The sequence below is a fragment of the Peribacillus sp. NPDC101481 genome (genome assembly GCF_044767165.1).
GTDB lineage: Bacteria > Bacillota > Bacilli > Bacillales > DSM-1321 > Peribacillus.
The window spans coordinates 1-57,671 of the sequence record NZ_JBIWNJ010000005.1; the positions used below are offsets into that span (position 1 = coordinate 1).

General features: G+C 41.6%; 57 protein-coding genes and 1 riboswitch (1 of these 58 running past the window's edge). Of the genes, 23 read left to right on the forward strand and 34 right to left on the reverse strand.

Annotated features, from left to right (window positions below; translation table 11 throughout):
- Positions 1-268 precede the first annotated feature (268 nt).
- A complete protein-coding gene (locus ACIROD_RS23315; RefSeq protein WP_101225974.1) occupies positions 269-1,144 on the reverse strand; it encodes a nucleotidyltransferase-like protein in 876 nt (291 codons plus the stop codon).
- A gap of 175 nt (positions 1,145-1,319) precedes the next feature.
- On the opposite strand from ACIROD_RS23315, the gene ACIROD_RS23320 reads away from it, so the two are divergent.
- A complete protein-coding gene (locus tag ACIROD_RS23320) occupies positions 1,320-1,673 on the forward strand; it encodes a YgzB family protein (RefSeq protein WP_101225973.1) in 354 nt (117 codons plus the stop codon).
- A gap of 100 nt (positions 1,674-1,773) precedes the next feature.
- On the opposite strand, the gene perR is transcribed toward ACIROD_RS23320, so the two are convergent.
- From perR to ACIROD_RS23345, 5 genes are all read right to left on the reverse strand, one after another.
- Positions 1,774-2,217, reverse strand: coding sequence for a peroxide-responsive transcriptional repressor PerR (gene perR, locus ACIROD_RS23325; protein ID WP_076371177.1), 444 nt, complete (start codon positions 2,215-2,217; stop codon positions 1,774-1,776).
- Between the two features lie 156 nt (positions 2,218-2,373).
- Complete coding sequence (locus tag ACIROD_RS23330) at positions 2,374-3,318, reverse strand: D-2-hydroxyacid dehydrogenase (protein ID WP_402944820.1); 945 nt, start codon at positions 3,316-3,318, stop codon at positions 2,374-2,376.
- A gap of 148 nt (positions 3,319-3,466) precedes the next feature.
- On the reverse strand, positions 3,467-4,576 hold the full coding sequence (locus ACIROD_RS23335; RefSeq protein WP_402944823.1) for an aminopeptidase: 1,110 nt from the start codon (positions 4,574-4,576) through the stop codon (positions 3,467-3,469).
- Positions 4,577-4,587: 11 nt separating this feature from the next.
- On the reverse strand, positions 4,588-5,058 hold the full coding sequence (gene bcp, locus ACIROD_RS23340) for a thioredoxin-dependent thiol peroxidase (protein WP_402944826.1): 471 nt from the start codon (positions 5,056-5,058) through the stop codon (positions 4,588-4,590).
- Between the two features lie 62 nt (positions 5,059-5,120).
- The gene (locus tag ACIROD_RS23345; protein ID WP_101225970.1) at positions 5,121-5,540 is read right to left on the reverse strand and encodes a potassium channel family protein; all 420 of its coding nucleotides are present in this window, start codon (positions 5,538-5,540) and stop codon (positions 5,121-5,123) included.
- A gap of 244 nt (positions 5,541-5,784) precedes the next feature.
- A riboswitch (cobalamin riboswitch) is annotated at positions 5,785-5,977 on the forward strand.
- Positions 5,978-6,124: 147 nt separating this feature from the next.
- On the opposite strand from ACIROD_RS23345, the gene metE reads away from it, so the two are divergent.
- Both metE and ACIROD_RS23355 read left to right on the forward strand, forming a co-directional pair.
- The gene (metE, locus tag ACIROD_RS23350; protein WP_402944829.1) at positions 6,125-8,431 is read left to right on the forward strand and encodes a 5-methyltetrahydropteroyltriglutamate--homocysteine S-methyltransferase; all 2,307 of its coding nucleotides are present in this window, start codon (positions 6,125-6,127) and stop codon (positions 8,429-8,431) included.
- Complete coding sequence (locus tag ACIROD_RS23355; protein ID WP_402944831.1) at positions 8,428-8,874, forward strand: acyl-CoA thioesterase; 447 nt, start codon at positions 8,428-8,430, stop codon at positions 8,872-8,874. Before metE ends, ACIROD_RS23355 begins: the two co-directional genes overlap by 4 nt.
- A 72-nt stretch (positions 8,875-8,946) precedes the next feature.
- Here the strand turns inward: ACIROD_RS23355 and ACIROD_RS23360 are convergent, their stop codons facing one another.
- The 3 genes from ACIROD_RS23360 to ACIROD_RS23370 are packed head-to-tail and all read right to left on the reverse strand — an operon-like array spanning position 8,947 to position 11,584.
- Positions 8,947-9,732 carry an ABC transporter permease gene (locus ACIROD_RS23360; RefSeq protein WP_101225968.1) on the reverse strand — a complete coding sequence of 262 codons (786 nt, stop codon included), beginning with the start codon at positions 9,730-9,732 and terminating at the stop codon, positions 8,947-8,949.
- A 4-nt stretch (positions 9,733-9,736) separates the two neighbouring features.
- Positions 9,737-10,528, reverse strand: coding sequence for an ABC transporter permease (locus ACIROD_RS23365; protein WP_402944834.1), 792 nt, complete (start codon positions 10,526-10,528; stop codon positions 9,737-9,739).
- Between the two features lie 48 nt (positions 10,529-10,576).
- A complete protein-coding gene (locus tag ACIROD_RS23370; RefSeq protein ID WP_034305344.1) occupies positions 10,577-11,584 on the reverse strand; it encodes an ABC transporter ATP-binding protein in 1,008 nt (335 codons plus the stop codon).
- Between the two features lie 151 nt (positions 11,585-11,735).
- Here ACIROD_RS23370 and ACIROD_RS23375 point away from each other — a divergent pair, with 151 nt between their 5' ends.
- The 4 genes from ACIROD_RS23375 to ACIROD_RS23390 all read left to right on the forward strand — a co-directional run bounded on the left by ACIROD_RS23375 (position 11,736) and on the right by ACIROD_RS23390 (position 19,716).
- A complete protein-coding gene (locus tag ACIROD_RS23375) occupies positions 11,736-12,056 on the forward strand; it encodes a hypothetical protein (protein ID WP_101225967.1) in 321 nt (106 codons plus the stop codon).
- 144 nt (positions 12,057-12,200) lie between these two features.
- Entirely contained in the window at positions 12,201-13,490 is a 1,290-nt protein-coding gene (locus ACIROD_RS23380) for a glutamate-1-semialdehyde 2,1-aminomutase (protein WP_101225966.1), read from the forward strand.
- 339 nt (positions 13,491-13,829) lie between these two features.
- Positions 13,830-18,302: a glutamate synthase-related protein gene (locus ACIROD_RS23385; protein WP_101225965.1), complete on the forward strand. Its 4,473-nt coding sequence runs from the start codon at positions 13,830-13,832 to the stop codon at positions 18,300-18,302.
- 322 nt (positions 18,303-18,624) lie between these two features.
- Complete coding sequence (locus ACIROD_RS23390; RefSeq protein ID WP_101225964.1) at positions 18,625-19,716, forward strand: FUSC family protein; 1,092 nt, start codon at positions 18,625-18,627, stop codon at positions 19,714-19,716.
- A gap of 57 nt (positions 19,717-19,773) precedes the next feature.
- Here ACIROD_RS23390 and ACIROD_RS23395 read toward each other — a convergent pair whose 3' ends face one another.
- The gene (locus ACIROD_RS23395) at positions 19,774-20,187 is read right to left on the reverse strand and encodes a MarR family winged helix-turn-helix transcriptional regulator (RefSeq protein ID WP_048678312.1); all 414 of its coding nucleotides are present in this window, start codon (positions 20,185-20,187) and stop codon (positions 19,774-19,776) included.
- 370 nt (positions 20,188-20,557) lie between these two features.
- Here ACIROD_RS23395 and ACIROD_RS23400 point away from each other — a divergent pair, with 370 nt between their 5' ends.
- The 5 genes from ACIROD_RS23400 to ACIROD_RS23420 all read left to right on the forward strand — a co-directional run bounded on the left by ACIROD_RS23400 (position 20,558) and on the right by ACIROD_RS23420 (position 24,946).
- Positions 20,558-21,196 carry a biotin/lipoyl-containing protein gene (locus tag ACIROD_RS23400; RefSeq protein WP_101225963.1) on the forward strand — a complete coding sequence of 213 codons (639 nt, stop codon included), beginning with the start codon at positions 20,558-20,560 and terminating at the stop codon, positions 21,194-21,196.
- Between the two features lie 40 nt (positions 21,197-21,236).
- On the forward strand, positions 21,237-22,856 hold the full coding sequence (locus ACIROD_RS23405) for a DHA2 family efflux MFS transporter permease subunit (RefSeq protein ID WP_101225962.1): 1,620 nt from the start codon (positions 21,237-21,239) through the stop codon (positions 22,854-22,856).
- Positions 22,857-22,874: 18 nt separating this feature from the next.
- Positions 22,875-23,405 carry an NAD(P)H-dependent oxidoreductase gene (locus ACIROD_RS23410; RefSeq protein WP_063234827.1) on the forward strand — a complete coding sequence of 177 codons (531 nt, stop codon included), beginning with the start codon at positions 22,875-22,877 and terminating at the stop codon, positions 23,403-23,405.
- A gap of 13 nt (positions 23,406-23,418) precedes the next feature.
- A complete protein-coding gene (locus tag ACIROD_RS23415; protein ID WP_101225960.1) occupies positions 23,419-23,766 on the forward strand; it encodes a hypothetical protein in 348 nt (115 codons plus the stop codon).
- A 259-nt stretch (positions 23,767-24,025) separates the two neighbouring features.
- A complete protein-coding gene (locus ACIROD_RS23420) occupies positions 24,026-24,946 on the forward strand; it encodes an EamA family transporter (RefSeq protein ID WP_402944842.1) in 921 nt (306 codons plus the stop codon).
- 74 nt (positions 24,947-25,020) lie between these two features.
- Here the strand turns inward: ACIROD_RS23420 and ACIROD_RS23425 are convergent, their stop codons facing one another.
- The 5 genes from ACIROD_RS23425 to fabL form a co-directional block, all read right to left on the reverse strand.
- On the reverse strand, positions 25,021-26,769 hold the full coding sequence (locus tag ACIROD_RS23425; protein WP_101225958.1) for an ABC transporter ATP-binding protein: 1,749 nt from the start codon (positions 26,767-26,769) through the stop codon (positions 25,021-25,023).
- A 250-nt stretch (positions 26,770-27,019) separates the two neighbouring features.
- Positions 27,020-27,550, reverse strand: a complete 531-nt coding sequence (gene ntdP / locus ACIROD_RS23430; protein ID WP_048685440.1) for a nucleoside tri-diphosphate phosphatase — start codon at positions 27,548-27,550, stop codon at positions 27,020-27,022.
- 233 nt (positions 27,551-27,783) lie between these two features.
- Positions 27,784-28,038: a YgaB family protein gene (locus ACIROD_RS23435; RefSeq protein ID WP_063577340.1), complete on the reverse strand. Its 255-nt coding sequence runs from the start codon at positions 28,036-28,038 to the stop codon at positions 27,784-27,786.
- Positions 28,039-28,200: 162 nt separating this feature from the next.
- Positions 28,201-28,476, reverse strand: a complete 276-nt coding sequence (locus ACIROD_RS23440) for a gamma-type small acid-soluble spore protein (RefSeq protein WP_402944846.1) — start codon at positions 28,474-28,476, stop codon at positions 28,201-28,203.
- Positions 28,477-28,557: 81 nt separating this feature from the next.
- On the reverse strand, positions 28,558-29,307 hold the full coding sequence (fabL, locus tag ACIROD_RS23445) for an enoyl-[acyl-carrier-protein] reductase FabL (RefSeq protein WP_230178804.1): 750 nt from the start codon (positions 29,305-29,307) through the stop codon (positions 28,558-28,560).
- Positions 29,308-29,376: 69 nt separating this feature from the next.
- Between fabL and ACIROD_RS23450 the strand changes: the two genes are divergently transcribed.
- Positions 29,377-29,601, forward strand: a complete 225-nt coding sequence (locus ACIROD_RS23450) for a hypothetical protein (RefSeq protein WP_101225956.1) — start codon at positions 29,377-29,379, stop codon at positions 29,599-29,601.
- 163 nt (positions 29,602-29,764) lie between these two features.
- Here the strand turns inward: ACIROD_RS23450 and mutY are convergent, their stop codons facing one another.
- Positions 29,765-30,883, reverse strand: coding sequence for an A/G-specific adenine glycosylase (gene mutY / locus ACIROD_RS23455; protein ID WP_402944849.1), 1,119 nt, complete (start codon positions 30,881-30,883; stop codon positions 29,765-29,767).
- A 207-nt stretch (positions 30,884-31,090) separates the two neighbouring features.
- Here mutY and ACIROD_RS23460 point away from each other — a divergent pair, with 207 nt between their 5' ends.
- Positions 31,091-32,068: a metal-dependent hydrolase gene (locus ACIROD_RS23460; RefSeq protein ID WP_101225954.1), complete on the forward strand. Its 978-nt coding sequence runs from the start codon at positions 31,091-31,093 to the stop codon at positions 32,066-32,068.
- A gap of 55 nt (positions 32,069-32,123) precedes the next feature.
- Here the strand turns inward: ACIROD_RS23460 and ACIROD_RS23465 are convergent, their stop codons facing one another.
- On the reverse strand, positions 32,124-32,390 hold the full coding sequence (locus ACIROD_RS23465) for a YfhJ family protein (RefSeq protein WP_101225953.1): 267 nt from the start codon (positions 32,388-32,390) through the stop codon (positions 32,124-32,126).
- A gap of 113 nt (positions 32,391-32,503) precedes the next feature.
- Between ACIROD_RS23465 and ACIROD_RS23470 the strand changes: the two genes are divergently transcribed.
- On the forward strand, positions 32,504-32,659 hold the full coding sequence (locus ACIROD_RS23470; protein WP_034305387.1) for a small, acid-soluble spore protein K: 156 nt from the start codon (positions 32,504-32,506) through the stop codon (positions 32,657-32,659).
- Positions 32,660-32,700: 41 nt separating this feature from the next.
- Here the strand turns inward: ACIROD_RS23470 and ACIROD_RS23475 are convergent, their stop codons facing one another.
- A complete protein-coding gene (locus ACIROD_RS23475; protein WP_402944853.1) occupies positions 32,701-33,012 on the reverse strand; it encodes a YfhH family protein in 312 nt (103 codons plus the stop codon).
- A gap of 75 nt (positions 33,013-33,087) precedes the next feature.
- The gene (gene recX, locus ACIROD_RS23480; RefSeq protein ID WP_402944856.1) at positions 33,088-33,885 is read right to left on the reverse strand and encodes a recombination regulator RecX; all 798 of its coding nucleotides are present in this window, start codon (positions 33,883-33,885) and stop codon (positions 33,088-33,090) included.
- A gap of 125 nt (positions 33,886-34,010) precedes the next feature.
- Between recX and ACIROD_RS23485 the strand changes: the two genes are divergently transcribed.
- The 3 genes from ACIROD_RS23485 (at position 34,011) to ACIROD_RS23495 (ending at position 35,401) form a co-directional block, all read left to right on the forward strand.
- On the forward strand, positions 34,011-34,931 hold the full coding sequence (locus tag ACIROD_RS23485; protein ID WP_402945096.1) for a TIGR01777 family oxidoreductase: 921 nt from the start codon (positions 34,011-34,013) through the stop codon (positions 34,929-34,931).
- 53 nt (positions 34,932-34,984) lie between these two features.
- Entirely contained in the window at positions 34,985-35,107 is a 123-nt protein-coding gene (locus tag ACIROD_RS23490) for a YfhE family protein (RefSeq protein ID WP_081088510.1), read from the forward strand.
- A gap of 108 nt (positions 35,108-35,215) precedes the next feature.
- Positions 35,216-35,401, forward strand: a complete 186-nt coding sequence (locus ACIROD_RS23495; RefSeq protein WP_402944859.1) for a YfhD family protein — start codon at positions 35,216-35,218, stop codon at positions 35,399-35,401.
- Positions 35,402-35,788: 387 nt separating this feature from the next.
- Here ACIROD_RS23495 and ACIROD_RS23500 read toward each other — a convergent pair whose 3' ends face one another.
- The 5 genes from ACIROD_RS23500 to ACIROD_RS23520 form a co-directional block, all read right to left on the reverse strand.
- Positions 35,789-37,369: a fatty acid--CoA ligase gene (locus ACIROD_RS23500; protein WP_402944862.1), complete on the reverse strand. Its 1,581-nt coding sequence runs from the start codon at positions 37,367-37,369 to the stop codon at positions 35,789-35,791.
- 132 nt (positions 37,370-37,501) lie between these two features.
- On the reverse strand, positions 37,502-38,653 hold the full coding sequence (locus ACIROD_RS23505) for a thiolase family protein (protein ID WP_402944865.1): 1,152 nt from the start codon (positions 38,651-38,653) through the stop codon (positions 37,502-37,504).
- Positions 38,654-38,686: 33 nt separating this feature from the next.
- Positions 38,687-39,832 (reverse strand): acyl-CoA dehydrogenase family protein, encoded by a 1,146-nt coding sequence (locus tag ACIROD_RS23510; RefSeq protein ID WP_402944868.1) that lies wholly within the window; start codon positions 39,830-39,832, stop codon positions 38,687-38,689.
- An 80-nt stretch (positions 39,833-39,912) separates the two neighbouring features.
- Positions 39,913-40,680, reverse strand: a complete 768-nt coding sequence (locus ACIROD_RS23515) for a 3-hydroxyacyl-CoA dehydrogenase (RefSeq protein ID WP_101225947.1) — start codon at positions 40,678-40,680, stop codon at positions 39,913-39,915.
- Positions 40,681-40,753: 73 nt separating this feature from the next.
- Positions 40,754-41,149, reverse strand: coding sequence for a MerR family transcriptional regulator (locus tag ACIROD_RS23520; RefSeq protein ID WP_402944873.1), 396 nt, complete (start codon positions 41,147-41,149; stop codon positions 40,754-40,756).
- Between the two features lie 164 nt (positions 41,150-41,313).
- Here ACIROD_RS23520 and ACIROD_RS23525 point away from each other — a divergent pair, with 164 nt between their 5' ends.
- The 3 genes from ACIROD_RS23525 (at position 41,314) to ACIROD_RS23535 (ending at position 43,317) form a co-directional block, all read left to right on the forward strand.
- The gene (locus tag ACIROD_RS23525) at positions 41,314-41,739 is read left to right on the forward strand and encodes a universal stress protein (RefSeq protein ID WP_101225945.1); all 426 of its coding nucleotides are present in this window, start codon (positions 41,314-41,316) and stop codon (positions 41,737-41,739) included.
- 163 nt (positions 41,740-41,902) lie between these two features.
- Positions 41,903-42,787, forward strand: a complete 885-nt coding sequence (gene cidR, locus ACIROD_RS23530; protein WP_402944877.1) for a cidABC operon transcriptional activator CidR — start codon at positions 41,903-41,905, stop codon at positions 42,785-42,787.
- Between the two features lie 158 nt (positions 42,788-42,945).
- The gene (locus ACIROD_RS23535) at positions 42,946-43,317 is read left to right on the forward strand and encodes a hypothetical protein (RefSeq protein WP_101225943.1); all 372 of its coding nucleotides are present in this window, start codon (positions 42,946-42,948) and stop codon (positions 43,315-43,317) included.
- Positions 43,318-43,383: 66 nt separating this feature from the next.
- Here the strand turns inward: ACIROD_RS23535 and ACIROD_RS23540 are convergent, their stop codons facing one another.
- The 5 genes from ACIROD_RS23540 to ACIROD_RS23560 all read right to left on the reverse strand — a co-directional run bounded on the left by ACIROD_RS23540 (position 43,384) and on the right by ACIROD_RS23560 (position 47,677).
- Positions 43,384-44,106, reverse strand: coding sequence for an amino acid ABC transporter ATP-binding protein (locus ACIROD_RS23540; RefSeq protein WP_076371113.1), 723 nt, complete (start codon positions 44,104-44,106; stop codon positions 43,384-43,386).
- Entirely contained in the window at positions 44,103-44,759 is a 657-nt protein-coding gene (locus ACIROD_RS23545; protein ID WP_101225942.1) for an amino acid ABC transporter permease, read from the reverse strand. The genes ACIROD_RS23540 and ACIROD_RS23545 overlap by 4 nt, the downstream gene beginning before the upstream one ends.
- Positions 44,760-44,838: 79 nt before the next feature.
- Positions 44,839-45,660, reverse strand: a complete 822-nt coding sequence (locus ACIROD_RS23550; RefSeq protein WP_101225941.1) for a basic amino acid ABC transporter substrate-binding protein — start codon at positions 45,658-45,660, stop codon at positions 44,839-44,841.
- 339 nt (positions 45,661-45,999) lie between these two features.
- Positions 46,000-47,019, reverse strand: a complete 1,020-nt coding sequence (locus ACIROD_RS23555; protein ID WP_230178816.1) for an AI-2E family transporter — start codon at positions 47,017-47,019, stop codon at positions 46,000-46,002.
- 427 nt (positions 47,020-47,446) lie between these two features.
- On the reverse strand, positions 47,447-47,677 hold the full coding sequence (locus ACIROD_RS23560) for an excisionase family DNA-binding protein (protein ID WP_048687214.1): 231 nt from the start codon (positions 47,675-47,677) through the stop codon (positions 47,447-47,449).
- A 251-nt stretch (positions 47,678-47,928) separates the two neighbouring features.
- Here ACIROD_RS23560 and ACIROD_RS23565 point away from each other — a divergent pair, with 251 nt between their 5' ends.
- Both ACIROD_RS23565 and ACIROD_RS23570 read left to right on the forward strand, forming a co-directional pair.
- Positions 47,929-48,855, forward strand: coding sequence for a glycine-rich domain-containing protein (locus tag ACIROD_RS23565; protein WP_402944883.1), 927 nt, complete (start codon positions 47,929-47,931; stop codon positions 48,853-48,855).
- Between the two features lie 106 nt (positions 48,856-48,961).
- Positions 48,962-49,210, forward strand: coding sequence for a hypothetical protein (locus ACIROD_RS23570; protein ID WP_402944886.1), 249 nt, complete (start codon positions 48,962-48,964; stop codon positions 49,208-49,210).
- Positions 49,211-49,333: 123 nt separating this feature from the next.
- Here the strand turns inward: ACIROD_RS23570 and ACIROD_RS23575 are convergent, their stop codons facing one another.
- The 5 genes from ACIROD_RS23575 to ACIROD_RS23595 all read right to left on the reverse strand — a co-directional run.
- Positions 49,334-54,004 carry a hypothetical protein gene (locus ACIROD_RS23575; protein WP_402944890.1) on the reverse strand — a complete coding sequence of 1,557 codons (4,671 nt, stop codon included), beginning with the start codon at positions 54,002-54,004 and terminating at the stop codon, positions 49,334-49,336.
- Positions 54,005-54,172: 168 nt separating this feature from the next.
- A complete protein-coding gene (locus tag ACIROD_RS23580) occupies positions 54,173-55,369 on the reverse strand; it encodes an MFS transporter (RefSeq protein ID WP_260359087.1) in 1,197 nt (398 codons plus the stop codon).
- A 138-nt stretch (positions 55,370-55,507) separates the two neighbouring features.
- Positions 55,508-56,470, reverse strand: coding sequence for a sensor domain-containing diguanylate cyclase (locus ACIROD_RS23585; RefSeq protein ID WP_402944894.1), 963 nt, complete (start codon positions 56,468-56,470; stop codon positions 55,508-55,510).
- Between the two features lie 242 nt (positions 56,471-56,712).
- Complete coding sequence (locus ACIROD_RS23590) at positions 56,713-57,507, reverse strand: DUF4097 family beta strand repeat-containing protein (protein ID WP_402944896.1); 795 nt, start codon at positions 57,505-57,507, stop codon at positions 56,713-56,715.
- Positions 57,500-57,671 carry the 3' portion of an HAAS signaling domain-containing protein gene (locus tag ACIROD_RS23595; protein WP_101225494.1) on the reverse strand. 383 nt of this gene lie beyond the right edge of the window, so the window shows 172 of its 555 coding nt (coding positions 384-555); its start codon lies beyond the right edge, outside the window; its stop codon occupies positions 57,500-57,502. Before ACIROD_RS23595 ends, ACIROD_RS23590 begins: the two co-directional genes overlap by 8 nt.

The following is a 57,671-nucleotide window of genomic DNA, read 5'->3' on the forward strand; positions in this document are numbered from 1 at the left end:
AATGTTTGACTTGCTCATTTGCTTTTTTGATAGTGTGTGCTCACTTAAAATTTAACGTTGGCGCTTTGTTTTGTTCAGTTTTCAAAGAGCAATTTCGTTGTCGTTTACTTCGTAAGCGACTTTTACATCTTATCATGTCTTCAACATTGTTGTCAACATGTTTTTTTATTTTTTTGTTTTGATGAAGCTGCGAAAGCTGATGTCCCGCAGCGACATGTATTAATATAACACCTATATTACTATTGGTCAACAATAAAAATGCATTTTTTTAAAAGTTTTTTGATACCCGATAAAACCGGTGATATACCTCGTGACCTTTTGTCTCCGCCTTGATGACGTCGATAACCTTCTTCTCTATCAAATATTCCAATAAAACACCCAGGTCGACTGAATAAAACTTAACTTCCGGATGCTCCATAAGCTCCGCAATCGTCCACGGATCTTCTTTCGTCCCCATTATTTCTATCAAATGCTGTGAACCTGCATTCGTCCTCGAATAAATAAGAAATTCGCTCGCAAGGAAAAGAAGCTCCAATCTTTTTTCGAGTGTTTCCTCGCTGCTGATCAATTCTTTATATAACTTATAGATCTCAGGTTCCATATGCTTCACTTGGTTCCAGACCGTAACCTCCGGATAAAAACCTTGTTCTATTATTTCCAAACGGGCCAAGTGATGCAAGGAATGAACGATATGGTTGTATGCCTCCAGATAATGGCCTTTTTCAAAGAAGCTTTTCCCATCCATGTACCTGCGAATTAACTTTGCAAACTCCATCCCCATCTTTAACTTCCTTCCATAGAAGGGGAACTCCCGGATTTCTGTTTTCAAACGGTCCAAATATTCATTCCGGTCAAAAAGAACCTTCCCGTTATATATCCAGTCAACCACTTTGCGGTTCGTACCTAATAGAAGCCATTCTTTTAACTGGTCTTCCTGTACGATATGCAAGGCTGCCTTTTTATCCCGGTAAGTGTAATGCTTTAAAAACACGGCCTCTTCGGCTTCGTCTGCAATCACAAAAAGGATGTAGTCAAATGTATCGGTAATCGGGCTATTATCATCCCTTTTTTCTATTAACAAGATTCCAAGTGTAGATTTTAAACTTGCTCGCTCTTGATAAATCGGGCGAAGGATATCTTCCATCATAAATTCCTCCAAAACCTTTTTTTTTAGACTTTCGACAAAACTCTTCAAATTCCTGCTTATCTCCCTTACCCCAAACCATCTCAATTCAAAAGTAATATGTATCCTTTATTTCTTTTTTGTTCCATCCGCTGTTTATGTTATAGTTAAAGTTATATTTTAGGAGGGACAATCCATGGCTAAATATTCTAGCAAAATCAATAAAATACGTACTTTTGCTTTGAGTTTGATTTTCATTGGCTTCATCGTAATGTACCTTGGGCTTTTCTTCAAAACGCATCCTGTTGTCATGACGATTTTCATGGGGCTGGGCCTTTTATTCATAATCGCAAGTACAGGGGTTTATTTTTGGATTGGAATGCTTTCCACAAAATCGATCCAGGTTGTCTGTCCTAACTGCGGCAAACCTACAAAAATACTAGGGCGTGTAGATATTTGCATGCATTGTGAAGAACCATTGACACTTGACAAAAAGTTGGAAGGCGAAGAATTCAACGAAAAATATAACCGGAAAAGCCTGCATGACTAAAGGAATTCGGCTAGCTGAATTCCCTTTAAAGAAGTCTTTAACAATTGTATCATTTCTTCATAACATGAAAAAAAGTTCCAACCAAGTGGAGGAACTTTTTTTAATGCGATTCTTTTTTCGCACAATCCGTACAGTCGCCGTAGATTTCCATCCGATGGTGACTAACATTGAAACCGGTGACTTGTGCTGCGAAATGCTCGACTTCATCCAATGCAGGATAATCGAAATCCACAATTTTCCCGCAAGTTTGGCAAATTACATGATAATGATTCGTCGTCACAAAATCAAACCTTGCCGAAGAATCACCATACGTAAGTTCTTTCACCAAACCTACCTCACGGAACACACGCAGGTTGTTATAAACCGTTGCCACACTCATATTAGGAAACTTGCCTTCCAGCGCTTTATATATATCATCAGCGGTAGGGTGGGACATGGAGCTTATCAAATACTCAAGTATCGCATGGCGTTGAGGAGTTATTCTTACACCGGTATCTTTTAAGGAATCCAACGCTTCTTTTAACTGAACTTCAGACACCGTCATCCACCTCTTTTTCTCATTAAGTATGCATTCTTAAATTATAATGTTTATAAATAGTGTACCTTTTATGCGTTGAATTTGTCAATAATTCAATGGCTTAACCATTCTTTTTTAGTTTATTCATGAGCACATTGAATCTTTCCCATTTTTGCATTGAGTTTAGTATCCCCTGGATAAGTCGATTACATTGGTGAAGTCTTTTCCAGCTTTCAGGTATTCACGCATATTTTTTTCGAATATGGCAAAGGTTCTTGGTAAATATTCTCCGCTTTTACTTGAAAGATGCGGAGTGACTGTAACATTCTCCATCCTCCAAAACGGATGCCCTTTTCCTAAAGGTTCCGGATCAAATACATCCAAGATGGCATGAGATAATTCCCCGGCATCCAGGGCTTCGATCAACATTTCATCGTTAATCAGGTCGCCGCGGCCAATATTCACGAATACTGCAGTTTCTTTCATTGCTTCAAAGTGTTCTTTTTGCAGAAGGCCCTTCGTTTCATCCGTACTTGGCAGGACGGATACGATATAATCGGCTCCCGGTATGGCTTCCAATAAATTATCCAGGGCATAAAGGTGATCGATGGATTCCACTGGCTTCCCGCTCCGGTTCACTCCTATCGTCTTCATCCGAAAGGCTTTCCCAAGACGAGCCACTTCCCCTCCAATTGCACCCACGCCAATAACGAGCATCGTCTTGCCGTTCAATTCCCCTACTTCAATCTTTCTATCCCACAGTTCTTCCTTTTCATTCTTCATAAGCAGTTTCAATTTCTTTTCATATTGCAAAAGCATCCCTATCGTATACTCTGCCATCGGTATTTTATGAATGCCTCTAGCATTCGTCACCAGAATGCCCCTTTCCTCTATGGCTTTAAATGGCATTAATTCCATCCCTGCACTCATGACCATGATCCATTTCAAGTTCGTAGCTTTCCCAATGATTTCTTCAGTTAAGTCTTCACCATATGTAATTAAGATTTCCGCTTCACGAAGCGGCCCATCCGTCCATCCTTTTTGATAAATGAAGCTCAAGTCAGGAAAAGCTTCCGTCATCTTCTTTTGGATGCCTTCATTCGGAATGACAGTTGAAAGTATTAACATGTTCACCTCTCCCTTTTAATTAACATAAAAAAACACGGGCTCTATGTGTCCCGCGCAACTTTCTCTGAGGAGGTATTCCCTTAATAAAGCATATTCAGGTGTCCCCTTTTTGAGTTGGACAAAAGCCTTAGCCTTATTAAAAAAGGCTTTATTTTAAGGAATTTGGGTTTAATGCATCTAATTCCGGCAAAATGAAAAAGCCATCCCTTCTTATCAGGACGTCGTCAAAGAAGATGTCACCACCCCCATATTCGGGACGCTGGATCAAGACCATATCCCAATGAATCGATGATCGGTTTCCATTATCCGCTTCTTCATAGGCAAGTCCAAGAGCCAAGTGCAGACTTCCGCTTATTTTCTCATCGAACAAGATATCATCCATAGGTTCCAATATGTATGGATTGATCCCAATTGCGAACTCCCCGATAAACCGGGACCCTTCATCAATATTCAGAATTTGGTTCATTTCAGAGTCACGATTGGAAGTAGCTTTAATGATTTTTCCCTTTTCCAAGTTTAATTCTATGTCACTAAAGGTGAATCCTTCATAGGTTGTTGGTGTGTTGAAGGATATCCTACCATTGAGACTATCTTTTATGGGTGCCGTAAACACTTCCCCATCAGGTAAATTCTTTTTTCCGGCACATATGACGGCCGGCATACCTTTGATGGAAAAGGTCAAATCTGTTCCTGGCGAAACGATCCTGACTTTGTCAGTTCGTTCCATCAATTGTTTTAACGGTTTCAAGGCCGTCTCCATTTTCCCGTAATCCATGTTGCATACATTCAAAAGAAAATCTTCGTACCTGTCGAAGGTCATGCCGGCTTTTTGCGCTGATGCGTTGGTGGGATAATTAAGCAAGACCCAACGTCGGTTGTTTACATAGAAAAGAGTGGGGGAATTCATAGCCTCCCCTTGAAGACGGTGCCTCTCGATGGGAACATCGGTCATTTCCACATCGTTTTCTTCCCCGGTGATGATGATTACCGCATCGATATCATTATATTTCTTCATGGCCCATTGCGAAGAGGTGTCAAGTTGTTCCTTTACATTCCCTTGTAACAGGTGGCGGCTTATTTCATCGTCTTCGAGTTCTACATATGGATAAGCACCCACTCTGTATATTTCATCAATCAGCTCTTTCAATAATGGTTTCGTATTGATATTCCCCCGTATGAGGATTCTCTCTTTTGGCTGTAATTGTATCGAATGATGAATCAGCCTGGCTGCAAGCTTCGTTATTCGCTCATCCTTCATCTGCCTGTCCCTTATTTTTCGAGGTCGCGAAGAGTTTGAAGAGCTTCTTCGACATGGCCTTTGACCTTTACTTTACGCCATTCTTTGACTACCATACCAGCCTTATCAATCAGGAAAGTTGAACGTTCAATGCCCATATACTCCTTGCCGAAGTTCTTTTTCAATTGCCACACATCAAATGATTCAGCCGCTTCATGATTTTCATCAGCCAGCAGCAGAAAAGGCAATCCATGTTTTTCGATGAATTTTTCATGACGTGCAGCTGGGTCTGGGCTGATTCCTATGATGACCGCGTTCAATTCCTCAAATTGCTCATTATGGTCCCGGAAATCACAGGCCTCCGTCGTGCAACCTGGCGTCATGTCTTTTGGATAAAAATATAAAACAATATATTTTCCCTTAAAATCCGATAGGGACACCATTTCACCATTGTTTGCAGGGAGCTTGAAATCAGGTGCTTTTTCTCCAATTTTAACAGTCATATTGAACCCTCCATTTCTTTCATTATGGTAAGAGTACCCAATAATCGAAAGAAACACAACTTTCATTTATCCTTCCTATCTTTGTGCTCCAAATCGATCACCGTCCGGATCACGAACGCTGCCGGCAGTGTATAACCGATGAAAGCCTGAATCGTAGCTATCATCCTGCCCATGCCAATCGGGGCTATATCTCCATACCCTACAGAAAACATCGTCATCGCACTAAAATAAAAAGAAGTCTTCAACTGTTCATAGAAAGTGCCATCCAATCGATTGCCCATATCAAGAATCACCGAATGATTCTGAAGTTCGTATAATAAATAAATCAGTGCAAATCCAACTAATATCGTCGCATATAAATTGCCAAGCCACAGCATATCCTCCAGAGAAAACTTCTTTCCTCCCGACTCAACAAGAAATAACGTACGAATGCTCATCACCATGCAAAAAATGATTCCTGCAATCAAGATGTAGAAAGTCATCCCCCACGCCCCATTTCAAAACGCCACTTCCTCTATACATACTCCCTGTCCAAACAATATATTCTTTTTTAGGAACAGACCTCATCCTTATCACCCACACACCTTATAACCGGATACTTTTCCTGAATCTTTTTTCCATGTTGACCCTTTTGGTCGGATATGTTAAGATTGTCTAAATTTTTATAATAGTTTTTATTTTATAAATTTTTAACCTGCAAACAGTTATCAAGGCAGGTTTTGTCAAATTTCATATGTGGAAATAGGTTCCTAATTTTAATTTAGGATTAAAAGGGAAGTCCGGTGTAATTCCGGCACGGTCCCGCCACTGTAATGGGAGTGTTAGCGCCATCCAATATGCCACTGATCAACGGATCGGGAAGGCCCGCCGCTAATGTTAATCCCTAAGTCAGGAGACCTGCCTATTTCGACAACACTGTTTTAACCTACGGGAGATAGGGAGGTGTTAGGGACCTTATAATTGTAAGGGGGCATTTTGCATGCCTCTTTATTTTAAGCATTTCTAACCATCTCTTTTGACGGTTAGGAATGCTTTTTTTATTGCTCAATTAAATGAATATAGGAGGATGGGAATATTGAAAAGCAGTAGTTTGGGTTACCCTCGAATCGGGGAAGATCGTGAATGGAAACGTACATTGGAAGCTTACTGGTCCGGTAAAATCGATGAAGCAGAATTTACGGCACAACTAAAAGCCATCCGTTTAGGCAACTTACAAAAACAGAAGAAACGAGGCATCGATATCATTCCTGTCAACGACTTCACTTTCTATGATCAAATGCTCGATATGTCCGTAATGTTCGGTCTTGTTCCTGAACGTTATTCAGCCTATGAAAGCGGAAGCGTTCCCCTTTCCGTTTATTATTCAATGGCTCGCGGAAACAATGATGAAGTCGCTTCCGAAATGACGAAATGGTTCAATACGAACTATCACTATATTGTCCCTGAATTAAAGGTGCCACAGCTGACGTTAACGGAAAATAAACCACTTGCAGCATATCGGGAAGCCAAGGAAAAGCTAGGAATTGAAACAAAGCCCGTGTTGATCGGTCCTTATACTTTCATCTCCCTTTCCAAAGGCTTCAAAAAACAAGATATCCCTGGCATCATCCTGAGCCTGCTTCCCCTATACACGCAAATCCTCCGGGAGTTGGAGCAAGAAGGCGTGAAGTGGGTTCAAATGGACGAACCTTCACTTGTTTCATCGATTTCCAAAGAAGATATGCAAACTGTTACTTACCTCTATGAAAAACTGAATGAAGCAGCACCAAACCTGAACATCATGCTACAAACATACTTTGATGCCGTGGAACATTACCAGGAAGTCATCGAATTACAAGTCCAAGGAATCGGTCTTGATTTTGTACATGACAAAGGGAGGAATCTAAGCAACCTGGAATCATTCGGCTTTCCGAAGGACAAAGTGCTTGCTGCAGGTGTGATTGACGGAAAAAACATTTGGCTTTCTGATTTATCGAAAAAAATCCAATTGATCGAGACTCTTAAGACAATGGTAGCCGAAGACCGAATCTGGCTTCAGCCCTCTTGTTCCTTGCTTCATGTGCCAGTGACCGTTCGTAATGAAACCGCCCTATCAAACGAAGTGAAAGAGGCCCTTGCTTTCGCTGATGAGAAACTCGAGGAAATCACACTCTTGGTCAAAGGGAATAATCAAGGCTTTGAAGCAATCGCCGAAAAAGTCGATGCTAATAAATTCACGCTTCAAACGTTAGCCAGTTCAAATGCCCGGAATCACGGAACTGTACAATCCAATGTCGAAAAGGTTAAAACCAGGACCGCCGGCCGTAAGCTTCCATTTAAAGAGCGTTACCAAAAACAACAGGCATTTTTCAAATTGCCTTTTCTTCCTTCGACTACGATCGGCAGCTTTCCGCAGACATTTGATGTTAAACAAGCACGCGGGAAATTCAAAAGAGGAGAATGGACCGCTTCGCAATATGAAACATTTGTTAACGAAGAAATCGGCAGGTGGATCGAAATCCAAGAAGAAATCGGTTTGGATGTCCTTGTTCATGGGGAATTCGAACGAACGGATATGGTTGAATACTTCGGCCATAAGTTAGGTGGATTCGTCTTTTTAGAAAAGGGGTGGGTACAATCCTATGGATCCCGCTGTGTGAAACCGCCAGTCATCTACGGCGACATCCATTTCATCGAACCGATGACAGTCAGGGAAAGTGTATACGCACAATCACTGACGAAGAAGACGGTAAAGGGAATGCTTACAGGTCCTGTTACGATTTTGAACTGGTCATTTGTCCGTGATGATATTTCCAGGAAGAATGTATGCTATCAGCTGGCACTCGCTTTGGAAAAAGAAGTCATTGCATTGGAATCCGCTGGAATCAAAATGATTCAGGTCGATGAGCCTGCACTTAGAGAAGGTCTGCCATTGAAAAAAAGCGATCGCGACGAATATTTGAACTGGGCTGTGAATTCGTTCTTGATATCGACATCAAGCGTGGAGGATACAACCCAAATTCATACGCATATGTGCTATTGCGACTTCAACAGTTTCATGGATGTCATCTCCTCCCTGGACGCCGATGTAATTTCCATCGAAACATCCCGCAGTCATGGGGAGCTTGCTTCCGCATTCGAGGAAAAAACATATGAAAAAGGTATTGGTCTGGGTGTATATGACATTCACAGCCCGCGTGTGCCGGCAGTGGAAGAAATGGTCGATATGATCGAACGTGGGATCAAGGTATTGGATAAAGACCAGTTTTGGATCAATCCTGACTGCGGACTGAAAACAAGGGGTATCCCGGAAACCGTCGCATCCCTGAAAAACATGGTCGAAGCAGCAAAAATCGTCCGTGAAAACCTGTTAGCTAAACCAACCGGCAAATGATTGAAAAGCACGCTGCCCACCCAACACAGCAGTCACGGACTTTTTTAACCGACCTTGTTTTTCCACCGGATACAAATCATCACAATACCATCTTTGGCGGAAAAGTAATGGCCTATGTTGATAAAATAGCCTGCATTTCAGCTATGCGCCATTGTCGAAAACCCGTTGTGACTGCTTCAAGCGACTCTTTTGATTTTTTGGCCCCCATCAAGACGGGGGATGCGATCAACCTTGAAGCTTATGTCACCTGTGCCCATCGCACATCAATGGAGGTATTCGTTAAAGTGGAGCGCGAAAACCTATTAACAGGTGAGAAACAGCTTACGGCCCGTGCTTTTTTAACGATGCTGGCCATTGATGAAGACGGTAAGCCGACAAACGTACCACAGGTCATTCCGGAAACCGAAGTGGAAAAGCAGCTATATGTTCAAGCACAAGCATGATATATTGAAAGAAAGAATAAACGCAAATAAACAAAAACCCCTTCAACATGAATGCTGTTGAAGGGGTTTCTTTCAGTTCCCTGCACCGCGGTACCTCTTCACTCCCTGATTCCATATGAATACGGATATCATGAAAAAGGCTACCCCAATTACAGGTGTGGCAAATGCATATGCATACCACTCTTCTTTTCTAAGGAAATAAGATGCCGGATAGACACCAACAAACGCGAATGGCAGCACCCATGTAAGGACAAAACGAATGACCTTATTATAAATATCAACAGGATAGCGCCCATAGTTCCCGATATTGTACATCATTGGCATGATGGATGTTTTCGCATCCGACCAGAAACCAATGCTTGCTATCGCAACGAATATGGCTGCATAAGCAAGGGCCCCGCCTATTGCAAAAATGATGAAAAGAATCGGGTCATACCACGCAAGCTGCAGATCCAATGAAATCCCCGAATAGAATATAATGATCAAACCGGTCACAACACCAAATAACGCTTCAAGCTCGATTCTTTCTAAAATGACTTGAAACAGGCTATGTATCGGTCTTGTTAATATCCGGTCCATTTCACCTTTGACGATATAGCGGTCATTAAAATCCCAGATGTTGAAAAAGGCTGAAAAAAGGGCGAATGGGATAAGGAAAAATCCATAAATGAATATGATTTCTTCACGGCTCCAGCCGCTTAAAAATTGGGTATGTCCAAAAACGACTAAGATAAATACCAGATTCACGACCTGATTCAGCAGGTCAGATAGGATTTCCATGAAGAAATCGGCTCTATATTGCAGTCTTGTTTTCATATATTGACTCACGTATTGAAAAAACATCGATACATAAAACATCCCGTCAACCTCCTTGAATAATCAGCTGTTTTTTTGCGACTATCCATAAAAGCTGAATCGGTATTATGAGAATGATGCACCAAATTAACTGCTGTAAAAGCGCCATGCCAATTTCGCCTGAACTGTACCCGTTCGTAAAAATCATGCTTGGTACATAGCTGATCCCTTGAAAGGGTAAATATTTCATCACTTCCTGTGCCCATATAGGATAGAAACTGATGGGCAGCAGCAGGCCGGAAAATAAATCAATGATAACCCTTTTAGCGCGGATTAATCCGGCATTATTATATAAGAAAAAGGTAGTGATTCCCGTCAATAAGTTAATTTGTGTATTGATGATGAAGCTGAACAGCAAGGAAATGCCGAACATCCCCCACGTAGCCGTCTCGTGCGGCAATTCGATAGGAAAAATGAAAGCTACCAGCAGCATCCCCGGAATTGAGAAGAAGAAGAAACGGAATATCCCTTCCCCAAGTCCTTGCATCGTTTTCATGCCTAAATAGTTATAAGGCCGGATCATCTCAATGGCAACCTTGCCGTCTTTAATCTCAGTGGCGATTTCGCGGTCAATATTATTGAAATAAAAAGCGCGCGCCATCCATGCAACCGCGACATAGGTTGTCATCTGCATGCTTGAAAGTCCTTCGATGGAGCTTTTTTCTCCATATATCGCATTCCATAAGAAATAATAAGCACCGATATTAATGCTATAAATTAAAATGCCGGTATAATAATCCGTTCGATACGCAAGCATCATTAAAAAACGCATGCGGATCATGGCAAGATACTTCCCCATGGCCCTCCCCCTTCTTGATAGACACGTTGTTTCTTATTGATAAGAGAGTCAGACAGTGCCTTCTTCGTAAATATTGCGAACGATCTCTTCAATGGACGTTTCATGGATTTTGATGTCTTTTATTTTAAAATGAGATACGACAGCTGAAACAAGCTGTGAAATATGATCACTTTCTTCTTTCAACAAGGCAATGTAAGTTTGATTTTTCTCATCATAAACCCAGTTAGCGGTAAATGGGAGCGCTAATGATTGTAATTCCTTCAATGCGATCGGCTCGATGAATTGAAAATGAATCTGTTTTTCCTCAGCCCAGTTATCTTTCAAACTCTGCAATTCCCCATCATAGATGATTTGTCCTTCATCAAGCATGATTACACGCTCACATAATGCTTCAATGTCTCCTAGATCATGTGTAGTCAAAAGGATTGTCGTATTATATTTCTCATTGATTTCTTTCAGGAACTCACGAATCTTCATTTTCACGAGCACATCAAGTCCAATTGTCGGCTCATCCAGGAACAGCAAAGGCGGATTGTGGATCAAAGCTGCCGCAAGCTCACAGCGCATTCGCTGACCAAGCGAGAGTTTACGCACTGGTTTGTCCAGCAAAGGACCGATATCAAGCGTCTTGATGACATGTTCCATATGATCGTTATATTGTTCATCCGTTACCTTATAGACCTTTTTTAACAGCCTAAACGATTCTTGAACCGCAATATCCCACCAAAGCTGTGAGCGCTGACCGAATACGACTCCGATTGTCTGGGTGAACTTTTCCCTTTCTTTATGCGGATTCATGCCATTGACCGTGATTTCACCTGCTGTCGGTTCCAAAATACCTGTCAGCATTTTGATCGTGGTCGATTTCCCTGCACCATTTTCCCCGATATAAGCTACCATCTCACCCTTTTTTACAGTAAAATTGATATCATTGACGGCAGGGACGACCTTATAATTTCTGGTAAGTAAATCCCGGAAGGCACCCTTTAGCCCTGAACGGCTTGATGCCGACTTAAATTCCTTCCGAAGCTGTTTCACTTGAATTGCATCACTCATCCTGTTACATCCTCCGTAATCTCTTGTCCTAATGAATTAGTTTATCCAAACCAACCTTTTTAGACAATAAAAATGCTTGGATGCCATATACCATTTTCAGGGAGGAAATGGCCGTTGTACCAGATACTTATATAAAGGAGACGAGTATGCTATGAATATCAAAAAATTATTACTATCCCAAATTGAAAAAGTCGTTTTCGACCTTCGATATGACTTCCTTTATGAAGATGAGTACGGTGAATTATTATGCCAGGTCATCCAAAGGGATTCCAGCGGGTCCATCGAAAGCACACCCATCAGTTTCCACCTCCTCATTAATGAAGAGAAAGGGACCGGCCAGCTAATCTATTACCAAGCCCAGGGCGAAATGAACCGCCAATCCTTCGACATCGAAAACCCTGACACCATCTTGGCCATTCTTACTTTCATAACAGGAGTTTTGAAATCCGACCCTATTTCCCATACAGAATGATGGCCCGGAACCCTGATGCTTATAAGGCTGCAGCTCTTCCATCAGTGAATGAATCACATTTCCCAGTTTTCGACCCCAGATTTACGGACGAAAAAGTGCTATGATTAAGGGGAAATATGTTTATATTTTTAGGAGGTTTTAAGATTGGATTTTAGTAATTCGGAGCTTTTACATAAAGAGGCATTGGAACATATCGTTGGCGGGGTTAACAGCCCATCTCGTTCCTACAAAGCTGTAGGCGGCGGTTCACCCGTTGCGATGGATCATGCCAAAGGTGCTTATTTCTGGGATGTTGATGGCAATAAATATATCGATTACTTAGCTGCATATGGCCCGATCATCACAGGTCATGCGCATCCACATATTACGGAGGCGATCGTTAAAGCAGCAGAAACGGGCGTTTTATACGGCACACCGACCAAACATGAAGTCAAATTTGCCAAAATGTTGAAAGAAGCCATACCATCCATGGATAAAGTCCGCTTCACCAATTCAGGAACCGAGTCCGTCATGTCCACCATCCGCGTTGCCCGCGCTTACACAGGACGCGATAAGATCATCAAGTTTGCAGGCTGTTACCATGGACATTCCGACCTTGTTCTCGTCGCTGCAGGCTCTGGCCCGTCCACTTTAGGAACACCGGACTCTGCCGGCGTTCCCAAAAGCATCGCACAAGAAGTCATCACGGTGCCTTTCAATGATATTGAGCCATTTAAAGAAGCACTGGATAAATGGGGTAATGAAATTGCTGGCGTGCTGGTTGAACCGATCGTCGGCAACTTCGGAATCGTGGAGCCAAGCCCCGGCTTTTTGGAAGATGTCATTTCATTATCTCACGAAGCCGGATCACTAGTCATTTTCGACGAGGTCATCACAGCGTTCCGCTTCATGTACGGAGGGGCACAGGACTTTTTGGGAATTCAACCCGATTTGACCGCGCTTGGTAAAATCATCGGGGGCGGGCTTCCTATTGGTGCCTATGGCGGTAAAAAAGAGATCATGGATTCTGTCGCACCGCTGGGACCGGCCTATCAAGCGGGTACGATGGCAGGAAATCCGGCTTCCATGCTTTCCGGGATAGCTTGCTTAGAAGTACTTAAAGAAGAGGGGCTGTATGACGAGCTGGACCGGCTGGGGAAAATCCTTGAAGAAGGTATCCTGAAAGCAGCCCGCCAATATAATGTACCGATCACCATCAACCGCCTTAAAGGGGCGTTGACGATCTATTTCACGACAGAAAAAATTGAAAACTATGAGCAGGCGGAAAATACGGATGGCGAAATGTTCGCTAAGTTCTTCAAACTCATGCTAAACCAGGGAATCAATTTGGCACCTTCCAAATACGAAGCCTGGTTCTTGACGATTGCTCACACGGATGATGATATCGCTTATACTCTAAAAGCGGTTGAACATGCATTCAAAAACCTAATATAATAAATCGAATCAGCATAATTATGCATTTTTTATACACCCTCAGGATGTACATCAATCTTGAGGGTTTCTTATTTCCCTGTAATAAATCTTTAATATTGGCATTTGAAGCCACTCCTCACAAAAATCCCGCCAATCACAGCATCCAGTCCATTGTATAAAAAATTGATTTCTGAATATTTAAATGATATGATATGGATACATTTATATACATTTATACACTTTCTTTCAATCTATCAAAACTTGGACTATTGTTCGGGTTTACTAATATTTCCCCCATTAAACATATGCTACAGGAGGTGAAAGGCAGCGGATAAGGGTAACCTTATTCAAGCCACATATATGACCCAACAATGGACACCTGCTACATTCAAAGAATTTCACAAGGAAGAACATGATGCCTGCGGTATCGTTTCCTGCATCGAAAAAAAGAAGATCCCTACTAACGAAAACATCTTTGCCTGTATCGACGCCCTGGTTAAAATGAACCATCGCTGCGGCTTCATCAATGGTGAGGGCGATGGCGCCGGCATCCATATCGATATTCCCCGTGCTCTTTGGAAAAAGAAGCTTGAAGCGGTAAATGTCGATTCAAGCATCGTCGATCAAGATACCTTCATTGTCGGCCATTTATTTTTAAGCAAAAAAACAGAAGCTAACGACTTAAAAATCGAAGTCAAGGAGAAACTGCTCCAGCATGGTCTCTCATTGATATTCGAAACGGATAAAGCCTACCGTTCCGAGGCATTGGGACCGATTGCCATTCAAGAAGACCCAGTGTTCTGGCAATTTGCCTGTTCCTCCACCATCAATAACAACCAGGAGCTTTCAAATGTTCTTTTTGAGCTGACTTCCGACATCGAAAAAAGTGATTTCATCCATGTTGCATCTTTAAGCCAGCATCATGCGGTATACAAAGTGATGGGTGCTGGAGATACGCTCCCTGCCTATTATCTTGATCTTGCCGACCCTTTGGCTGCCTCCACCATGACACTGGGGCATAATCGTTTTTCAACCAATACTCTATCAAGCTTCTTCCGGGTCCAGCCTTTCAGTGTACTTGGACATAATGGCGAAATCAATACCATCGCCAAATTGCGTGATGAAGCGAAAATGATCGGAGTTCCCATCGCTAAAGATGGAAGCGACTCACAGGATTTAAACAAAACGATCGAAACTTTCATCTGCCGTCATGGCTACTCTTTATTTGAAGCTGTCGATCTTATGTTCCCGCCAATCATCAATGAAATCAAGGAATATCCCGAGCACTTACAAGACTTATATACGTATTTAAGGGAAGCATGGGGTCATTTTGCACAAGGTCCGGCAGGCATCATCTCCCGTTTCGGCGATGAAGCCGTGTTCTCAGTCGACTCTTTAGGCTTGCGCCCACTATGGAATATTGAAACGGAATCATCTTATATGTTCACTTCCGAACCAGGAATCATCCCTTCCAGTGAATATACCGGAGATCCGAAACCGATGGGGCCAGGGGAAAAAATCGGTTTGAAATGGAACGGCGACAGCATTGAATTGTACACATACAAGGATTACCAGGATAAAGTATTTGAACTCTTCAATGATCGTTTCGTCCTTTCCAATGACCGAGTTCGCTTACAGCCCCAAGTGTTTGAAAAGGTTGTCTCCATGACAAATACGCAAGCCATTCATAATGGTCAGTATAAAGCCTTTGGGTGGGAAAGGGAGCATGTCCAATTAGTGGAACAGATGGCCGAAAAAGGTGCTGAGCCCATTCGTTCACTTGGTCATGATGCGCCACTCGCAGCACTTAATCCCCAACGGACCAACATTGCTGATTTCATTAAGGAAAGTGTGGCCGTTGTAACCAACCCTGCGATCGACCGGGACCGGGAAACCGAGCACTTCTCAACAAGAACGATCATCGGAAAACGTCCTTCCCTTTTCGAAGCGAATAAGGCAGGAAAGGTTACGGAGCTGCTGACTCCCTTATTGATTGAAGGGTCAACGGGTTATGAGTGTTCATCTATCGTATCGCAGCCAAGCTATGATCAGTTCATTAAATATAACCAAGATCAAAAACTCGTACACTTCATTTCAAGCACGTTCAAAGAGGATGAAAACATCACGGATGCCTTGACCAGGATTACGGATGAAAGTGTCAATGCAGTGGATGAAGGAAAAACGCTGCTCGTTCTGGATGACGCCCTTGCCCATCAAAACGGCAACCTTTGGCTTGATCCCCACCTTGTAACCTCAGCCGTCGATCAAGCGTTGGTCCGTACAGGCAAGCGCCGTGATTGTTCCATACTTTTACGTTCAGCATCGCTAAGGTCACTGCATGATATCATCGTTTCTTATGGTCTTGGGGCCAACTTAATCAGCCCCTATTATATGTTCCTTTCCTTATCTTCGGATGACCTCAAAGGGGTTAGCAATCTATATAACTCCTTGACGAAAGGTCTTGAGAAAGTCATCTCCACCATTGGCATTCATGAGCTTCGCGGCTATGGAAGACTTTTCTCAAGCATCGGTTTACATGAGGAAATCGCGAAATATTTAAATGTGGCTAACTTCTTCGGATCCAATGATCTGGACTATAATTTTGATAAAATCAAGGCCGATGCCATCCAGCGTGCAGAAGATTACGGCAATGAAAAAGAACGGATGGGCAAAACCTTCCATTTGTTCCCAAGGATTTGGAAGTCTATCGGGGAAGTTGCTTCAACCGGGGACTATGATGCTTATCGTGAAAAGATCACCGAGCAGGAAGAATCCAATCCTACGACGATCCGCCACTTGACATCATTAAAAACTTCAGATGCTTCCATCCCTTCTGAAGAAGTCAGTCTTTCGGTCGGCGAACAGGAATTGCCATTCGTCATTGCCTCCATGTCTTTTGGGTCACAAAATGAGATTGCTTTCCGGGCCTATGCAGAAGCTGCCGAGAGGTTAGGCATGATCAGCATGAATGGTGAAGGCGGGGAAATAAAGGATATGCTTGGCAAATACCCGAAATCGCGCGGACAGCAAATCGCTTCCGGCCGTTTCGGTGTCAATGCAGAACTATTGAACTCTTCAAATCTATTGGAAATTAAAATTGGGCAAGGGGCAAAACCTGGTGAAGGCGGTCACCTTCCAGGTTCCAAGGTCACAGCGAAAATCGCAGAAGCCCGAAATGCAACAATCGGTTCCGATTTGATCTCCCCTTCCAATAATCATGATATATACTCAATTGAAGATTTGGCCCAAATGATCCATGAGCTAAAAACGGCAAACGACAAAGCAAAAGTTGCCGTCAAAGTACCAGTCGTTCCTAACATTGGTACGATTGCTGTCGGCGTCGCAAAAGCGGGGGCAGATATCATAACGCTTTCCGGTTTTGATGGCGGAACGGGTGCTGCCAGGATCCATGCACTCGCGCATGTTGGTCTGCCAGTTGAGATAGGTGTGAAAGCGGCCCATAATGCACTGCTTGAGTCAGGTATCCGACAGAACGTTGAAATTTGGGCTGACGGTGGGTTAAAAAGCTCGATGGATGTATTGAAGGTAATGCTGCTTGGTGCAAACCGTGTAGGCTTTGGGACCCTTTCGATGATTGCCGTCGGCTGTACAACGTGCCGCGGATGTCACCTTGACACTTGCCATGTGGGCATCGCCACACAAATTGAATCGGAAGCACAGGCGAAAGAACACGGGCTGCGCCGTTTTGTTCCACGAAAATTTGATTTAGCCGTTCAGGGATTAACGAATATGTTCAATGCATTTGCAAAAGAACTTAAAGCTTTGACCGGATCACTCGGGGTGAAGAATCTTCAGGATATCGTCGGACGTTCTGATTTACTGCAGCAAGTTAAAGGACAACAATCATTGGATTTAACCTATTTATTGAAAAACTTGGATATAACACCGTTCTCACATAAGGAAACGGCGGCATATTTGAATGAAGGCTCCATGCAGGTGGCCGTTGGCGCTGAATATCTTGATTCGCATGTAGATGATCTGCAGCAATCCCGTAGCTATAGCTCGATCACTTCCGAGCAGCGTGTTCTCGGCAGCAGGGTGTCCTGTCACCGCGTTAGGGGCAGATTGGACGGATCATACAAAAAACTTCCCCCCGTTCACCTATCCTACCAGGATGGTTCCATCCCGGGTAATGGACTCGGGGCATACAATACGGAGGGAATTACAATCAGCGTGAATGGCGGTGCCCAGGATGGTATCGGCAAAACATCGATTGGCGGAAATATTTCCATCTTTAAATCTCCAGGAAAAGATGGAAAGTTCTACAATGGCTCTGTAGGCAAGGGGTTTGGATACGGTGCACAACACGGCCTTCTCATTGCCCAAGGTGATGCGGATGCCAGGGCGGGAATCCGGCTTTCCGGGGCGGATATGATCATTGGAGGATTATTGAAACAACCGCTTCCTAAAAAGGAAACCGGTAATATTGCGGTAACTTCCAATATTAAGGGATTCGCTTTTGAATATATGACAAATGGAAGAGGTTTGGTTCTGGGAGATCCCGGTCCATGGATTTGCGCAGGGATGACAGGCGGTGTCGTTTATTTACGGCAACAGCCTGAATCTGGATTAACCAAAGAGGTCATTAAGAAGCGGGTTGCGAAAGGGGCAAAGATTTCCATTGAGCCCCTATCCGCAAGAGGCCTGCAGGATGTGGCCGAACTTCTGGGCAAATACACAGCCCTATTGAAAGATCATGGCCAAACCGAAGAAGCGGCCTCTTTAGAGGCACTTCTTCAAAAGCCTGAAGAGCACTTCCTTCAGGTCGTTCCAGTTAAAGAACAGGCGGACCCTGCTGTTTCCACGGAGTGATGCCGAAAATATAAGAAAAGGCTGATGCTCGTTAATGCGAGCATCAGCCTTTTCTAGTCATATACCTCTGGAATGTTCTCAAACAATGGAAAAACAAATTTGAAAGCAATCAAGAAATTGCCTATCGTTTCTTTATATATTAAACTTGATTTTAGCTATTGTAACTCTTAGGAAAATCCTGTATATTACTTTTTGTTTACATCTTCTTATTTTAGTGTAAAGTACTAACAAATAAGTTAGAATACAACTTTAAGTAAAAGCCTATATATAAATAGAGCCACGATCCATTACATTACAATACAAAGAAAGGATTAACCCATATATGAAGTTTGGTGCCCGCATTCTCAAAACAGGAATAGCAATTGTTTTAGCGCTTTATCTCTCGGAACTGCTTAACCTTCCTGCTCCTGTCCTTTCTGGGATTGCTGCAATTTTTGCAATACAGCCGACCATTTACCGTTCATATCAAACGGTGTTGGAGCAAATTCAAGGAAATATCATTGGCGCATTGGTTGCTGTCTCCTTCGTTTTGTTGTTCGGAAATGATATTTTTATAATCGGTCTTGCCGTAATGGTTGTCATAACCATCAATTTAAAATTGAAAATGGATAAAACGATCGTCCTTTCCATCGTGACGGTCATCGCCATCATGGAAAGCCAGGAAGGGGAATTCCTGAATTTTGCCTTTATTCGTCTCTCTTCCGTTTTGCTTGGAATCGTTTCTTCGTTTATCGTGAATCTTGTTTTCATTCCTCCAAAGTACGAAGCAAAGCTTTATACACGCATTACAGATGTAACCGAAGACATCTTGAAATGGATCAGGATCAGCACAAGACATGCTACAGAACATACTTTATTGAAAAAAGACATCAGCCGATTGAAGGCGGAGTTACTCGATCTGGAACATATCTATTCCATGTACAAAGAGGAACGGGAATATTTCAAGAAGAACAGTGTAGCTAAAGCAAGAAAGCTTGTCGTTTATCGGCAAATGATCATAACGACAAAAAAAGCGTTTGAAACCTTGAAGAGAATCCATAAATTCGAGAATGAAGTATATCAAATGCCTGAAGATTTCCAACGGAGCATCTTACAGCAGCTTGATTCCTTGATCCGCAAGCATGAACAGTTGATATTACTGCATATCGAAAAAATCAAGTCAATCGAGGAGATTGAAGATTGGGACCAGGATTGTTTAAGTCGTAAAGAGCTGCTCGCCCATTTTTTCGAACAGCAGAATCAAGTGGACGAAATGCATGATAACCTAGGCCACCTCTCTGCCCGCCTTGTACCATTGATTTCTGCAGTCATAGAATATGACGAACAATTGGAACACCTTGAAAAGCTGATCGTCAGCTTCCAGTCCTTCCATAAGGAAGATAACGAAATATCTGTCCAGTATGAAGAAGATTAAAAAAAGACGGTTCCCGGGAACCGTCTTTTTTCGTCTCTATTTAGAGCATGACCTCATTCAATCATCCAAAAGGTTCTTATCAGCAGCCTTTTCAATCGTATCCAATTTCTTCAAAAGATCCTGCAGCTCGTCTTCCGAGAATGAATTGAAGTTCTTGCCCATCAATTTGTTATGATCCGCAAGGACTCTCCCCAAAATCGCTTCCCCAGCCTCTTTCAATTCAAGGTTGATGACCCTGCGATCCTTATCAGAGGGCTGCCTTTTTACATAATCCATTTCGACCAACTTATCTACAAATACGGTAATCGCACTTGGCTTTACGGTTAAGAAGTCAGCCAGCTGAGTCGATTTGATCGACCCCTCTTTTTTCAATATCAATAATATGAAAAACTGAGGCGATGTTAATCCATAAGGCTGAAGATTTTTTGCTACGATGGCCCTAAGCTTCTTCCTAATCCGAAAAATCTGCATTTCTATACTATTAGTTACTTCCCATTTAAATTCCAGCCTTCTCACTCCTTATATAGGACAATCCTACCTCTTAAATTTAATTAAATGGCATTCCAATGTCAACTTTACTTTCCATATATCCTTAAAACTAAAAAAAATTCAAATTTTTACTATTTCTCTGTATTTATTTCCCACCATTTTTCCGAATAAATTACATGACAAAAAATAATTAAACTGGTAAACTCTTTACTTAATAATATTAATACTTATAAAAGTTAATATTTATTTAATTTAACAAATAAACATTAGAATAGGAGGCGTTGTCATTTCTGGCTAGTGAACAGTATCGAAAAAAGGAATACATCATCAATATTTTTTGGAGGCGAAACAAGTGAATAGAGGACGTTTAGTTTTAATCAATGTCATTGGTTTGGTTATTATCATAGCGGTATTAGCCGGTGGGGCTTATTACTATTATGAAAGCACGAATTTCATTAAAACGGATGAAGCGAAGGTTTCAGGAGAGCTATATACCATCGTTGCCCCCGCTGCCGGTAAATTAGCAGATTGGGACTTACATGAAGGAGACAGTGTAAGTAAGGATGACAATGTTGCCAATGTAACCACTTTAGATGGAAAAGAAGCGGTAAAAACCGCAGCACAGGGTACTATCGTTAAAACACAAGTGCATGATGAGCAGCTTGTTCAAGCGGGTCAAACGCTGGCTCAGACAATCAATATGGATGATCTGTCCATAACGGCTAATATTGAAGAAAATAAATTAAAGGATATCGAAAAAGGTGACAGCGTAGATATTATCATCGATGGAGATCCCGATACTGTCTTCGAAGGTACATTGGAACAGATCGGTTATGCTACAACGTCCGTCTTTTCAGTGATGGGCAATCAAAACAGCAGCGGAAACTATACGAAAGTCACTCAAAAAGTACCAGTTAAAATTTCCATCAAAGCACCATCCGATAAAGTTCTGCCTGGAATGAACGCAGAAGTGAAAATTTCAACTAAATAAAATGGCTACACAGTTATACAGAAAGGAGGCTTTTCTTTAAATGGCTTCTCAAACCATCACAGTAAATGAAAACAAGGGAATGAAGCAGTTTGCCCCCATGTTAATTATCTTAATGCTAGGTTTGTTCATGGTCATTTTGAATCAAACCCTGCTTAGTGTCGCCATGCCCAGGATGATGGCAGAATTCAATGTAGCTGCGACTACGATTCAATGGTTATCAACTGGATTCATGCTCGTGAATGGAGCCTTGATCCCACTGTCCGCTTTTTTAATTGAACGGTTTGGCACGCGCATTTTATTCCTTGCTGCCATGTTTTTATTCACCATCGGGACATTCATCTGCGGCATCGCACCCAATTTCCCCGTCATCCTTACAGGCAGGCTGATTCAGGCGGCTGGCGGCGGGATCCTGCAGCCATTGGTCATGACGATCATTCTTTTCATCTTCCCTCCGGAAATGCGCGGGAAAGGCATGGGAATCTTTGGACTTGCCATTATGTTTGCCCCTGCAATCGGCCCGACTTTATCTGGTTGGGTCATTCAGGAATATAGCTGGCGGGTCATGTTCTACGCAATGGTGCCATTAGGCATGATAGTCATGACACTCGCCTTTTTAAGTATGCGTAATGTAGCAGAACCAAAGAAAATCAAATTGGATTTGTTGGGTGCGTCTCTTTCCTTGCTGGGAGTTGCATCCTTACTATACGGTGTCAGTGAAGCGGGTTCCAAAGGCTGGACGGATCCCATCGTTCTGGGAACGATCATCATCGGGCTGATCCTTTTGACGCTTTTTGTGGTTCAACAGCTTAAATCGGAAACACCTATGCTCGACTTCCGTGTATTTAAGTATGACATGTTCGTATTATCGAATATCATTTCCGCCATCGTCACAGTGGCCATGTTTACCGGGATATTCTTATTGCCTATATATTTGCAGACATTAAGAGGCTTCACACCAGTTCAATCCGGCCTATTGATGTTACCCGGAGCCCTTGTGATGATGGTGATGTCACCCATTTCAGGAGCATTATTTGACAAAATCGGACCTCGTCCATTAGCACTAATTGGTTTAGCGATTACTGCCGTCACAACCTTTGAGTTCGCTAAATTGACTACGGAAACTACCTATTCGACTTTGGTCATCATCTATGCCATCCGCGCACTTGGAATGTCTTTACTGATGATGCCGATCATGACTGCTGGGATGAATCAGCTTCCCAAGCATTTGAATACACATGGTACGGCAATGAGCAATACGCTTAAACAAGTGACCGGAGCCATTGGTACGAGCTTCGTCACAACCATTTATACAACCCGTGCATCTTTCCATGGAACTGCTTTAGGAACGGAAATGAGCACGAGTGATCCCGGTTTTGTTCAGAATTTCCAAACAATCGTTCAATCCATCATGAGTTCGATGAATCAAACTAGTGAACAGGCACAGGAAACTGCCATGTCGCTGATTTCTTCACAAATCCAGGGTCAAGCAAATGTGATGGGAATCAATGATGCATTCTTTTGGGCAACAGGCTTTGCAATTGCCGGTATCGTTCTTTCACTGTTTTTACGTGACGTTCGGAAGGACAAAGCAATGAAAAAAGCTAAACAAGAACACTTGGATGTACCTTTGCTTCCTTCACCAGTAAAAAAATCGGTTTAATTAAATGGGGGAATAAAAATGAAGATCTATGTTGTTTACGACAGTGAAGGCAACCATACGAAAGCACTTGCCGAATCAATAGCTCAAGGGGCCGCCGCGGTCCCCGGCGCTGAGGTTCTCATTGACCATGTGAACGAGGCGGATGTTTATAAGCTCCAGGAAATGGATGCCATCATTTGGGGCTGTCCCGGTCATTTCGGCACCATCAGTTCGAGTTTGAAAACATGGATCGATAAACTTGGGTATCTATGGGCGGAAGGTGCGCTGATCAATAAAGTGGGTGCTGTGTTCTGTACGACGGCCACCGTACATGGCGGACTCGAGGCTACCATGCTGAACTTAATCACCCCTATGCTTCATCAAGGCATGATCATTGTTGGCTTGCCCGGCACTGTCCCGGAAAACGCCTTATATGGCTCCTACTATGGAGTAGGAATAAGCTGTCCGCCCGGTGTGGATGACAACATCACCAAAAATGACTTGCAGCTTGGAGAGGCATTAGGAAAACGGGTTGCCCATGTCACCCGTTCATTCATAAACGAGCTCTAGGAGGCTTGATTCAATGGGCATAATTCTAATTATCATCGTTGCCATATTAGCGGTTACGGGCTTGATCACATACAATATCAAAGCCTTATCCCCTGAAGGTAAGCCGCCGGGTGTCGAGGAAGAGAACTCGTTGGAAGAGTCCGCTTTCTCTTCGGCTGATGATTCCGTTACCGAAATCATCTCCCCAGCAGACAATGATGAATTGAAAATGAAAGATCAGGATTATCGTTTGGCACTTTCCAAGCTTCACAATCAAAAGCCAAATGATGAGCCAACTGCAGAAAAAAAGCCTAATCTTCGCAAAATGAAAGACAAGGAATACCGTGGTACATTGGAAGACTTCCGGCAAAATGGCGATTGAAGAACGTCACCCCATTCGGCATATTCGCCTCTTCTGGGGTTTTCCACACTGCCTTTAGCTTAAAGATAGACCTGCAGGCTTAACTTATTTTTCTGGTTGACAAATATTCACAAAGACTTTAAGCTAAGGTAATGTAACACAAACATTTTTTTAAACTCAGCTTTTGTTGAGAGACGGAATTTTAAAAGGATTTCCTTTTTTCGTTCGTCACTTGCCTTTTTGGCAGGTGGCGATTTTTATTTTTACAGGGGTGAAAAATATGCAACTTTTGAAGTATTCCATAATGGTCTTAATCGGTTCGATCTCATATGGCACATTATCCACCATGATGAAGTTTGGATTCATGGATGGCCATTCATCCGGAGAACTAGTTGGCAGTCAATACCTCGTCGGTTGGCTGATTGTCTCCTTGTTATTTCTTTTTTCGTTTAAATATAAAGTTTCATGGAAGAGTGCCGGATTACTTTTAATCACGGGCATGATGTCCACTTTCGTCGGAAAGGCATATGCCGTTTCCGTATCCGAGCTTCCCGCTTCCATTGCCGTTGTCTTTTTATTTCAATTTACCTGGATAGGCGTTCTCATTGAAAGTTTCATAAATAAAAGACGCCCGGATAAAAATAAACTCATTGCCATTTTCGTTCTCTTCATCGGAACATTATTGGCAGGCGCTATCTTTGGTCAGCCTCTATCCGGCCTAAGCCTAAAAGGCGTATTGTTCGGTCTATTGTCTGCCTTGCTTTTTGCGCTATATATGTATTGCAACTCTCAATTCGCAGTTGGGGAATCTTCAATGAAACGGCTATTTTTCATTGCAACAGGTGGTATGCTGACTGCTGTATTCACAACTAACCCCGTCACACTTGTGACGAATCTTGTCCAAACGAACCTATGGTACTACGGTCTGCTGCTCGGCACATTGGGTGTTTTAGTTCCTTTCTTTTTCTTTGCTGTCAGTTTGCCCAAAGTGGGTGTCGGCCTTGGAACGATTCTTTGTGCTGCGGAACTGCCCTCAGCGATGGTCGTTTCCGTCATCTTTTTGCATGAACAGGTTACGTCACTGCAATGGTTCGGGATGTGCTTGATCATCGTAGGCATCGCCTTGCCTGAGGGAATAAAGCATCTGCCGCATTTCCTTCCTGACAGAAAAAAAACGCTGCATGAAAAAAGGATTTCATAACGTGCATGCGCACAAGAAAGACCATTCCCGTTAGAGGAATGGTCTTCTTTTGTATATTGTTTTTCCTATTCTTCTTAAGAATCCAATTGTTGTACTTGAAATAGGTTGTAGTAATGCCCTTGCTTTTTCATAAGTTCTTCGTGTGTTCCCATTTCCGTAATTTCCCCATTATCGATATGAACGATCCGATCGGCATGGGTGATGGTGGATAACCGATGGGCCACGATGATGGTTGTCCGGTCTTTCGCTAAAATATCCAGCGCCTCCTGGATGTAGTGTTCACTTTCCAAATCCAATGCGGATGTGGCTTCATCAAGTACAAGGATTGGCGGGTTTTTCAAAAATACCCTCGCAATGGCCACCCGTTGCTTTTGGCCTCCGGATAATTTAACTCCCCGCTCCCCGACTTTCGTTTCATATCCTTCTTTCAGACCCATGATGAAGTCATGGGCATTCGCCGCCTTTGCCGCTTCAAATACTTCTTCATCACTTGCATCAGGTCGTCCCATAAGGATGTTGGCCTTAACCGATTCGCTAAATAAGATATTATCCTGTAGAACCATTCCTATTTTATCTCTTAGGGAGCGGACTTGATACTTACGGATATCCGTCCCATCCAATAATACCCTTCCCTCCGTCACATCATAGAAACGGGAAATCAAACTGACGATCGAGGATTTCCCGCCGCCGCTCATCCCGACAAGTGCAATGGTTTCCCCTGGTTTGACATCCAAGTTTATATGTTTCAAAACTGGTGCCTCTTTTTCGTCATAAGCAAACGATACATCCTGAAAGGTTATTCTGCCTTCCACATGCTTAAGCTCTTTCGCCCCTGGTTCGTCATCGATATCATACTTCTCATCCACAAACTCAAAAACCCTGTCCATGGACGCCAATGTCTGGGTCATTGTCGTCGAAGAGTTTACTAAACGTCTGAGGGGATTATAAAGCCGGTCAATGAAACCGACGAAGGCAACCATGGTACCCAGTGACAATTGTTCATGAATGACCTGATAACCGGCAAATCCTATTACGAGCAAGGGGGCAATATCCGTGATCGTATTCACGACGGCAAATGACTTGGCATTCCAGCTTGTATGCTTTAGGGCCTTATCGAGGAAATTCTTGTTTTGCTTCGCAAACAATTCCTGTTCCCTGTCTTCTATCGCAAAGCTTTTGATGACTGACATCCCTGAAACCCGTTCATGAAGGTGACTCTGTACATCAGCTAACGCTTGGGATCGAATCCTTGTATAGGTTCTCAGCTTGCCAAAGAAATGCTTAATCGAAAATGCGTAAAAAGGAAGCATGATGATCGATACAACGGTTAACTTCACGTCCATTGTAAACATGATGACTATCACTATGATGATCGTTGCTATATCGAGCCAAAGGTTCATCAAACCCGTGATGACAAAGTTCTTCGTTTGTTCCACATCCGTGATCATCCTCGAAATGACCTCGCCCACCCTTGTATTGGAATAATATTTAAAACTCAGTTTCTGTATATGAGTAAATAAATCATTACGAATATCATATAAGATTTTCGTTCCGGTCCATTGCGCAAAATATTGTCTGTAATACTCAATCGGCGGTCTAACTGCAACGAAAATGAAAATCATGATGGCCATTGCCCATAAAAGGCGTTCGGATTTCACGGCTTTGGACAGGTCACCATTTCCGATGATGTCATCCACTATATACTTACTGAGCAATGGAAGCAGAAGTGGAATTGCGAACTTTAACAATCCAATCAGTACCGTTCCGATTATCTGCCATTTATATGGTTTGACGAATTGCAAATATCTCTTAATGCTCCCCACGGAATACCTCCTTTTCTGAATCATTAAATCCAAATGAAAAAAGTCCATACCAGCAATTTGGAATCTTATATGCACTGTTCAATTATATTTTCCTTTTCGAAGATTAAGTATCAAAAGGATTTCATTCACTAACTTTCAAACACATTTAAAGGAGGTTTAATGGTTCCTGCATCGTGATAGATTGAAACAGTTGTGTAGATATATGTTACACAATGAAAAAGCCTGCCAATTAAGCAGCAGGCCTTTTCTATCATCGATAGGTTAAAAAGCGTTCATACCAACTATCAATAAACTCTGCGGAGAATGGTCCTTTTCGCTGGCGTATCATATAAATCAAATAGTCTACGTTCTGTTTCAATATTGAATCGATGGCATCCGGGTAATTCATTTCTTTCCGATGCCTTTCATATTCATCCTCATCCAGCAAATTAAACGTCATATCTGGGAATACTTTAATGTCCAGGTCATAATCAATGTATTTCAATGCTCCCGAATCGTATGTGAACGGCGAACTGATATTGCAATAATAATAAACCCCGTCCTCTCTCAACATACCAATAACATTAAACCAATACTTTGAATGAAAATAGCAAATCGCCGGCTCTCTCGTAATCCAGGTCCTTCCATCTGATTCCGTTACCATAGTACGGTCATTCGCTGCTATCACCAGATTTTGGGTCCCTTTTAAAACGGTTGTCTCTTCCCAGATACGATGGATATGTCCATTATGTTTATAGCTGTGGATTTGGATTTTTCCTCCTTCGGCAGGAACAATCCCCATTTATCTCTCCCTACTTTCTATAGACACCCTGACAGCGTACTGTGCCCTATTCCGTTTGCAGTTGTTGTGTGTATTTAAAATATATACTTTTTTCCATTTACCCTATATTCCTATATTATAGCGATTTATTCACAAATTTAAAACAAAAGTGGCTAATCTCCCAGTGAAAATGTGTAAATAAGTCGAAAAAGTCTGACCATCCACCCATTTTAACTAAGAAATTAGCCGGTTATTTATCGTATGGCAGCCTGTCCTTGCTGAAAATAACGGATGACTTCTTCCGTTTGCTTCTCGAACATATCATGGATACTTTTCAATTCCTGCTTTTTGAGTTGAATCTCTTCCTGAATGGTGACCGCTTCACTCTCCTCTTCCAGGGCAAGGAGTTGCTTCTCTATATCTTGGCATCTTTCGATTTCGGATTGTAAAAGTAAAAGCTTATCCATCGTTTTCAACTGGTTGTTAATAAGCCGGTTAAATTCCTCCATGAATGCACCTTCCTAATCTGTATTTTTTCTATAAGTATGTATATTCTATTTTAATCAGCTTTTTCCTTTGACATAAAATGTAAACACAACGAAACATTTGTCGAATACAATGAAAGGCAAAAAAAAGCACCCTTCATAAGAAGGATGCTTTTTCATCGGCAATTAGCCTTGGTTTTTATTGCTTTGAGATTTTTGGTTTTGTTGTTTCACTTCTTGAACGTTAGTTTCAGAAGCAAACTCTGTACCGAATTGGCCTTGTGCTTGACCTTGGCCTTTTCTTTGTTGAGATTGCGCGTTTTGTTGTCTCACTTCTTGAGCGTTGGTTTCAGAAGCAAACTCTGTACCGAATTGACCTTGACCTTGTTGAGATTGCGCGTTTTGTTGTCTCACTTGTTGAACATTTGTACCTGCTTGTGATTTATTCATGTTTTTAGCCATTGATATCACCTCCACGATAATAAGATAACCATTATCCAGGAGTGCTATCCAACAAAAATCATTTAAATTTTTCCAGTTACATTAAACAAGCAATGAAATGCCTCCATCAACAATTACGGTTTGTCCACGAATCATACTGGCTCCATCGGAAATTAAAAACAGGATGGTATTCACCATATCTTCCACCTCGACCATCCGGCCAGCGGGAGTCTGATCTGCCGCCTCAGCAAGCATTTCATCCCGATTCGGGAAAGACTTCAGGGCATCCGTATCGATCACACCGCCTGATACAGCATTGACACAAATATTTTTTGCAGCCAGTTCGACCGCTAAATATCTTGTCAGTGCTTCAAGTGCAGCCTTGGAAACTCCAACAGCTGTATAATTTTTCAAATAGCGAATGGATCCCAGTGAACTGATGCTGACAATTTTCCCTCCGCCGTTCCTCTCCATTAATTTCGCCGCTTCCTGTGCGCAGAAAAGGAGGGCTTTTGTATTGATGTCCATGGTCCAGTTCCAATGGGATTCCTCCAGCTCCATCAATGGGCGCTGCACTCCAGAGGCCGCATTATTAATGAAAATATCCAAACGTCCATAATAAGCATCGATTTCCTCGAACATGCTTTTCACTTTCGCAACGTCACCGACATTTGCCTTAACTACAAGGGCTTTGCGCCCTAACGCTTCAATTTCGGCCGCCACTTCTAATGCTTTCGACTTGCTCCGGGCATAATTAATAACGAGGTCGTAACCTTCCTCTGCAAGCCTTATTGCCGTGCTTCTGCCTAAACCTTTACTGCTACCTGTAACGAGTGCCACTTTTTGTTCCATACGTTTATTCATCCTTTCTGAGTAAACACCTAGTAATAAAAATCATTTTTTTTAAGGAGTGTTACTGTTATGTATGTTGGACGTGATATGACAGAGTTATCGATGATGCAAAAATCGGATTGGGAAAATAGTGAACTTGCCTATTTTCATCACTCCCTTCAACAAATGGTACCTTATTTAAACCAAGAAGGACAGAGTATCCATAGCGAAATCGTCAAAGAAATTGAAAATAGAGGCGGACTTAATAGACAAGAAGCAGATTATACCCATGGAACGAAAACCATTTACGATTGATTTTATACGGATATCGTTTTAATAATCAACAAAAGGAAGAGGATATCTTAGCGGATATCCTCTTTTAGCATAATATCCCTGTTCCCAGGGAAATACAAATCGCACCCAAAAAATAAAGAATGTAATATGATTGACCCCATGAATGCTTGAATACTATAAAGATTTATTCGATACACTCTTTTTCTTTATACGCTCTCATCATTTTTTGGTGGGAAACCGGAAATGCCAACTCCTCCATCTCTGCCTCACTCACCCACTTAAGTTGCTGTTCTCTTAATGTCTCTTCACTGATGGCTTCTTTGACCACTCCGATATACGTGTCCACTTTCCAAACGAGGTGTGAGAAAACATGTTCAATTCTTACAAGTGATTCAGTGATTTCCGGTTTGACGCCATACATTTCCTGAAACCTACTTTCGAAGAACTCCCTCTTATGCAAAAGGGATGAATGGTTTTCGAAATTCGGATATTCCCAAAGATTTGCAAGCAATCCTTCTGGTGCTCGCTTGTGAATTAAAAACTCACCTTTTTCATTCGTTAAAACGGCAGCTACAATTGGTACATCCCGCGTCTTTTTCTTTTGGATTTTCACCGGCAATTCCAACTGAACCCCAGCTTCAAATGCTAGACAATGACTTTGGACGGGACATAATAGGCAAGCAGGCTTACCTGGTGTACAAATCAATGCTCCAAGTTCCATCAACGCTTGATTGAAGGCTGAGGTATGTTCATGATCGATCAGCTTTCTGACGGCTGCTTCGAAAGTTTTTCTTGTCTTTGGCTTTGCAATGTCTTCATATATCATCAATATCCTTGATAAAACACGCATGACGTTTCCATCAACGGCTGGCTCCGGCTTACCGTATGCGATACTAAGTATCGCACCAGCTGTATAAGGGCCGACACCTTTCAATTTGGATATTTCATCGGGATCATCCGGTACAATCCCATTATAGGATGCCTTCACTTCCTGAACGGCACTATGCAGATTCCTTACACGTGAATAATATCCCAGCCCTTCCCATGCTTTTAGGATTTTCTCTTCATCGGCATTGGCAAAATCCTCGAGTGTAGGAAACCATTCCACAAACCGGTTGAAATAAGGAATCACCGTGTCCACTCTCGTTTGCTGCAGCATTATTTCAGAAACCCAAACACGGTACGGGTCCTTATTTTCCCTCCATGGCAATTCTCTTTGTTCTTCGAGAAACCAGGAAACCAAATCTTTTTGAAATTCATCGATTTTTATTTTTTCTATTGTCGGGATCGTTATTTCTTTCACATCAGTTCCTCCAAAGATGTTACACTCTTATCAAAATTGGGAATACCTATAGTAGGCCATTCTTTTTTTAATATCATGTTCATATTCATTTATTTGTAAAGATTCACGGAAATAAATCAAAATTATATTCATTTGATGGTTAATATATAAATACGGTATGATGAAAGAAGACCATTTTTTTCAAATTGTGGCAGGGAGGTTAGTTTTTTGGATACAGGTACTCACTTTGTCATGGGAATTGCTCTTGGAGGTCTTGCCACATTAGATCCTGTCATTGCGCAGAGCCCAGTCACTGCAAGTGCAGTCATAGCAGGTACGATATTGGGATCACAAGCTCCGGACATTGACACTGTTTTAAAATTAAGGAATAACGCTGTATATATACGAAACCACCGTGGAATCACGCATTCCATTCCCGCTGTTTTACTCTGGCCCTTGATTATCAGCGGAGCACTTTTCGCCATCTTACCTGAAGCAAATTACCTTCATCTTTGGCTTTGGACCTTTTTAGCCGTTTTCCTTCACGTATTCGTGGATATATTCAATGCTTATGGGACCCAGGCTCTCAGGCCGATTTCGTCTAAATGGGTAGCTTTAGGGGTCATCAATACATTTGACCCGTTCATTTTTGGAATACATGTTGCCGGCCTGATATTATGGGGCTATGGATTTCCTCCAGGCTATTTATTTCTTTCCATTTACGGAATACTCGTCATTTATTATATTTCCAGGTTCAGGGAACAAGCTTTTATAAAAAAAGTGGTCAAAAAGCAAATTCCAGGAGCAAGGAAAATCCTATTATCACCGACCATGCGTTTTCATCGCTGGAAAATTGCGGTGATTACCGAAAAGAATTATTATGTGGCACGGGCCGATAATGGATATGTGACGATTCTTGATACCTTCGATCGAGTGCCATTGCCTGAAAGTGAAATTCTTGAAGCCGCCAAAAAGGATATCAACTTGGCAGCCTTTCTGTCCTTTTCGCCGGTTTACCGATTTGAAATCGAACAGATTAAAGAATATTATGAAGTCCGTTTTATCGATTTAAGATACCGCAGCAATGGATATTACCCGTTTGTGGCAGTGGTCCATTTAGACAGCGAATTGAATATCTTGAATTCTTATACCGGCTGGATCTTTAGCGAAGCGAAACTGCAGAAGAAATTGAATATTATTTTGTAGTCACTGCGTATTGAAAAAGAGCTGATTCCAGGGAACCCCTCTGGAATCAGCTTTTTTAATGCACTCGATTCTGCTGATTTAATAACTGTTGATATTTAGGGTTTTTTGCAATGAATTCGTGGAATTGCTCACCGTAGTTATCAATCCAGGTCCTTACAACTCGCGATGTCATTTCTTCTCCGGCATATTCATGCCCGGCCTTTGCATAGGTCGCCTCGAAATCTTCCCATAATAATTCCACCCAAGTCAAAGCTTGCTCATACGTGATGTGTTCATTTTTCTCAAGCAGTATCTTGGTTAATCTTTCATGGTAATCATTCATTAGAACCACCTCATTGCCAATATTTTTACAGAATGAACTATACTGTTCCATACCCATACTAGTGGTAAGCGGAAACGCTTCTGTCTTTAATCTGATGCTTGGAGGAGAAAAATTTGCGAAATAAACAAAAAGGATTCCCCAACCAAAACAATAATAAATTCCAAGGCGAGCCTCGTGCCAAAGCAAGGTATGCTTCAAAGCGTGCAGATGGCAGTATAAATACACACCCTCAAGAAAGAATGAAAGCCTCAAACGAGCGATCGAATTAAAAGATGCACCAGAAGGAATCGGGTAGTTCCCCGGTTCCTTTTTATCTTAACATTGAAATCGGCAGTGCTTCTTCCTTACCGCTTCCGCCTAAGCGGTATCCCCAGGCGAATACGCCATTCATATAATCAATTTTGAAATAGACACCGGGATCTCCGTCAATTTGATATATTTCACCTTTTTTGAAATCATCCGGATTTAACAAATAGGCCTTTGCCATCGTCACTTTTCGTTCCAATACTGAAAATTCATTAACCATTCCCAATTGCTCTGCTTTTCTCGCTTTTTCAGTCAACGCTGCAATTTCCTGCTGTAGTTCATAGGCGGACAACTTGCTGTATCTTACGTCGCTCATATATATGACTCCTTAAATGAAATATTAATTTACCTCTATATTAAACAAAATTTTGCGATTTGGCTATCGATGCACTTAATCCTCATCAGGATTGGAAAGATAACGCTCAATCAATTCTATTGGAAAACCTTTTCTGTATAATGCCTGCTTCATTTTTTGTTCATATTCGAAGCCTTCATGGTTTTTATATCGACGTTGCATTTTTTCGGCATGGTGGCAAAGAGAATCCCATTGTTCATCTTCATCCTTTTCAACCGTCACATCTTCAAGTGCTTCATGGATGACATCTCTTGGGAAGCCTTTCCGTAACAAGGTTTGTTCAACCTTCAGCTTTAAAGCTCGTTCGGAAATGTTTTTTTCCTTTTTGACTGCTTTTCCAGCAAGTTTGCTTGCATGTTCAATCTGAATATCATAGGGGTATTCCTTCAATGCCTCGACAACCAACTTTTCTTGCACCCCTTTTTCCTTAAGCTCGAGCTTAAGGGTAGTGGGCCCTTTATTGCCGCCATTCACATGGGTCCGTACGTAAGCCTTGGCAAATTCAAGGTCGTCTAAATAGTTAAAGCTGTAAAGTTTATGTATCGCTTCCTTAATGATCGGCTCTTCCGTTTCCTTCTTTTTTAAATAAAGGCGAATTTCCGATTCCGAGCGCATCCGGTATGATAAATAATTAAGTGCATCGGTAAATGCTTTTTGGATTTCATCATGGAATTGTATTTCAGCTAAAAGTAGGTCATCAAGTTCCATACCCTTTTTCAAGTGAAATTTCAGTAGCACTTCTTCGTCTACACTGAAGGCATATTTTTCGTCAACGAAAATGTTATAACGATCTTTACGTTTCTTTTGGGTTGTTATTTTTGTTATGTTTGGCATAAATCCACCCCCTCCACTACTTTACCCCTTTACGTTTACCATTTCTATATATAGCATGTCTAAAAATGAAAAAAGAACATGGGCATGTTAAAGTGAAGGAAAGAAAGGGAAAGGAAGTGGTTTTCATGAAAATAGCCATTGCTGGTGGAAGCGGTTTTGTCGGCACAGCCCTTATTGATGAATTATCAAAAGAAAATCATGATATATATATTTTGACGCGTCATCCCGAAAAATTTAATAAACAGACTAATTTGACATATATCGGCTGGTTGACCAAGGACGCAAAGCCGGAAAAACACTTGGCAGGGCTCGATGTTTTCATTAACCTTGCTGGTGAATCTTTAAACAGCGGGCGTTGGACACCTGAACGAAAACGCCGGATTGTCGAAAGCAGGGTCGAAGCTTCCAAAGAGATGAACCGGATCATTTCCATACTGCCCGATAAAGTGTCCGTCATCATTAATGCAAGTGCAATCGGATATTATGGGATTTCGGACAATGAAACCTTTACCGAAACCTCTGAATCGATTGGTGATGATTTCTTGGCCCGTACTGTTCAACTATGGGAAAAGGAAGCGGCTAAATCACGCTCTTACAGTAAAAGGTTGATTCTGACAAGATTCGGGGTGATTCTTGGAGAAAAAGACGGTGCACTGCCAATGATGGTCCTCCCCTATAAACTATTCGGCGGAGGAAAGATGGGCAAAGGGAATCAGTGGCTTTCCTGGATTCATATCCATGACGTGGTCCGTGCAATCATCTTTTGCATGAACGATGCTCGGATAGAAGGTCCAATCAATTTTACTGCACCGAACCCCGTTCAGATGGATACATTCGGGAAAACGATAGGAGCTGTCCTGCACCGGCCCCATTGGTTGCCCGTACCTCCCTTCTTCCTCAAGAAACTGCTTGGGGAAATGAGCATACTTGTACTTGAAGGGCAAAATGTCCTTCCCGCTAAACTTAAAGTGGAAGGATTCACCTTCTCCTTTCCAACCCTTAAAGAAGCTTTACAAAATATCTTAAAAGAAGATTCTCACGTATGAAAGGGTCATTTTAGGAAAAAATAGGGATATTAAGTGGAATGGAGATGATCTAATTGCTTAAAAAACACGATAAAGAGAAAAGTAACTTGACTAGTACACAAGCGATTCTTTATGCTCGCGAATTTAAAAAAGCAGATCGGGCTGGTGGATATACCGAAAAGAAATCCCGTCGTTAAGTTTGGAGTTTTTTCCCGTACATTTTGAACAGCCACTCAACACAAAATAAGCTGGAGATGATAAATGAATTCATCTCCAGCTTATTTTTTATTCTAGGGGGCGCTAACATGGGACGCAATAACATACACCATAATCGAGATAAGAACACACAGAAACTTCCTCAGGTTCCTAAAAACCTGAAAAGTGACGGACTTGACGTTGAATATTCTTCCGAACTGGCTGACCAGAAAGACATCGAGGCACAAGCCCGGGCAAATGCGGCTGACCGCCGTGCTCATAATCGCCGCTTATAAGCAGGAGAAACCAACCAAGGGGCTTGTTAATCAGCCCCTTATGTTTTCTTTATTTACACAGCTTATCCACAGCCCTGTGTATATTGTGGATATATTCAGAAAATACTGATAAAAAACAAGTACAATAAATCACCTTATCAACATGAAAATAATGTTATTTCTGGATAACCCTGTGGATTATGTGGATAAAGTGGATTTTAAGCTAACCACTCAGCATTATTATTGTGGATAACTATTCTCTCTCCTTGAATTGTTCCACAGGATTATTATTTATATAATAACTATCTGTTACGGTCTATATTATGTCTTACCTCCAAGTATTATCGTATGCCAAATGACTTTTCCACCCCTAACTTGTCAGTAGGCTTATTGCTATTGACCCCAGCATTAAAGAAGGTTCCCCAAACTTTTTCCATCAGCATTTTCTTCCAACTGTTTACGAAGCAAGAATTTTTGCATCTTCCCACTTGCGTTTCGAGGCAGCTCATTACTGAAGATATATCTTCTTGGACGTTTATAGTTCGCCAGTGTTTCACTGTTCTTACACCAGGTTTCTAAGTCGGATTCCGCTAGCGTTGGGTCTTTGGCTACGATGAAGGCCGTTACCATTTCCCCCCAATGATCATCTGGCTGACCAAGGACTGCACAGTCGAGAACTCCTGGATGCTCATATAATGTATCCTCCACTTCCCGTGGATATATATTTTCCCCTCCGGAAATGATCATGTCGTCCACCCGGTCCTTGACCCACAGATATCCATCCTCATCCAGGAAACCGATGTCACCGGAATGGTACCAGCCTTTGTAAAGCGCCGTTTCGGTCTCTCTATCTTTTTTAAAGTAACCCTGCATGATACATGGACCCTTCACAAGGATCTCCCCTGTTTCCCCAGGTTCAAGCATATCCTCGGGATCCGATGGCCCTTCGTCATTCGGGCGGACAATGATGATTTCATGTTCGGAGCATGCCTTGCCGGCAGAACCCGCTTTCCTAATTTGATCTTCCTCCAATAGGAGAGTGATGGCGGGACCCATTTCAGTCATTCCATAAGCTTGGATGAACTGCATGCCGAGTTTCTCCTGACAGGCCCTTACAAGTGAGGGGGCCATCGGGGCTGCTCCATAAAGCCCAAGCTTCAAACTCTGGAATTTATAATCATCCAAGTTTTCCTGAATGAGCATGTTCCACATCGTAGGAGCAGCAAAAAACTTGGTGATCCCCTCTGATTCAATCAGTTCCATTACCTTTTTGGGATTAAACTGATGTAATATGACATTTGCGGCACCGACCTGTACGCGAGGTAAAAAGGAACAGTGCAATTCGGCACAATGGAACATCGGTGCAGTGATCAAACCGATATCAGAGCGTTCGTACTTCATTGCTTCTATTAAAATCTCTGCTTGTTTGACCATATCTTTATGAAGGTGGATGACCCCTTTGGGACGTCCGGTAGTCCCGCTCGTATACATGATGGCATAGATATCATCCTCGTGAACATCCACTTCTTCTGGCTTTGATGAGATACTGGCCAATTTCTGGCGGTAACCTTTGGCATATCCAGGTACATCATCATCAATATACCAAAAGGCCGTTTCCGAAAAACGCTTTTCAACCGCGGCAACGTTCACTTCCAATTCATGTTCGAATAAAACGACCTTTGGAGCAGCGTCGTTCAAGATGAAAGCCAACTCTTCCGGCATTAACCGGAAGTTGATTGGATTAAAGATTGCACCGATTTTTGCACAGGCAAAGAATGCTGTTGCAAGCTCTTCATTGTTGTAAAGGTACGTAGAGACCCTGTCCCCTTTCCGCACCCCTTCCGCTTGAAGGGCCGCCGCCAACCTATTAACCTGCTCATTCCATTGAATGTACGTATAGCGGATATTTCTTCTCACGTCGTAGATAGCTTCTTTAATGGGGAATTCCTGAACCGTCTGATCAAAGATATTTTTAATCGTCACTGACATATCATTTTCCTCCTCAAGTAGGCCCACCATCAACAGGAAGAGTTCAGGCAAAGCCTGCGATGGTCGGCTTCATCCCTTTTCAGCTTTTACTTTCGTGCGAATTACGAATATTCATAAATGGAATGTCCAGTTTCAGTCCAATCTTTCTATGATGGTCGCATTCGCCATCCCATGGCCTTCACACATTGTTTGCAGCCCATAACGGCCGCAAGTCCTTTCTAACTCATGGATCATTGACACCATCAATCTGGCCCCGCTGCCGCCAAGAGGATGACCCAAGGCAATCGCCCCGCCATTTGGATTCAGTTTCTTCGGGTCTGCCCCCGTTTCTTTTAGCCAGGCAATCGGTACAGGAGCGAAAGCCTCATTCACTTCAAATATGTCGATATCATCAATTGTAAGACCTGCTTTTTCCAAAGCTTTTTGGGTGGCGGGAATCGGCCCCGTAAGCATCAGGGTGGGATCTGACCCGACAACAACCCGTGTATGCACTTTAAAGCGCGGTTTCAATCCAAGCTCTTCGGCTTTACTGCGTTCCATCAATAATAAAGCGGCAGCACCGTCACTGATTTGACTTGAATTCCCCGCATGGATTAAACCGTCTTCTTGGAAAACCGGTTTCAATCCAGCAAGTACTTCAAGCGTAGTTCCACCCCTTGGGCCTTGATCTTCCGTAACTTCGATATGATTTCCTTCTTTATCAGTACCCGATACTGATATCATTTCACGATTAAAATGTCCCTCTTTTTGAGCACGTATTGCCTTGGCATGGCTCTCCACGGAAAACTGATCACAATCTTCACGTGTTATTCCCCACTTATCGGCAATTCTCTCAGCTGATAACCCTTGGTTGATCACCTCATAAAGGTCCATATACTTTTGGCTTGTTACAGCACCTTGGTAATTAGACCCCATGGGAACTCGTGACATGTTTTCCACTCCACCTGCCACTACCACATCCATATCACCCGACAAGATGGCCTGGGAAGCGAAGTGGACTGCCTGCTGACTTGATCCACATTGACGGTCAATCGTCGTTCCCGGCACTTCAATCGGAAATCCGGCAATCAGTGCAGCAACCCTTGCTATATCACCGGCCTGTTCGCCCGACTGTGAAACACAGCCTAAAATGACATCATCGACAATAGCCGGATCGATGCCCGCCTTTTCAATCAGCTTCTTCAATACTTCCCCTGCCAGATCATCAGGGCGGACGTCTTTCAAGACACCGTTCCTTCTGCCTACTGGCGTGCGAATCCCTTCAACGATAACCACTTCCCGCATATACTCTCTTCCCTTCTCAACCTTTTTATTAAATTAAAGACCCATATTCTTAGCGATGATCTTCTTCATGATTTCATTTGTCCCTGCATAGATGCTCGCTACCGGAACATCCCGATACCTTCTGGCAATCTTGTATTCCTCCATATATCCATAGCCGCCATGAAGCTGCATGCATTCAATGGATATTTTTCTGGCAGTCTCCGTCAAACGCCATTTTGCCATCGAAACTTCCGTTACAACCTGTTCACCAGCCATATGTTTGGTGATCAATTGATCTAGGAAGGCACGCCCCATTTTGATTTCCGTTGCCATTTCCGCGATTTTGAATTGAGTATTTTGAAACTGACTTACGGATTTTCCGAACGCTTCCCTGCCCTTCACATACTCAATCGTATCGGCCAGCATATCCTCAGATGCGGTTTGAGCACAAATTGCCACCACAAGTCGCTCCTGCTGCAGTTTATCCATTAGGTAATTAAACCCTTTGCCTTCTTCACCAAGCAGGTTTTCCTTTGGAACACGGCAATCCTCGAAGATGAGCTCTGCTGTATCCTGACTGTGCAAACCAAGCTTCTTCAGTTTTCGACCCCTGGAAAACCCGGGTGTATCCCTTTCGACCACGACTAAGCTAACGCCTTTATGTTTCGGAACTGCATTTGGATCCGTTTTACAGGCAACGATGACCAAATCCGCATGTATGCCATTCGTGATGAATGTCTTTTGGCCATTTACTATGTAATGATCTCCGTCCAAAATGGCAGTCGTTTTAATATTGGCCAAATCCGAACCTGTACCAGGCTCTGTCATGGCAATGGCTGTAATGATTTCCCCCGTCGTGCATTTGGGAAGCCAGCGCTGTTTCTGTGACTCATTTCCGTATGCGGAAATATACGGAACGGTGATGTCACTGTGAAGTCCGAAACCAATGAAACCAGAACCGACTCTTTCCAATTCCTCATTAATTATGACTGCAAAGCCCCAATCTACCCCTGAACCTCCATAATCTTCTCCTAGGTCCGGACATAAAAAACCCTGTTCCCCCATTTTCACCCAAAATGACCGGGGGATGATCCTCTCTTCTTCCCATCGTTCATAGTGGGGAACTGCTTCTTTCTCTAAAAACTTTCGGAATGACTTACGGAAAATCTCATGATCTTCACTTAGGTATGGATGTTTCATCTGTTTTATCTCCTCTCCAATTCTTTGTCGGAGGCTCTTTTCCTGGATTTAGAATGGATTGCCCTGAAGGAATTAACAACTTACCTGGGTGACATTCTAATGGCCCCATCCAGTCTGATGGTTTCCCCATTCAGCATTGGATTCGTTATGATGCTTTCCGTTAGTTTAGCGTACTCTTCTGGATACCCGAGCCTTGATGGGAATGGTACGGTTTTCCCTAATGACGTCCTAGCTTCATCAGGTAACGAATCGAACATCGGAGTATGGAATAGACCCGGTGCAATCGATACGACACGTATCCCTTTGCTGGCAAGCTCCCTTGCGATTGGCAGAGTCATACCAACAATCCCACCCTTGGAGGCACTATATGCGGCTTGTCCGATTTGTCCTTCAAAGGCAGCGACCGAAGCAGTATTGATAATGACGCCACGCTCCCCTTCTTGATTTGGCTCATTTTCGACCATTTTTTCCGCGGCAAGCCGGATTACGTTAAACGTACCGACCAAATTGATTTGCACGACTTTTGAGAACGCTTTCAATTCATGCGTACCTTTTCTGCCTATGACCTTCTCTGCAATTGCAATACCTGCACAGTTGATGACCGCATTGATGCTCCCGAATTTTTTCATCCCTTCATCCAACGCCACCGATACGCTTTCTTCACTTGTTACATCCGTTTTAATAAATAGGACTGAATCTCCCAATTCCTGAGCCATTTTAGCGCCTTTTTCCTCAGAAAGGTCAAATATGACCGCTTTTCCACCTTTTTTAATGATGTTTCTTACTGTCGCGGCTCCAAGACCTGAAGCTCCTCCTGTCACAACTGCAATCGTTTCTTGAATTTCCAAATCCTCACCCCATTTGTTTCTAGAATATATATTCATCTTTCACTATCATCAAAACCTATTTTCAAGATTTATTTCACCGCCTGCCTGCTTTATCGTTCACTTTCAAGTCATGAAGGGTTTCGGTAAAGCCTTTGATTACCTGTTCAAAATCCTGCTTCAGCCCATCCAGCTCTTTAATGCGTTCATTTATTTCGTTCAGCTTCTGTCCTGCAGTTTCAATCGTTTTTTCCAATTGCTTTATGCCTGTCCTATCCTTATCGAATAAAAGGACGATATCTTTTATTTCCACTAACGAAAAACCATACTTCTTACCGCGCATTATGATTTTGAGCTGTGCATATTCCTTCTTTCCATAAACCCTTTTTCCCGTTTCGGTACGCTTTGGTTTAAGCATACCCAGTTCCTCATAATATCGGAGGGTCCTTGTCGTCAATCCGAATTCTTTTGCTAAATCAGAAATGGTGTACATGTTAAAACCACACTTTGCAAAGGGATTATTTACCTTCATTTTAACATTGACGTTAACGTAAACTTCAATAATTATTCACAAAATTTATAATATATGAAACTGTATGAAAGATTTAAATTGATATACTAAGGGTATATTCTTTTAAAGAAGGGAATGATCGCTCAATGCTATGTTCAAAAATATTAGTTGCTTATGATGAATCCGAATTGGCACTTAAATCTTTAGAAAAAGCGATTGAATTAGCGAAGCTGGATCCCGCTATCGAAATCCAGGTGCTTCACGCTGTAACGCTGCCAATCAAACCAAATATATATGGCAATGCCTTTCAGGAAATTGAAGAATCCATGCTCAAGTATGGCAAGGAAGTGATTAAAAAAGCGGAAGCGCTTTTATCCGAAATCCCGAATGCATCCCAAACATTTGTCATAGAGGGTTCAGCCATCACGGCTTTATTGGAACATGCAAAATCCCAGAATTGCGACCTTATCATCATGGGCAGCCGCGGATTGAGTGGCTTCAAGGAATTCCTTGGCAGCGTGAGCCACTATATCGTTCAACATTCCCCAGTTCCTGTCTTGCTGGTCAAATAAAATTCACTGCAGTACTCTTTATGACCAGCCCTTTCCTAGGCTGGGTTCCCCTTGGAATCCAGCTTATTTATGCGTGCATGAATTCCAAACTTATCATGTTTTACAAACACTTCCGTTTACAGGTAAAATGGAACTAATTTAAACGAGGATAACAGGTGACGCAATGGATATTAAACATTTGCAATACTTTATAGAGGTAACCAATTTCAATAGCTTCACTCGGGCTGCCGACCATTTATTCATTACCCAGCCTACCATCAGCAAGATGATTAAAAACCTGGAAGCCGAGCTAGGAGTTGAGCTTTTTGATCGTTCACGCAAGCAACTGATTTTGACCGATGCAGGCAGGGTCGTCTTAGACCAGGCAAAATTGATTGATAAGGCCTTTCACAATTTGGAAACGGAAATGGACAATTTAGTAGGTTTGAAAAAGGGACATATACGCATCGGGCTTCCGCCGATAATAAACGCTTCTTTCTTCCCCCGGATACTTAGCCGTTTTCACGAGGATTATCCTAATATTACCTTTCAATTAGTAGAGGATGGTTCAAAGAAAATAGAAGAATCCGTTCAAAGTGACTTAATTGATATAGGCGTAATAGTCCTGCCAACCAACACCGCACTTTTTCATCATTTTGCTTTTTTGGAAGAAGACATCAACTTGATTGTCCATCCCTCCCATCCGCATGCTTGTGTGGAAGAAATTGATTTGGCCGACCTGGAAAAGGAATCTTTCATCTTATTCAATAAAGATTACGTCCTTCGAGATCTCATCATTTCATCCTGTAGTGAAGCTGGTTTTTCTCCACATATCGTCACCGAAAGTTCACGATGGGATTTTATTGAGGAAATGGTTTACTGTAAACTTGGCGTTGCTCTATTACCTGAAAGTTTATGCCGTCATGATGATCGCGTAAAGACAATCAAGGTTAAAAACCCCTCTATTAGTTGGAATTTAGGATTTATTTGGAGTAAGGACCATTACCTTTCATACGCTGCAAAAGAATGGCTGAAATATACGAGGGAAGCGTTATCACATAAGCAGTGAATTATCTAGCATGATTGATGTAAGCATTATCATAGATTTAGGTTATGCACATGATAACATCTAACCATTTTACAATGAGTTACGGCGGGGTTAGACTAGTATAAGTAAAAAGCACGGTAAATGCTGATGGATCCATATATTCTAAAAAGGAGATATTCATGATCACTTTATCTAGTGTCGATGAGTTACAGGCAACAGAAGCAGCGCTGGAGAAAATTAAATATTCATACCCCGAACTATTTGATAAACTGCTCCATGTCGTTGCCTTAACACGGGCTCTTCAATTTAAATATCAATATATGGGCACATTACTCATGGATGAAAACCCTAACGAATACACCCCTGAATTCGTTATGCCCTCCGTTATCGGATTATATATAGAGGAAGTTCAAAAGTTAAAGGATGATCCGAATATCCAGGCATTACTTCAGACCTTCTCCCAAAATAAAAATATTGGATATGCCAAAATCAGTATGCTTGTGCTCGGTAAAAGCCCTGAATCGCTTTTAGGCGCTTCATGCATCAAATGAAGCCCCCTGATATACTCCGAAAAAAAAAACCTCCCTTTTATGGAAGGTTTTTTTCTTTACGTGTAATTAAAGCACTTTACTCAAAAAGGCTTTAGTTCTTTCCTGCTGGGGATTATTGAAAATCTCACTAGGAATATTTTCTTCAATAATATAACCTTCGTCCATGAAAATCACACGATCTCCAACTTCTTTTGCAAACCCCATCTCATGGGTCACAACTACCATGGTCATGCCTTCCTTAGCCAGCTGCTTCATGACCTCAAGGACTTCGCCGACCATTTCCGGATCTAGAGCGGAAGTCGGCTCGTCGAATAGCATGATTTTCGGTTCCATCGCCAACGCCCTGGCAATTGCGACGCGCTGCTTTTGTCCCCCCGATAATGAATCCGGATATGCGTTCGCTTTCTCGGCAAGTCCGACTTTCTTAAGCAGTTCCATCCCTCTTTGGGAAGCCTGTTCTTTGGATATCTTGCGGACCTTTATCGGCGCAAGCATTATATTCTCAAGAACAGTCTTATGTGGAAATAAGTTAAAATGCTGAAATACCATGCCAACTTCCGTCCGGACTTTATTGATATTGACCTTCTTATCTGTCGTATCAAGCCCTTCAATGAAAATATGGCCTCCCGTTATCGTTTCAAGTTGATTGATGCACCTTAGGAAAGTGGATTTTCCCGACCCAGAAGGACCAATCACCACGACTACTTCCCGAGGGGAAACGATTGCATTGATATTTTTCAATACATCATTATCGCCAAATGACTTCTTAAGATTCTCCACCTTTATCATTCTGTTTTCAACCTACTTTCGAGTCTATTTAATACAAAACTTAAGATGAGGGTAAGGAATAGATAGATGAAGGCACACGCCAAGTATGGCTCCCATACTTTAAAGTACTGACTCCCCATCGCTTTCCCCCAATACATCAATTCCGGGGCAGCAATGACACAAAGCAGTGATGAATCCTTCAATAATACGATGAATTCATTTCCTAACGGAGGAATCATCCGTTTGAAGGCTTGAGGCAATACAACATGTATCATTGTTTGGACATGGGTCATTCCCAATGAACGGGCCCCTTCCATTTGCCCTTTATCGATGGATTGAATGCCCGCCCGGAAAATTTCAGCAATATATGCAGCTGCATTTAAAGATAAAGCAATGACACCGGCAGTTACTGCATTCGTTTCCCCGGTAAAAAAGGGCACGATTCCAAAATGGATTAAAAAGATTTGAACTAAAAGCGGTGTTCCGCGAAAAACCGTGACATAACAGTAAAATGGAAAGGCAAGCACCTTGTTTCTCATGATTTTCCCTAAACCGATCAATAACCCCAAAAAGGTTCCGATGAGGATGGAGGAAACTGACAGCCCTATAGTAAGCAATGTTCCTTTTAATAAGAAAGGAGCATATTCAAAAATAATATCCCAGCGAAAACTCATTTTGTTTCCCTCCTAAGGCCAAAAAAACTGCGTAACTTCACACGTAAAGTTACGCAATCTTTTTACTATCCATTTATTTTTATTGTTGTGATTTCAATGTTTCTATATCTGGATCAGTACCAAACCACTCTTTATATATTTCTGCATATTTCCCATTTTCATAAATGGCATTCACGGCTTTATCGAACTCCGATTTCAATTCACTGCCTTTTGGGAACATAAGACCATAAAACTCCTCATTGAAACTTTTGCTATCTTCAACGACTTTCAGTTTTTGATCGGGGTTATTTTTCACATATTCTTCAACAACCGTATTATCAGCTACGACAGCCGCAGCTCCGCCTTTTAGTAATTCCTGAATGGCCAGGTTATTATTTTCGAATTTTTTGATATCCTTGTGATTCTTTCCAAGGAGTTTCTCTACCGCTTCCTGTCCAGTAGTACCGGTCTGAACGGCAATGACGTTTCCTTTCAATTCATCTCCAGATTTTATATCACTATTCTCAGGAACGAGAATCTTGTTTGTGGATAAGAAATACGGAACCGAGAAGTCATAAGATTGTTTTCTTTCGTCATTCACTGTAATCGCAGATATGGCGACATCCGCTCTCTTACCTTCGATTTCAACAAAAATCGGATCCCAGCCAACAGTTTCCAATTTAACTTCATAACCCGCTTCTTTTGCAACGGCATTGATGAAATCAACATCGAATCCTACAATCTTATCGCCTTCAAGATATTCAAATGGAGCATAGTTGGCGTCCGTCACGATCCTGAGTGTTTTTCCATTGGACTCTTCTTCATTACCAGTTGTCGAGACTTCCTTACCCTTCCCGCATCCTGTCATGACTAGTAACAAAGAAGCTACCATGGCAAACACTAAAAAAGAAACCTTTTTCAAAATAATCCCCTCTTCTCTCTCGTAAACTCTCTTTTTTTAAAAAACAGATAAATCTAACTTTAGAGAACATTCAGTATATTCTTTTAAGAATATTATACGTTTATTTGTTTTTTTATGCAATAAAAAGTCGATAAATAACTTTAGTAAAATAAAATTTTAATCAATTAACTTGGTAAATCAAATACGCAGCTAAGCTCCAATGGGGAAAGATGCACCCTTTTACCCTTTATTCGAATTAATGGATATTATATTGAAAATAGATAGTGCCACCTTTCAAAAGGTTTAATAGAACAAAAATAAGCAGCGGCCATATTAGCGTGGCCGCTGCTCAAATGATTATTATGGAACTTCCTTATTCCCCTCTTCAATATCTAACATATCCAACAGGAAGATGAAAATCGGTATTCCGATGATCAATCCCCATATCCCAAGGAAATGCTCGGAAAACAATAGGATGATGAAGGTGAAAAATGTTGGAAGATTTGTTTTTGCCGACATGAATTTCGGATTTAAAATATAGCTTTCAATTGCATGGATTACAACTATCATGATTAATACAGCAATCACTTTGGGCATGCCGCCGATACTATAGGCAATCATACTAAGTGGAATGAGGGAGATGATGACCCCTGCAACCGGAATCAAACCCAGGAAGAAAATCATGATCCCTAGACCGAGCAACTGCGGGAAGCCAAGAATCCATAAGAAAGTTACAGATAGGACAGCATTCGTAATGGCTATCAAGAACTGGACCTCAATCACCTTTCCGAATGAATTGATGAATTTGACGCCAAAGTGGCTTAAGTTTATAAAGAAAGATTTAAATTTGGCCCGCTTGAATTTAGAAGTGAAACGAATGATTTTATCTTTTTCCAATAAGAAAAATAGACTAAGCAACATGGAAATGAAAATTTGAAATGCCAGTTTACCGAAATCGGATATATAAAGATAGAGTGTATTCATCTGTGTTTGAAGATCGAGCGGCGATCGCAGCTCGTTCATTATATTAATGGCATATTGAATGACCCTGCTATCTGGTGGATGTTGAAAGAAGAAAACGATCTGTGTCACTAATTCCGTGAATTGTAGCGTAATGACCGGTAGATATTTATAAAGAACGATGGCTAAACAAGAAATGACGACTGCATATAAAAAGCTTATAACAACCTTAGAGTTGATATGCATCACTTTATTCAGCCGAATCATGATAAATTGCTCTAGCCTTCCCATCAGGAAAGTGAAAACAAATGTGAATAACACGATATTAACCATACTGCCGATGCTTATTAAAAAGAGAACTAATACAATTAATGTAATTAACCTTGAAAAACCTTCGCTTTGCAAATACTCTTTTACCACTTACCTATCTCCTAACTACCATTCTGCCGTGATAATTCCATCTACCTTTCATTTTACACGGAATTGAGGAATTCTACTACAATTACCTTCCATTGACAACAAAATTATTTGAATGGGTAAGACTCAGGATGAAGACGTAGTTAAGACCGTTTTCGAATATTCGACCATTATTTCTCAGCACTTTCTGCATGAAAAAACATCTGCCAAATCGGCAGATGCCAGACTTTAGACAAACTCAATGAAAATCGAGTATGTCAAAGCTTTTTTATTGTTTTTTAGAATTTGGACGTTGATTTCCGCTCCAGCCACTCGCTTTCCGCGGGCGGTCGCGGAGCCTCCTCAGCTTGCGCCTGCGGGGTCTCCTCTAGACGCGCTTTTCCCTCAGAAGTCTCGTACCTTCCGCTCCAATCAACCAAATGGGCAGATGTTAATCTTCATCCTTCACATCGATATCTTCGGGGATGGGTTCGTTATAATAATCCGCTAAATCCTTCTTATATTTCTCCATCTGTTCAAGATGCATATTAAACTGATCTTTAAAAATCAAATGCTGCTCACCATCATGAACGGTGCGAATTTTATTTTGAACGATCAAACTTTCTATATAAGATTCCGGCATCGATAGATATTCCGCAGTCTCTTTTACTGTCAAGTACATGCCTTCACCCCTTTTCCTCTCTAACTATACTAGATATGAGGCATTATTTGAAGCGCTTGATTTTTAACTGAAAACCCCTTACATGCCAAGGAAAGGACGATACCCGATTCGGGGTATTGTCATGCAACCTCACCAGCTTAATCAATTTCCGCCAATGGAACATTTTAGATAAAACAACTTACAATCCCTTCCATTAACATGTAAGATAATGTTAAAGCAATATATCCATAGATTAAGAGGAGTGGACAAAGATGACCTTCTTTTATGTCATTCTTGCGGCAATTTTTGCTGTTTTCCTGGTCAATTTCGTTAAAGGGCTAAGTGAACCGGCTAAATTAGAACGCTATCAAAATGAATTCCGTAAATACCATGGTGAAACTTTAGATCTGCATGCAACGGAAATCGTTTCAGAAGCATTGATAGAAAAGCTTAATAAAGCACTGGATTTCAATTATATGGAAAAAGTCAATACTGAATTCCGCCTGAAGCATCCTCGGGACTCACAGTTAAAGGTCAATCAGGCTTGGCGTGAATTGAAACGCTATTTGATTATGGCTGCAGTGTTTGGAAAAGTTGAAATGTTTAATTCAGTCATCGATGAGTTATGGCATATCATGCTGAACTATAGACAGGAATATGATGAGTTTTGCCAGGTTTTCATCGGTAGGACCATTCAGCACCATCCTCATTCAGAACCTGTTTTCAAACCCGATGAGCGCACTCTTTTTGACTTTTACTATGTACAGCTATTTACGGTGGACTCCCATTCCATTCAAAAATGGGGCAAATTTTTCAAACATGATAAAGGGCTAACGCTTCTCCGAGATTTTGAAACGTTGGAGCTGGAGCAGTTAAAAGAGAAATATATGCGGAAACCGACAAGTATACAGGCGGAACGGACCTTTGAATCTTTCACTTCCCAATTTAAAGAAAATCGCCCCATGACAGAATTGAATTGGCGGAAAACGTACGATCAGACTGACTACGCAGCTCCCGCCTATTTCACTTATGCAAGCACTGATGATTTCGACAGCGAATTTAAAGATATTTTCGGTAATGAACCGAACACAGTTTCCACTGGATCCGGCCATGCAGATCATGGTGGCCATAACGGTTCCCATGACAGCAGTTCTGATTCCTCTTCAAGCTGTTCTTCATGCAGTTCTTGTTCGTCTTGAGCTTTTCGCTTGGAGAAATCCAAGCGTTTTTGTATACACAAGAATTAGATGAACTGGATTGATGAAGCTTAATTTTTTACTCAATTTTAAAGGAGTTACAACTGATATGCATGATAATGAGATACGAAAATTCAGACCAGTTTTTGTCTATGCAAATTTGGAAAATAAGAAAAAATTAGTACAAGGTTTAACTGAAGATCGAGTGAAATTAATTCAAGAATTAAAAAAATATAGAAATGCCCTTTCACCATTTTTAATTAATGTTTTGCAAACTAATATAGATCAGTGGGAAATAGAAATTCATGATTTGGAAGAGGAAATAAAAAAAATAGAAGCAGAGAAAGAGAGCTTTTAAGTACTCTCGGTTTGCAGACAAAAAGGGTTCGGAATTTATAAATTCCGAACCCTTTTTGAGATTTCCTTTGAATTTTCGTCCAAGGTTAAGAGCTTGGGTATTTGACGCATTCCATTTCCTTCTTTAATTCCACCGATTGAACCAATTCTTGATCCTTTGTTTATTTTTCTCAAGAACCTCCTTCGATGTCCGGTTGTCTTTTTGTTTTTTCCATTCAAAGAAAGATGCAATTCCGATAAGCAGCCCTCCACCGATGATTAAATACAGCCACCATGGCATCTCGCTCCACATAGAATTGGTATTCATATAGACATTGAATAAAATCGTCCCAGTTCCAGCGATGAAATAGGATTTGTATTTCATCATGAATCCAAAGAGCATTGCTGCCAATGACACGGTTCCGATAATGAGGGCATCATATAAGGTGTTTCCTGCCATTGCATCAATGATCAGGGCTAAAAACAAAAGGAAAACAATACCGCTTTCGATATATTGTGTGATTTTGCCTTTAACAAAGATTCTCCTCAGCAGAGTGGTGCTGACAATGAACAGCGGCAGAATATTCACCTCCTCCTCAAGTACAGGAGGGATCGTGAGCTGATCGACAATGACCCAATACGGATATAGGCTGAACAAAATCGCTGCTGCCAACTGGGATTTTCTTTCCAACATACCTGTCGTCGTGCTTCTCATCAAAATGAAATAGGCCGGAATCAGAAGTGCCGCGATGATTTCCAAAATGAAATGTGCCGGTCCCCCCGTCAAAACCTCCATGTTCATGGCAATAAGAAACAGCAGACCATAGACTCTGTAAAAATCCAATTGAAGTCCTGCCCCGCCTTTATCAAGCAAGCCTTTAAAGTATTTCCTGCTTAGCAGGACCATTATGGCCGTACACCCAAAAAGGACTGCCGTTCCAACGAAAGGCTGTAATGTGCCCGCGTACATGATGATGATCCAATACGGATACAAACTGAGAACTCCCGTCAGCCAAACGTAGATGCCCTTTTCTTTTACATCCTTTGTGAAACTTCCAATCAAGATGAAGTAAACCGTGATCAAGAGCGATACAAAAACTTCGAGTAACTGGGTCAATGTTTCAGTTGCTGGAAATCCCCGATTCATGGCCAGTAAAAACAGCAAGCCATATATCCTGTATGCATCGAAGGTGATTCCTGTTTCTTCCTTTTTGATTAAACCATCGAAATAACGCCGGCTTAAAAGCAGCATCCCTGACATACAGCCAAAAAGGAATAGCAATCCCATTACAACAGATAAGCTGTCGGCATAGCCGACTATGATTAAGAAGGGATACAGACTGACTAGTGCAGCAATATTGGAATAGATTTTCCTTTCTAGCTTTTCCGCTGTCAAGCTTCTCAGGAAAATGAAATAAGCGGTTAACAGCAGCGATACAAAGACTTGGAGTAACTGATGCTTAGTATCATTAAAAACCTTCGCATTCATATCGATCAAAAAGAATAAACCATAAATCCTGAAAGGATCAAAGCTGATGATGCCTGATCCGTTTTTCTTGAGTAATCTGCTGGAATACAGGCTGCTTAACAACAACATTCCTGCCATACAGCCAAAAAGAACAGCCAAACTCGTGACGATTGGGAGTGTATGGGCATAAACTATGATATTGATGAACGGGAAAAGGCCGATGATTGCCGCTATTCCCGAGTAAATGCTTTTTTCTTTCTTATAGATCGTGAATCTTCCCATCAGGATGAAGTAGCTAGGCAACAGCAGGGAAACAAAAATCCCCAAAATCGCAGAACCTGTATCGCTCATAAACACTTCCAGATTCAGAGTACACAGATATAACAAGCCAAAAATTCGATAATAATCAATGACTCTCTTCGTTCCCTCTTGGTTGAGCAATCCTTTGAAAAGGCGTCTGCTAGCCATCATCATCACAACCATACATACAAGCAATACGATAATCGCCATAACCAGAGCTAACGTATTTACATACATATTATAGAAGATGAACGCCAGGCCTAGAGGAACCGCAACATAGTTCCGCCAATTCCTTTGCATGAGCAGATACCAGGCAAACAAGAGCTGTACAGTCATCACTCCTACCCAGACTAACTCGCGGTTAAGTGGAAAGTCCCGGATTGCCGTTTCCAAAATGGATATGCTTATCCCTAAATGAATGAATGGAATAAGGTAATACTCAATGATGCCTTTCCAATTCTTATTGGATAACGCCCACAGAATGGTTATGAGTCCTGCTGTAATCATCGTGCATATTGATGTAATGAATTCCATTTGCTCCATGTTTACCACAAATAAATGGACCTGTAGGAAAAGGACTGAAAACCCTAGGTACGTAAAAACGTATTTTTCCCATTTCACATGCGCCCTTAAAGCACTTAAAATATAAATCGACAGTTGTGCAACATATAGTAACGGTGAGCTTTCCGTAAAAATAATGAGCAAATATCCAACAGGAATCGCCAGTAAATTGGCAAGGTGACTTGCGTAAATGAAATACAGTTTCCCATTTTTTGAATATTTCCCAAGCCATTCTCCTAATAGGAAAAAGATAATGGGGCCGAGCAACACGAACGCAATCCTCAGCACCATTGAAGCAAAATCAAAAACATCGTAGAGTGAAGCATATAAGCTGGCACTTGTAATCACGACAGGCACCCAGAATATGTGCTTCCGATGGATATGGACGGACCAGCCGTTTATTGCGGTAGCTACGGCAATCACTCCGCTTGCCTCCAAAGGATTCTGTGAATCGAATGGAATCGATATCAAGGAAAGGAAGGAAAGAATCTGTCCGCTATATGCAAAAACTGGAAATAATTTATGATATCCCTTTTTAAATGTGTAAGCTGCACCGATGGAAATCAGTGAAACACCCATTAAATAGACACTGAGCGGGATATTTGACCGAACCCATTCTAAACTCTCCATCAAATATGGATAGAAAGCAACCAAAGCCAGTACGAAAGTGATTGGAAATCCGTATAAGGCATTTTCCTTCATATGCTTTGTTTCGTCTTTTATAAATGTGATGAAGAAAAGCCCAGAGATCATGGCGAGCGCCACACTAACTGCAAGCCAATCCATTTCGCTGAATTTAATGGTCAGTATCACTAACATGATCATTGGGGAGATAAGTAAGATACTCTTCCTAAACAGGATGTACCTTGGGTGACGATTATATAAATAAACTCCAAGATATTGAATGACCTGAATAACAAAAATCAGATTTAAGATGGTAGAAAAAGAGACTGGCAATGCAAAGAAAAGGTATAGTAACGCTAAGTCGAAAATAACAACAGCCGGGTACGTGAGGCTTGAATTTCTCGATTGAAGGGAAACATAGGCAAGCTGAGCGGATACTAACATGAGCGCGACGAATATTTGCGCATAGTTCTCCTGGTACACCATCGCGTTACTATATAAGAAAACGATCCCGCTCCCAATCAAACTGGTGAACATGAAGTTCTTGGAAAGCTTAGTCATTTTGGATTTAACCAGATATTTCGATAGCATGGTAAAAATGATTGGTACAAATGCAAATGCGGTGATCATGTACTCACTTAAAAACGAGTTATAAACAAGATGGATATATCCATACGTGAAAACGGCGCTAAAAGCCATTTCATAATATTTTTTTTGGAATTTGACCGAAATAATTAAAAACAAAACAGAAAAGACCATCAACGTTAGCGAATACACCAAGTTGCTTGAAAATAACGTCAGGATCACAAAGGTCTCCACGATAATCTTAAACTGGATAAATTGAAAAATGAATGGTTTAAATAACGTTAGTGCTTTTTGATTTTTCAATTGCTCAATATTCCATAATAGCATTAAATTAAGAACGCCAATCGCCAAAAACATCCACGCAATAGTCGGCGTCACAAAAGCCAATCCGAAATAGCAGGTAATGGCAAACGTGAATATTGAAATGAAAATGAATATTTTCGACTTGAAGTAGTCAGCAATCTTACAATAAATGGCTAAGCAGAGAAATCCCCCAAGAAACCCCAGAAGCCCCCGCCCCCCACCATTAAGTGAAAGGTACTCTCCAAAAATCCGATAATATGAAGCTGATAAAATCGTAATCGGAATGAATAAACCCGCTAGCGTCAAGAATGCAAAAGAGGTCTGTTCAATTTTCAGTTTCGAAGCGATGAAGGCCATCCCTGCAAAAATGACGGATACCATTCCAATGAAGAGAACTTTCAGGACCGCATTCAGATCCCCCCATGAAGTGGTTGCTAAAATCAACCCGCCAAACAGAAGCAATATGACCCCAGTGAGCAGGATGACAGAAATATTCCGTTCCCTGATTTGCTCAGGTGTTTTCTTCGGCCTTACCGGTTTTACCGGTTTCTCCCGCTTGATGGCCTGCTTTTGAATAACCGGTTTCCTATCAGTGATCTCCTTGACAGGTTCAAGGCTCTCCTCTAAACCGGATTCAATGGGAGCATACCCGGCCTTCTCATCTTTCATTATCGATTCGTTCAATCCACTGGATTCCTGAAATTGCAATGAAGATTCTTCGATCAGGCTATCCTGAATCCTCTTATCGGCACTTTCACCGATTACCGTTTCAGTTCCATGGGTGGATTTCTTCTTTTCTTGCTCTAAGCGCTTTTGTTTATGGAGGGCTAATTGGAAATGCCGATTGTATGCCCTGCTAATCCGGATATATTCTGATTTAGGGATGAGCCGCCTTTCCCATAAAACATCCAGCTCTTCTTGGAAAATACGCTTCCTTCTTTCTAATGTCATTTCTTCGTTTGAAGAGTCATTCATTCCAAGCTTCCCCTTCCTTCAAATAGACCTTCTATCATCTTATGTATAATCTCTTTTCGATAATAACAAAGTTTTTCCATTTTTAAAATATTTAGGATAATGCACCAAGGGTGTTCCTACTGACTCAAAAAAAAGAATGACTTCCATTGAAGCCATCCAACGTTTCTATTATATTGATTTTACTTTATCCTCGCTCCTGATAATGCATAAATAAACGATCATTGAAATGAAAATCGAGGCGGCTGCAGTGATATAGATGCTCCTATATCCGAAGAGGAAGCCAATCTGCCCGAACACGATGGCACCTATGCCCACTCCAAGATCGAAAAATGAAAAGTATGTGGCATTAGCCATCGCCTTCCGATTTGGTGCCGTCTTTTCAATCGACCATGCCTGCAGCGCCGGCTGGACAGAGCCGAATCCAAAGCCATAAAGCACTGCCGCAATGTAAAGGACCACTTCACTCGGCATCCATGCAAGCAGGAGCATCCCAGCCATGATGAGTACTGTTGAAGGCACGAATATGGCTCGATGTCCCCTTCGGTCATATAATCGACCCGCAAATAATCTCGTGACCATGAGGGCCATTGCATATACTAAAAAATACCACTGAATTCCATCCACACCTTTTTCCGCTGTATACAGGGGAAGGAAGGTTGCAATTCCACCGAACGTAACGGAAATGAAGAAAATGAGCAATGATGGCTGAAGGGCACTTTTTTCATATATATCAAACCTTTTGGCTCTGACAGCCGCGGAAGGATCACTTTCCACTTTTTGATACCGAATAAGTGATGCTGTAACAATGGCGAAAAATCCCAATAATGAACAGATCAAAAACAATTCTTGAAACGGAAGGACCGTAACTAGAAAAAGACCCAATGATGGCCCGAATGCCAGCGCTAAGTTACCCGATAATCCGTAATACCCCATCCCCTCACCACGCCGTTTCGCAGGGATTATATCGGAAGCAATCGTTCCTGAAGCCGTTGAAGAAAATCCCCAGCCGACGCCCTGTACAATCCGCATCATGAATAACAAGCCGATGCTTCCCATAAAACCGAAGGAACCCACTGACAATGCAAAAATGGCTAAACCGGCAAGAAAAACCATGCGCCTTCCCTTCGTCTCCAATAATCTGCCGGCAATCGGCCGAACGAGCAAGGCCGAAAAAGTGAAGATTCCAAGGACAGCCCCCACCAGGCGATCGTCACCGCCAAGCTGTTCCACAAACAGCGGGAGGGTCGGCATCGTCATTTGAAAACCCATGAAGATGCACATATTTGCCAAACAGATCATGATGAAATCACGTGTCCAGATTTTATCAGTCCCTCTTACCCGTTCATCCACTAAGGTTTCCCTCATATCCCTTCACCTTCTAATTATTATAGTCATTGCCAGTTTACTAAAATTGGTTAAAATAAGCGAATGATTTATTTCGGGTACCTAAATATATATATATAAATAAAAGCCCAGTATGACACTGGACTCCCCCTATATCTTTCATCTACCGGCCCGAACAAGTTTCTGTTCTTTTCTTCGCCGTTTATCTTGAAACATTTTTTGATCCGCTTCCATGAATAAACTATCCATATTTCCTTTTGAATTCGAACGGTAAGCATGCCCAAATGACATACTGATGTGAGGGCCTTTTTTTAGATCGTTTTGCAAAAGGATTTCTTCCTTTAATAATTCACAAAGAGATTCCACTTCTTGCTTGCTTCTATCAATTAGCAGAATGGCAAACTCATCTCCTCCCACTCTCGCTAAAACAGCGATGTCAGAGAATATCCGTTTCAATAGATTTGCCGCTTCTTTAATCAATTCATCCCCTTTCTTATGGCCATGCGTATCATTCATATATTTCAGCTCATCTAAATCACACAAAATCATGTCAACCGGAGTATCAAAATCCAGATTGGATTTGGCAAATATATTATCAAAAAACTGTCGATTATGGATATTCGTTAATGGGTCATGGGACATTTGATACTCAATATCCTGTATGAATCTCACTCTTTCATCGATATTGCGAATGATTCCTTGAACGGCTACCAATTCATCTTTTTCATATATAGGTGTAGCATATTCCTCGAACCACAAAAAATCCCCCTCGATATTTTTCCAACGTTGAATGACCGGCTTAGTATAATCAATCCCACCATATATCTTTTCATTTAGGATTTCAAAGTCATCAGGATGAATCCTTCCGAAAGGGGAGGAAGGGTCATTGTATGCTTCTTCCAAGACGCCATGACCTAAAAGTGTATTGATGGATGGACTTAGATACCTGAACTTGGAACTTGGGTTTGTTTCGTAGGAGTAGATAATATCCTTAGAACTTTCCACTATATTAAAAACCTTTTTTTGCACTTCGAATCCTTTCTTCCGATAGTCCTTTTCCCTTTTCTTGCGAGTGAAGATCGTACGTTTAAATATATCCAATGACAATTTATTGAATTTCATTTTACAGCCCCCATACTTTTGAAGTCATTTTCATTAAAATCTTTCCTTAGATTTGATGGCGGACTTATACTCATTACTTTTAACATAATTATCCTTTATTTATTATAATTCCAAAACATCTAAAGGAAAAACTTTAAATGTTTTTCCTTATCTCCTTAAGTAAATGGGAAAGCTTCTAGCAATGGCATAATAATTGAAAAAAGCCGATTCCAATTGGATCGCGGCTTTTTCATGCTTCATGACTATTTCGTTATCTCGATTTTCCCATTATTCGTTTCCAATTTCACTAAGTTTTCACCTTTGCCAATGACAGTATCTCCCTCATACTTACCAAGGATATCCACTCTCCCATTGTCAACATGAACATCGAAAGTTGTATTTGTCGGTTCATTCTCCGTCTGGATCATGATTTTACCATTATTACTTTCGAAATCGATCTCCCTATCCAAGTCTTTCGTGACCAATGTGATTTTACCGTTATTCGATGACCCAACCAGTTTTCCCTCCACATTATTAAGCTCTACTTTTCCATTAGCAGATTTCACTTCAACTTTTTCGGTTATTATATCATTTAATTCTACCCGGCCATTTTGAGACTTCACATTTAGATCTTCACTTTTCAATCCTGATATTTGCAATTTTCCATTATCGGATTCGACGACAAAGGATTTATAAGATTCATCAGGCACATACACCTTTAAATGTAAGGATTGAATATGAAAACCAAAGCTAAAGGTACGTCGATCTTTTAATTGTACCGAAAGCTTCTTCCCTTCCACATCTGCGGTGAAATCCAACTTGGAAACATCCATCCCTTTTGAAACCAACTCTATCCTTGTCTCCTTATCCTTGGTTGGAACGATCTCTACAGCTGCATTGTCAGTGTCGATCTGAATGTCCGTTACGATTTCCGAAATCGTTTTTTCCTCTGTAGTCGTTTCCTTATCCGTCACTTGGGAAAACGTAAACAGACTTCCTATTACTCCGATCAATAACAATACAAGTGCAATGATCGATAATTTTTTTACATTAATCATTTTTCAAACCGCCTTTCACAAGAGAAGCGTTAAATTTTAAATAGCGAATGAATCCTTTAGTTAAAGCACTCGTAGCGACAAACATTCCCATGGCAATGAAAATGCCAATCCCGCATAATCCCAATGCGAAGAAAAGATCGAATAATTGAAAATTACCTATCGCA

What these genes read in the sequence shown, in the direction of transcription:
- ACIROD_RS23315 (WP_101225974.1), bottom strand. Translation starts at nt 1,144, where the DNA reads ATGGAAGATATCCTTCGCCCGATTTATCAAGAGCGAGCAAGTTTAAAA.
- ACIROD_RS23320 (WP_101225973.1), top strand. Translation starts at nt 1,320, where the DNA reads ATGGCTAAATATTCTAGCAAAATCAATAAAATACGTACTTTTGCTTTG.
- perR (WP_076371177.1), bottom strand. Translation starts at nt 2,217, where the DNA reads ATGACGGTGTCTGAAGTTCAGTTAAAAGAAGCGTTGGATTCCTTAAAA.
- ACIROD_RS23330 (WP_402944820.1), bottom strand. Translation starts at nt 3,318, where the DNA reads ATGTTAATACTTTCAACTGTCATTCCGAATGAAGGCATCCAAAAGAAG.
- ACIROD_RS23335 (WP_402944823.1), bottom strand. Translation starts at nt 4,576, where the DNA reads ATGAAGGATGAGCGAATAACGAAGCTTGCAGCCAGGCTGATTCATCAT.
- bcp (WP_402944826.1), bottom strand. Translation starts at nt 5,058, where the DNA reads ATGACTGTTAAAATTGGAGAAAAAGCACCTGATTTCAAGCTCCCTGCA.
- ACIROD_RS23345 (WP_101225970.1), bottom strand. Translation starts at nt 5,540, where the DNA reads ATGACTTTCTACATCTTGATTGCAGGAATCATTTTTTGCATGGTGATG.
- metE (WP_402944829.1), top strand. Translation starts at nt 6,125, where the DNA reads ATGGGAATATTGAAAAGCAGTAGTTTGGGTTACCCTCGAATCGGGGAA.
- ACIROD_RS23355 (WP_402944831.1), top strand. Translation starts at nt 8,428, where the DNA reads ATGATTGAAAAGCACGCTGCCCACCCAACACAGCAGTCACGGACTTTT.
- ACIROD_RS23360 (WP_101225968.1), bottom strand. Translation starts at nt 9,732, where the DNA reads ATGTTTTATGTATCGATGTTTTTTCAATACGTGAGTCAATATATGAAA.
- ACIROD_RS23365 (WP_402944834.1), bottom strand. Translation starts at nt 10,528, where the DNA reads ATGGGGAAGTATCTTGCCATGATCCGCATGCGTTTTTTAATGATGCTT.
- ACIROD_RS23370 (WP_034305344.1), bottom strand. Translation starts at nt 11,584, where the DNA reads ATGAGTGATGCAATTCAAGTGAAACAGCTTCGGAAGGAATTTAAGTCG.
- ACIROD_RS23375 (WP_101225967.1), top strand. Translation starts at nt 11,736, where the DNA reads ATGAATATCAAAAAATTATTACTATCCCAAATTGAAAAAGTCGTTTTC.
- ACIROD_RS23385 (WP_101225965.1), top strand. Translation starts at nt 13,830, where the DNA reads ATGACCCAACAATGGACACCTGCTACATTCAAAGAATTTCACAAGGAA.
- ACIROD_RS23390 (WP_101225964.1), top strand. Translation starts at nt 18,625, where the DNA reads ATGAAGTTTGGTGCCCGCATTCTCAAAACAGGAATAGCAATTGTTTTA.
- ACIROD_RS23395 (WP_048678312.1), bottom strand. Translation starts at nt 20,187, where the DNA reads ATGCAGATTTTTCGGATTAGGAAGAAGCTTAGGGCCATCGTAGCAAAA.
- ACIROD_RS23405 (WP_101225962.1), top strand. Translation starts at nt 21,237, where the DNA reads ATGGCTTCTCAAACCATCACAGTAAATGAAAACAAGGGAATGAAGCAG.
- ACIROD_RS23410 (WP_063234827.1), top strand. Translation starts at nt 22,875, where the DNA reads ATGAAGATCTATGTTGTTTACGACAGTGAAGGCAACCATACGAAAGCA.
- ACIROD_RS23415 (WP_101225960.1), top strand. Translation starts at nt 23,419, where the DNA reads ATGGGCATAATTCTAATTATCATCGTTGCCATATTAGCGGTTACGGGC.
- ACIROD_RS23420 (WP_402944842.1), top strand. Translation starts at nt 24,026, where the DNA reads ATGCAACTTTTGAAGTATTCCATAATGGTCTTAATCGGTTCGATCTCA.
- ntdP (WP_048685440.1), bottom strand. Translation starts at nt 27,550, where the DNA reads ATGGGGATTGTTCCTGCCGAAGGAGGAAAAATCCAAATCCACAGCTAT.
- ACIROD_RS23435 (WP_063577340.1), bottom strand. Translation starts at nt 28,038, where the DNA reads ATGGAGGAATTTAACCGGCTTATTAACAACCAGTTGAAAACGATGGAT.
- ACIROD_RS23440 (WP_402944846.1), bottom strand. Translation starts at nt 28,476, where the DNA reads ATGGCTAAAAACATGAATAAATCACAAGCAGGTACAAATGTTCAACAA.
- fabL (WP_230178804.1), bottom strand. Translation starts at nt 29,307, where the DNA reads ATGGAACAAAAAGTGGCACTCGTTACAGGTAGCAGTAAAGGTTTAGGC.
- ACIROD_RS23450 (WP_101225956.1), top strand. Translation starts at nt 29,377, where the DNA reads ATGTATGTTGGACGTGATATGACAGAGTTATCGATGATGCAAAAATCG.
- ACIROD_RS23465 (WP_101225953.1), bottom strand. Translation starts at nt 32,390, where the DNA reads ATGAATGATTACCATGAAAGATTAACCAAGATACTGCTTGAGAAAAAT.
- ACIROD_RS23475 (WP_402944853.1), bottom strand. Translation starts at nt 33,012, where the DNA reads ATGAGCGACGTAAGATACAGCAAGTTGTCCGCCTATGAACTACAGCAG.
- recX (WP_402944856.1), bottom strand. Translation starts at nt 33,885, where the DNA reads ATGCCAAACATAACAAAAATAACAACCCAAAAGAAACGTAAAGATCGT.
- ACIROD_RS23485 (WP_402945096.1), top strand. Translation starts at nt 34,011, where the DNA reads ATGAAAATAGCCATTGCTGGTGGAAGCGGTTTTGTCGGCACAGCCCTT.
- ACIROD_RS23495 (WP_402944859.1), top strand. Translation starts at nt 35,216, where the DNA reads ATGGGACGCAATAACATACACCATAATCGAGATAAGAACACACAGAAA.
- ACIROD_RS23500 (WP_402944862.1), bottom strand. Translation starts at nt 37,369, where the DNA reads ATGTCAGTGACGATTAAAAATATCTTTGATCAGACGGTTCAGGAATTC.
- ACIROD_RS23505 (WP_402944865.1), bottom strand. Translation starts at nt 38,653, where the DNA reads ATGCGGGAAGTGGTTATCGTTGAAGGGATTCGCACGCCAGTAGGCAGA.
- ACIROD_RS23510 (WP_402944868.1), bottom strand. Translation starts at nt 39,832, where the DNA reads ATGAAACATCCATACCTAAGTGAAGATCATGAGATTTTCCGTAAGTCA.
- ACIROD_RS23520 (WP_402944873.1), bottom strand. Translation starts at nt 41,149, where the DNA reads ATGTACACCATTTCTGATTTAGCAAAAGAATTCGGATTGACGACAAGG.
- ACIROD_RS23525 (WP_101225945.1), top strand. Translation starts at nt 41,314, where the DNA reads ATGCTATGTTCAAAAATATTAGTTGCTTATGATGAATCCGAATTGGCA.
- cidR (WP_402944877.1), top strand. Translation starts at nt 41,903, where the DNA reads ATGGATATTAAACATTTGCAATACTTTATAGAGGTAACCAATTTCAAT.
- ACIROD_RS23535 (WP_101225943.1), top strand. Translation starts at nt 42,946, where the DNA reads ATGATCACTTTATCTAGTGTCGATGAGTTACAGGCAACAGAAGCAGCG.
- ACIROD_RS23540 (WP_076371113.1), bottom strand. Translation starts at nt 44,106, where the DNA reads ATGATAAAGGTGGAGAATCTTAAGAAGTCATTTGGCGATAATGATGTA.
- ACIROD_RS23545 (WP_101225942.1), bottom strand. Translation starts at nt 44,759, where the DNA reads ATGAGTTTTCGCTGGGATATTATTTTTGAATATGCTCCTTTCTTATTA.
- ACIROD_RS23560 (WP_048687214.1), bottom strand. Translation starts at nt 47,677, where the DNA reads ATGTACTTGACAGTAAAAGAGACTGCGGAATATCTATCGATGCCGGAA.
- ACIROD_RS23565 (WP_402944883.1), top strand. Translation starts at nt 47,929, where the DNA reads ATGACCTTCTTTTATGTCATTCTTGCGGCAATTTTTGCTGTTTTCCTG.
- ACIROD_RS23570 (WP_402944886.1), top strand. Translation starts at nt 48,962, where the DNA reads ATGCATGATAATGAGATACGAAAATTCAGACCAGTTTTTGTCTATGCA.
- ACIROD_RS23575 (WP_402944890.1), bottom strand. Translation starts at nt 54,004, where the DNA reads ATGAATGACTCTTCAAACGAAGAAATGACATTAGAAAGAAGGAAGCGT.
- ACIROD_RS23580 (WP_260359087.1), bottom strand. Translation starts at nt 55,369, where the DNA reads ATGAGGGAAACCTTAGTGGATGAACGGGTAAGAGGGACTGATAAAATC.
- ACIROD_RS23585 (WP_402944894.1), bottom strand. Translation starts at nt 56,470, where the DNA reads ATGAAATTCAATAAATTGTCATTGGATATATTTAAACGTACGATCTTC.
- ACIROD_RS23590 (WP_402944896.1), bottom strand. Translation starts at nt 57,507, where the DNA reads ATGATTAATGTAAAAAAATTATCGATCATTGCACTTGTATTGTTATTG.